Origin of the sequence: Microbacterium sp. IO18 (assembly GCF_049099505.1) — a bacterium.
Lineage (GTDB): Bacteria > Actinomycetota > Actinomycetes > Actinomycetales > Microbacteriaceae > Microbacterium > Microbacterium aurugineum.
In genome coordinates this window covers 2211523-2267970 of the sequence record NZ_JBMJAF010000001.1, presented here as the reverse complement: position 1 = coordinate 2267970, position 56448 = coordinate 2211523, and the positions used below count along the sequence as shown (strand labels likewise).

Below are 56448 nucleotides of genomic sequence, written 5' to 3'. Positions count from 1 at the left end.
CCCCGCAGCCCACGGAACGTCAGCAGGTTGCAGCGGTCGACGAGCTGGACATCACGCTCAGGCGAGCGGGCCCTCGAGCACGGTCAGCACATCCGCCTCCTCGAAGCCGAAGGAGCGATTGAGCGTGAGCATCGGTGTGTTCGTCGGCTCGGTGTAGGTCTGCAGGATCCGTGCCCCGGTGCTCTCCGGAAGGCTCATTAGCAGACGGGCATTGGCGACTTTCAGCGCGCGTCCGACGCCGCGACCGCGCACCCGCTCTTCGACGAAGGTGTCGTCCTGATGCGCGACCTCGGGATCAGAGCGGGAGAGCAGGATCTCCGTGTACCCGACGGATTCCTCGCCCGCACGCGCCAGACTCCGCACCAGGATGTATCCCTGTTCGGACATACGTCGCTCATTGCGGCGGACGGCTTGGACATCAGGGCGCATCGTCGAGCGGGTGAGAGTGCCCATCGGCACCTCGTCCGACATGCGTGATCGGAGTCGCGCCCACCCTTCGAGTAACTCATCGGGACAGGGCCCGGACCACGAGCGGATGTCGATGTCGTCAGGACGTTCGTCCTGGTCGGCAAGCGTTCCCTCGGATATCGGAAGGCCGACGATCTGCCGGCTCTCGCGGCTGCCGACCCTCAGTCCAGCGGACCAGGCGAACGAGACTCCGTCATCGGAATACGTCTCGGCGCGGATCACCGTGGCCGAGGGTCGCAGTGCTTCCCTCACGGCGCGGAGCAGTGCCCCGCCGATCCCGCGCCGCCGGTGATCATCGCGGACAGCGATCTCGACCTCGGCGGGATCGCCGGGGTGCACGTGCGCTTCGGCCGCGCCGACCGCGACCCCGTCGATGTCTGCGGATCGACCACTTCGATCTTCACTTCACCCACAGTCACCTCCTGTCGCCGACGCAGGATCGATCAAGCGACATCACCCGCGCGGGGCGTCGTTCCAGGACCAGATGTCGTCTCCACGCAGGACGGCATCAGCCCCGCCGTCGCAGTAGATCGTCTGTCCGGCCATGTGCGTGTTGACCGGGCTCGTCAGCCACACCAGGAGCTCGGCGATCGACGAAGCCGGCTGGTGGTAGTTGAGCGGCATCGGCACCGCGGCGTCGACCTGGGCGAGGCCCTCGGGGCTCGCGAGCAGGCCTGAGGTCATGGGCGTCGTGACGGTGCCGGGTGCGACGGCGTTGAGGGGGATGCCGGCTCCGGCCCAGGCCGCCGAGACGGATTCACGGCGAACCCAGCGTGAGAGGGCGCGCTTGCTCGAGGAGTAGTTGAGGTAGCCGGTCTCGGGGGTGGCTGCGAGTCGGTCGCCGATCGTCAGCGCCAGGGACTCGTCGCCGGCCAGAGCCGCATCGACGAGTTCGGCCGACACCGGGTGCAGCGACGCCATCGATGACACCACCGCGGCGCGCGGCTGATCCGCGAGGCTCAGCTTCGGCAGGAGTGCGGTGAGGAACTCGGTGACGCCGAAGAAGTTGATCGCCACCGTCTTCGCGATCGGTGCGGAGATGCCGGCGCAGGCGATGACCGCGTCGATGCTGCCGCCTGCAAGAGAGATCACATCCTCGGCCGCGGTGGCGCGACCCTCGGCGGTCGACAGGTCTCCGGACACCTCGACGCCTGCGAGATCGACGCCGATCACGGTGTGTCCCTGTGCGCGGAGCAGCTCTGCGGTCGCGGCGCCGATGCCGGATGCCGCGCCGGTGACGACGTATGTGCGGGTCATGGGTCCTCCTGGAGTGCGGAACGTCACGTGTGAGGCAACTATCCCAGAGGTCGTGGTCGTCCTCACCCCACGCGGGTGAGAGAGCGTCCACAACCCCTGGTAGAGAACCATCTCGGCTCCTAAACTCCAGACGACACGCACTCCTTCGTTGCCCTGTGGCTTCCCCACGAAACGAGCACCATGTCCACGACGTCTCGACCCGCTGAACACCGGCTGCGCCGCCTCCTGCTCGCTCTCGTCGCGATCTTCGGACTCGTCGGGGCCGGGTTCGCCGTTCCCCTCGCCGCGCAGGCCGCGGAGTCGTCGCTGCGCATCGACAAGCGCGTCGACGACCTGGAAACGCAGGACACTCTCCAACCCGGCGACGAGTTCACGTACACGGTCGACCTGGTCTGTGATGACGTGGACTGCCTCAACGTCGTCCTCACGGACACGTTGCCCGCCGAGTTCGAGGGTTTCCAATACGTCGGTTCCTCGTTCACACCCTCCACGCTCCCGTTGACCGCGACGACCACCGGGTGCGTCGAAGAAGGCGGCGTGCCGGTCGAGGTCAGCGACGACTGCACGGTCCAGGTCGTCTTCCAGCAGCCGGTGGACGGAGGGATCGGACTCGAAGCGGGCGGGACGTTGAAGCTGAGTGTCGTGCTGCGAGCGCCCCTGGATCTTCCGGCCGACTGGGCATACAACGGCGACACCGTCACCAACACGGCGACGGCGGACTGGGACAACGGTCCCGGAGACGTTCCCGCGACGATCCAGGACAGTGCGGACGCCGTCGTCACGGTCGAGACGGTCATCGGCGTCGAAGCCAGCAAGAGCTGGTTGCCCGAATCACAGCAGTTCGACCCGGGCGTGGCCTCGACCATCACGATGGGTGCGCAGAACCAGTCGAACGTCGGGGCCGATTCGCTCGTGATCCAGGAGCCCACGAGCGCGGTGGACGGGGCGACGACGCTCGGCGCGGACAACCCCTTCCGCATCGTCGACTTCCAGGGATTCGGCGCGACGAGCCTGCCTCCTGCGGCCACCACGGTGCAGGTCGACGTCTACACGTACGACGAGGTCGCGGGGACCTGGAGCTGGCAGCCGGGCACGCCCGCCGCCACCCCGGCTCTTCCGGCAGGGACGGATCCGGCGGATGTCGGTGGTATCCGGCTGACGTACGCCGGGGGAACGGTCGAGTCCGACGCCGCCGCCTCGACGGCCTTCGTCGTGGAACAGCGCGAGACGGATCGCAACGACGACAGTTCGCTGGCGGGCGGCGACACGGTCACCAACAGCATCACCTCTGCCGTGAACGCTCCCGGCGGCGCGACGGAGAGCGATGTCGCAACGGCGCCCTACGAGATCGGATCGCTGACCGTCGATGTGCTCGCGGGCAAGACGATCACCCCCGCCGAACTCGCAGCGGGCGGAGAGGCCTCGGCCGAGCTGACGGCGACGAACACGTCGAACGGCCCCGTGCAGAGCCTGACGATCTCCGACGTGGGCTTCTTCGACGCCGACATGGTCTTCGGTGGCTTCCCGTCCGGGATCGATTACCCGGCAGGCGCCACCGGGGGCACGATCACCTGGTACATCGACGGAGTTCCGCAGGCCCCGGTCGCCTTCGCGGACGGCTCCTCCCCGGTACCACCCGCGGGCACGGTCACCGGCTTCGTGATCGAGTTCACGGGGCAGATCCCGGCGACCACCGTCGCGACCGTCGATGTCGCCATCGAGCCCGGGCTGTCACTCGTCAGTGAGGCGGCACCGACGCATCAGCGCACGAACACGATCGACGTCACGGCGACGAACGACGTCGGGACCGCCGACAGCGAGGCGTCCGATGACATCGGGGTCTACTACCCCCAGATCGGCGTCGCGCTCGACAAGCAGATCACACCAGGAGGCGCGGTCGAGCCGGGCAACAGCGTCGTCGCCAGCCTGACCGCGACCACCCAGACCGGCGTCGCACAGGTCGATTCGACCGAGATCGTCGTCGAGGACTCCTGGCGCGACGACCAGACCGACGACTTCTGGAACGCCTTCGACATCGTGGCGATCGCGCCGACCCAGGTGCCGCCGAACACCACGGCCACCGTCGAGTACCAGCGCCCGGACGGTTCCTGGGTCACGCTCGCCACGGTCAGCACGGGCGCGACCGCCGAGACGTTCCAGATGAGCCGCGCCGAGTTCGCCGCCGCGCTCACCCCACCCGACGTGCCCTCGGATGTCACGGGCATCCGCTTCACGTTCGACAACCCCGACGGGTTCGCGCAGGGGTTCAGCGTCGTGCCGAACCTCGTATTCGATGCGCGGACCGATCTGCGCGACGGATCCGGCCCCACCGACCCCCGGGACGACCCGGAGGACGAACAGTCGGCACAGGTGCCCACCGTCTACGAGAACGAGGCCAGCGCGCAGAGCCACGGTGAGGTCGACGGTCTTCCGGATGGGATCGACAGCGATGTCGTCACCGATCAGGACACGATCGGCGTCCAGACCCCCGCCACGGACGAGGGCGTGGGCATCGACGCGAACAAGCGGTGGGTCCAGACGAGCGACAAGACCACGGATGTCGACTTCCTCGATGCGCAGTCCGGCGCGATCGTCTCGACGCGCAACGAGTGGCGGACCGGGACCAGGGGCATCGACACCCTCGTGCTCACCGATCCCGCCACGACCCCGGACTCGGATCCGCCCGGGCCAGCGAGCACCGTCTTCCAGGCCTTCGATCTGCTGAGCGTCGATCCGGTCACCCTCGAGGACGATCCGCTGCTCGCGTGGGATGACATCACCGAGGTCTGGCTGTTCGTGGACGGTGCATGGACCCCGATCGCCGCCCCCGGGGGCTCCTGGATGGGGGCGGACGGTTTCGTCGGCTACACCCTCACGCCGGAGCAGACCGCCGGCACCACGGGTGTCCTGATGATCTATGAGCCGGACGATGCCGCACGGACCGCGAGCACGGATCCGACGAGACCCGAACCCGGCTCCGGACTGGCGACGTCGGCAGTCGGGCAGTACCGGCCGACCTTCCTCACCTGGGAGCTGCGCAACGTCGTCCGCGACGAGACCGCGACGGCGGACCGGTGGGTCAGCGCCGATGAGACGTTCAACGACTCCGACCCCGGCATCGTCTGGAACAGCCTGCGCGGCGACTGGACGTCGGCGGCGGGGAACGGGAGCGACATCGAGCAGGACAACATCACCCTCATCGACCAGCCTCCCCTCGTCTCGGTGGACAAGACGGTCACCCCCGCGACGGTGACGATTCCCGAGTCCGCCGACGTGGATCCCGTGAACTATCCGAACGTGACCTTCGACATCGAGGCGAGGAACGACAGCACGGCGCGCGCCTCATACCTGCGGGTGACCGACCCGATCCCTTGTGTCGCCGGCGCGGCGGACCAGTGTGTGAGCGCACCGGATGCCTGGGCGGACGATCCGTTCGACGGCGCGGACTACGACCCCGACACCAACCCGTACGAGCGGGTCGACGTGCAGTCGCTCTCCTTCACCTACCCGGCGGACCAGGTCGACCCGGACGCCTCGACCGTCACCCTGTGGGACCGCGCGGCGGACGGGACGCTCAGCACCCGCACGCTCTCCCTCACCGACGCGGGAGGGCTCGCCACGGATGCGCTCGCGACGGTGGTCGGGGTCAGCGTCGTCTTCCACGGCATCGATCCGGCGACCGAGGGCGGCAGCATCCGTGCCGGCGAGGATCTGGGTATCGAGATCGTCACCAAGGTGCGACAGTTCGAGCGCTCAGATGCGGACCAGCTCGTCGAGCCCGGCACCGTCGCCAACGACGTCATCGCCCAGTCCTACGACCCCGTGCTGACGCCTTCCGGCAACGCCTCGACTCCGAGCGACACAGCGAACGACACGGTGGTCCTCGTCAGCGCTCTGCTCGACGCGACCCTCGCGAAGACCATCGATCCGGATGCGATCCTCGAGACCGAGCTCGACGACCCCGTCACCGTGACGCTGGAGGCGACGGATGGCGCGTCGACCGCGGCCACCCAGCAGGTGACCATCACGGACGCCGACGCGGACTTCTGGAACGGCGTGCAGCTCGCGCCCGACCCGGCGCTGAGCACCGTGCTGCCCGCCGGCGCCGATCAGGTGCGGGTCGATGCGCTCGTGGGCACCACCTGGGTGGAAGGGGCCTTCGCGGCGACCGGGGCACTCCCCGCGGGCACGGACCCGGCGCAGATCATCGGTCTCCGGGCGGTGTTCCGCAACGCCGCCGGCGAGGTCTTCTCACGAACGGCCCCTCCGGAGGACTGGACCGCGCAGCTCGCCTTCGACGTCGTCGTGCTGGCGACCCAGCGCGACGGATCCGCGCTCGTTCTTCCGTCCGCATTGCCGAACGCGGCGACGGTCGTGAGCGAGAGGCTCGATGGGCTGTTCGCCGACGCAGATGCCGACGCCGACGCCGAACTGGCGATCGACCCCGGGACGCACGAGATCGACGTCGTCAAGTCGCAGCCCGGATCGAGTCACGTCGTCTCCATCGGCGCGAGCCTCCCGTGGACGCTGCAGTTCACGAACACCGGGACGGGGTTCCTCACGATCGACCAGCTCGAGGACACGCTCCCCGAGTACCTCGATTGGGACTTCTCCCCTCCGATCTACCAGACCTCGGCAGGTGGAACGCTGTCGACCGACGTGTCCGCGTTGATCGACGACACCGGGAAGAACGTGACGTTCACCTGGCCGGACGGCGGGAACCGGATGTCGCCCGGCGAGGTCTTCACGATCACCGTGAACCTCGTGCTCGCTCCGGGACTCGCTCTCGACGGCTTCACGACGAACACGTTCGTCGTGACCACCGAGGAAGAGCTCACCGCGTGCACCAACACGTCCGGGAACGGCGAGGGCACGGTGCCCGATCTGGACCCCGATCAGTGCGGCACGACCAACTACGTGCAGCCGTCGCCGGGCGGATCCCTCGCCGCGTACAAGTACGTCAAGGGTGAGGTCTACGGTGATCTGGTCGACGGTCAGGTCAACCTGAACAACCCCGACGCGGCATGCCCGCTGGACCCCGACGGATACACTCGCACGCCGTGCGCTGCCTACACGGCGGTCGGCGCGACCGACGACTGGCGGCTGTCCGTCGTGAACAGCGGGACCGTCGGCTTCGAGACCGTGTCGATCGTGGATCCCCTGCCGCGCATCGGCGACCGGATGCTCGCGACCGGTGGCGCACGCAACAGCACGTTCGACCCGGTGCTCCTTCCGGAGTCGCTCGCCGCGAACGTCCTCCCCAGCGGAGCGACCCTGACGCTCGATGTCACGACGTCCGCGTCGCCGTGCGTGGGGACCGGCTCGAGCTCTGCGTGGTTCGGTGATCTGCTCTGTGAGACCACCGCCACCTGGGTGCCGGTGCTCTCGTACACGGGAGCGTGGGAGGAGGTCACCGGTATCCGGGTCACGATCGACTTCACGGGCACGGCCCAGGGGGCGTTCGCGCCGGGTCAGGTGCTCGCGCTGCACTACGAGACGCAGAACGTCCCGGAGTCGACCGCGTACCCGGACCTCGCTCCGATCACCGTTCCCGACGCCGGCGGCTTCGCGTGGAACCAGATGGGCGCCGTGGGAACGGCTGCGGGCGGGCGCGAGTACTCCGTGGCCCCTGTGCAGGCCGGGGTGACGCTGTTGGACGGCGACCTCGCGGTGCAGAAGGTCGTGGCCGGTGACGCCGACCGTGCGCCGGATGTCTTCGAGTTCCTGGTCGAGTGTACGGTCGCCGGGGTCCCGCTGGTGCTGCCGGACGACGGCATCCTCAGCGTCTCGAGCGCGAGCGACCTGCGCACGCGTCTGGACGGACTTCCTCTCGGGTCGGTGTGTCAGGTCTCCGAGACCGGAGCGGTCGGCGCGTTCGGAGAGGATTCCCGGATCAACGACGGACAGACCGTGACGATCACCACGCCCGCCACGGAGGGAGCGGAACCGCCGTTCTCGCAGATCGCCGCGATCACGAACGTGTATCCGGTCCTGCCTCCGGATCCGGATCAGGGAGGTGGCGGCGGCTTGCCGTCGACGGGTCTCGATGGGCCTTCCGCGTCTCTGTTCGCCGGGATCGGGCTGTTGCTCCTCCTCGCGGGCGGACTTCTGATCGGTCGGCGGCGCTTCGGTACCGCTCAGCCCGCGGACGCGATGAGCGGTCGTCGCGGGATCCAACAGGAGACCCGGTCGCGGTAGGTGCGGAACGCCGATCCGAAACGTTCCTCGAGGTCGGCCTCCTCGAGCGGGCGGACCAGCGCGTTCCACACGAGGGAGCCGCTGAGCGCATAGACGATCACGAGCCAGGAGCCGACCATCAGACCGATGGCCACGCCCTGCGCGATCCCGCCGATCGCCATCGGATTGCGGACGAAGCGGTACGGGCCCGTGATCACGAGCCGGCGCGGCGTCGACGACGGCAACGGCGTGCCGGCCCCTTGCAGGGCCATCGCAGTGGAGGACCAGGTCGAGAGCGCGAACGCCGCGACGAACAGGACGGCTCCGCCGACGCGGACGGCAGGGGGGAAGGCGAAATGCAGTCCCCAGCGCCACTCCAAACCGGCGATGATCGCGGGCAGAGTCACGAGGAACGTCCCCGAGAAGACGAGGGTCTGGAGCGTGGTCTTCGACACGAGCGTCCTGGCACTGGCCTCCGCCGCCGGACGGAACCGGAACGGCCCGATGAGCAGCCATTCCGAGGGCACGCGCCCCAGCAGGAGGACGACCGCGGCAGCGGTCGATCCTGCCGCTGCCGCCACCATCAGAAGGGCACCCCAGCTCGCGGTCGCCGTCACCGTGGCGTACCCGACCATTCCGATCGCGACCAGCACGGTCCACGGTGCCGCGATCCAGACGGCCTTCCGCACACCGCACGCGACCAGGGCCGACGCGATCACGAAGAACGGGATGTCCAGTGCGGCGACGATCCGGAAGTCGAGCGCGCCCAGCGTCGCGGTGCGGACGGTCGGAAGGCTGAACACCGCGACCCACCAGGCGGCGCCGGCGGCGGCTTGGACGGCGAAGTAGAGGCGTCCCCACGTCACGGCGTCGATCGTGGCAGACGCCGATGGTCGTTGGGTCGCCCTCACAGCGGCCAGTCTAGGTGGACGTTCCGTTCGATCGGTGGTCGACGCCTCAGCTGAACAGCACGACGAGGTAGACGGCGAACGTCACCAGGTGTGCGGCACCGTGCATCGCGGTCACGCGCCGGGCAGCGAAGGTCGTCACCGAGAGCAGCAGCGTGACGGCGAGCATCAGCAGGTTCGCCGGCGACTCAGCGAGGACCACGGTCTGGCCGGTGAACATGCCGATGATCAGCACCGCGGGGATGGTGAGTCCCACCGTGGACACCAGGGCGCCGTGGCAGAGGTTGTTCACCCGCTGGGCTTCGCCGCCGAGGGCCGCTCGCACGGCCGTGATGGACTCGGGGAGGAAGACGATGCCCGCGATGAGCACACCGGCGAGGGCGACCGGGGCGCCCAGGCGACCCAGACCGTCATCGAGGAGTGCCGCCATGTCGTGCGACAGCAGCACGATCGGGATGACGGTGACCACCAGCAGAGCGAGGCGGACGAGGACCTCGGTGCGGTGCTCGGCCACGACCTGACGGATCCCCCCGCCGGCTTCGGACTCTTCCTTGTGCAGCGGGCTCTGCGGCAGGCGCGGGTCGACCTCGGTGAAGTCGCTCGCCTGCGCACCCATCTGCCGGTACAGGAAGAACGCGTACAGCAGGACGGTGAGGATGATGACCGGGATCTCCTGCGCGGTCGTGAACGACCCGTCCGTGCCGATGAGGGCCGGGAGGCCGAAGGCCAGCGCGAGGAGGACGATGAGCATCGACAGGTACGCCGACGTACCGGTGCGGTTGTGCGCCATGCCGCGGTGGCGGATTCCGCCGAGCAGGAGGGCGAGTCCGATCACGAGGTTCAGGATGATCATCGCGACGGCCAGGACGGAGTCGCGCGCGATGGTGGCGTGCTCTCCCGGGCCGAGCATGACCGCCGAGATCAGGATGACTTCGATGAGGACGATCGACAGCGTCAGGACGAGCGAGCCGTAGGGGTCGCCGAGTCGATGGGCGAGGGCCTCGGCCTGCTTCACCACACCGAACGCGCACACGAGGATCACGGCGATGATCGCGCCGAGGGCGATCACGAGGACCGGGGCGGCCACGGGGGCGGCCAACACCGGGTGCAGCAGGAGGAGAGCCGCGAAGGCACCCCATCCGAGGACGATGCGGACGATGTCCGTGCCGCTGATCACCTGTCTGAGCTCTGTGCGTGACATCGCTGGACTCCTTCGAGATGGGGTCGTCCCCGACTGGTGACCGCGGCCCGGGGTCGTCCCCGTCGCAGCGCTGTGTCCACGTCGTGCTCAGCGGTGTCCAGTGTAGCAAAAACAACCCGGTCAGAAAGTAATTTGACTTCCACAGGCAACGGGCTATGGTCAGAGGTTACGCCAGCCACAGAAGGGGAAGCGAGCAACCATGTCAGGCAAGTCCATCCAGGGTCGGGGAAGCAAGAAGGCGCCGCAGCTCACGCTCAAGGAGAAGCGTGCGGCCAAGCGCGAGAAGAGTGCACCAGACGAGTTCCTGAAGCCCCGCAAAGGTGCGAAGGGCTGAGTGAACTCCCGTCCGGCGGGGGTGACGGGGCCGAGTCGCGTCACTTCCGCCGGGCACTCACGGCGTGGACGAGTTCTCGAGGGCGAGATCGACCGCGGCGTCGACGTGCAGCGCCGTCGTCGGGAACACCGGAACAGGAGCGTCCGCGGCCGAGATGAGGAGTTCGATCTCGGTGCAGCCCAGGATGATGCCCTCGGCTCCCCGCGACACCAGACGCTCGATCACCTCGACGTAGCGTCGGCGTGATTCTTCGCGGATCACGCCGTGCACGAGCTCGTCATAGATGACGGAGTGCACGGCCGCCCGGTCGTCCTCCTCCGGCACGATGGTGCGGATGCCGTGGGTCGCGAGGCGCTCGGCGTAGAACGGACGCTCCATCGTGAACGCCGTACCGAGCAGCCCGACCGTCTGCATCCCGGAGGCGGCGATCGCCTCGGCGGTGACATCGGCGATGTGGAGGAAGGGGATGGTCACCGCGTTCTGGATCCGATCCGCGACGAGGTGCATCGTGTTCGTGCACAGCACCAGCACTTCGGCGCCGGCGCCCTCGAGCGCGCGTGCGCGATCGGCGAGCAGAGCACTTGCCGCGTCCCAGTCGTCCCGCGCCTGCATCTCCTCGATCACGGCGAAGTCGAGCGAGTCCAGCAGGATGCGCGCCGAGTGGTGACCGCCGAGCCGCCCGTGCACGCGCTCGTTCGCGAGCCGATACCACTCGAGAGAAGATTCCCAGCTCATTCCGCCGAGTACTCCGATGGTCTTCATCTCACCCTCACTCCCCCGAGCTCTGCCGGAACTGCCGTTCCCAGTCGCGCAACTCCGAGCGGCCGATGAGGGAATCCAACGACACTTGGAAGCGCAGACCCGTGCGGGCGTTGACCTGCTTGATGTTGTCGACGATCTGCGTGGTCACGCCTGTCAGTGCCTCGCGCACTTCGCCGATGCGCTCGTCCGGGGCGTCCCAGAGGTCGGGCCGCGTCAGCAGATCGAGCAGGTAGTCGGGCTCGAGCGCCGCAACGAGGCGTGCGAGCTTGTCGGAGTACTCGGCTTCCGCGAGCACGATCTGGTCGGCCTCCGCCTTGGCGTCGAGGCGGACGAAGAGTTGCTCGACGTGCGAGGCGAGGGTATCGATGCCGTGTGCCGTCTCCGCAGCGGTCGGGGAGTTCGGCAGATTCGCGTAGTCGCTGCGGAGTTCGCGCAGACGATTCACCCGAAGTCGGATGCCGGGAGGCACGGGATCCGCCGTCGCAGGGGATTCGGGCTTGCGACGTCGCCGGGCGAGCACCCCGATCGCCGTCCCCGCGGCGGCCACCAGCACGGTGCCGCCGATGATCACGGGGAGCAGCCAGTCCGCTCCTCCCCCACCGGCACCCGCTCCTGGCGCGGACGGCGTCTCGTCGACGATCTGCTGCACGGTCTCGACCAGCGCGGTCTGCGTGTCGCCGTCTGCGGCCGTCTCGTTCGTGTTCGCGATGAACAGGGCCTGCTCGCTCTCGATCGCCGTCGAGGCGGCCTGGAGGTCGTCTCCGATGGCGAGCACCACGGTCGGCTGATCGGTCGCACCGACGAGCTTCTCGAGGACGTAGGTGCTGTACGGGCTGTCGATGCCGGCGTCTTTCGGCAGCACCACGACCGCGACCGATCCGTCGGAGGGCACGACTCCCGTCAGCGCTTCGGTCAGCCCGGAGCTGTCGGAGACGTCGGGCGACACGTACACGTCACCCGCGCCGAGACCAGCGATCGCGTCATCGATCCAGCCGGAACCGGATGTCGTGGTGCTGATCATGCCCACCTCAGAAGTTGTTGATCACGGAAGCGAAGACGAGGTCGATGCGTTCGGCGTCCGAGGCGTCGAACATCTGCCCTCCGGTGGCGTCGGCGATGCGCTGCAGGGCCGAGGTGTCGGCACCGGAGCCGTAGGCGATCGGGAAGATGCGCACCGGTGCGTCGGTGCCCCCCTCCTTCGTGCTCTTGCCGATCTTCGCGATCAGCGAGTCGAGTGACGTGGAGGAGTCGGTGTCTTCGCCGTCGGACAGGACGACGATCGCATTGATGCGTCCGGGCTCTGCCCGCTCGCTCATGGCCTCGTAGGCCGTGAGGACCGCGTCGTACAGGGGCGTGCCGTTGCGCTGCGCGTACCGGAGATCATCGAGCGAGGAGTCGAGCTTCTCGCCGTCGGCGCCCAGCGGCGTGACACGGCGCAGCACCTGGATGCCCTCGCCCTCTGGGGAGTCGACATCCGTCGTGAAGGCCCAGACCCCGACCTCATCGGTCGAGCGGAAGTGGTCGAGGGTCGTCTGCGCGCCCTGGATCGCACCGTCGAGGCGCGAGCGTCCGTCGCCGATCGGCTCGTCCATCGAGCCCGAGATGTCGATGAGCTCCAACACCGACGAAGGCTTTCGCACCTGTGTCCACTGGTCGATCGCGGTCGAGATCACGTCGACCTCGGGCTTGGGCAGCGTCACGCGGGGCTGTGCCGGGTCGACCCCGAAGTTGGCGGTGAACAGGTCGCCCAGCGGGACCGACTCGTCGAGCGGGCGGAAGCCGTACTCGGGGAGGATCTCCTGAGCCGCCGTGGTCTGCAGGAAGGCGGCGAAGGCCTCGCCCGCGGTGCGCTGCTCCGCTGTCACCCAGTCGGCACCGAGCACGGTGACGGGATTGTCGGACCACATCGAGCCCCCGGACGGGTAGACGGCGACGAGCTTCGTCTTCGGCGGGGTCAGCGTCTCGCCCGGCTGGACGGTGTGGGAGTCGGGGTTGCCCTTGTTGTAGTTGAGCAGGGACGTCTCCTCCAGCGCCACGGCCGACACGTACGCGGAGCCGTTGGCGCCGTTCTGCGTCTCGTCGTACAGGGTCGAGAGCACGTTTCCCGTGGTGTCGCCGTAGTGGATCACGCACTCCTCGAAGACGCGCGAGAAGTCGGCGGCGGCGTCGACGTCTGCGGACGTGAGCCCTTCCGCCTTGCCCGATGCCTCATAGGACTGCATCAGGATGGTCGAGAGCCCGGTGGTCGAGGTGTTCGGGTTCGTCTTCGAGATCTTGAACGCGCCCCAGATGTCCTTTCCGACGCTCCCCCACCCGTCGGGGTCCTGGCACAGGCCTTCGAGGTCGGTGATGCTGATCGGCTCGTCCGGCCAGCCGAGAGCCTTGGCCATCGGCTCGGGCATCCCGAACACGACCGGCGTGCGCGTGAACGATGCCGGCGAGCCGACGAGGTTCGCCGAGGCGGCTGCGCTCACGCGATCGGTCCAGACGGTCGACGCCGGCGACCACAGCGTCGGCCACAGGGCGCGGTCGTCGCTCGGCCAGTCCTCGCCCGAGGTGAGGTAGCGCGCGGCGTTTCCGGACGACACGTTCGTCGGGCGCACCGTGGCGCATGTGTCGAGCGACTCGTGCTCCGGTGAGTCCTTGAAGGCGGTCGCGAGCTCGTCGAGCATGTTGACCTTCTCCGACGACGTCGCGATGGCGATGTGCGTGCACCCGTCATCGGGGAATCCTTGGCTCCCGTCGGGCGTCGGCGTCGCTTCCCCGCCCGTGCAGGCTGCCAGCGTCAGGGCGATGACCGTTGCTGTCGCCAGGGCGGCGGTCGTCCGTCGGGGGGTGTCTCTTCGTACGGTGCGAGGCGCGCTCATGCGCCTAGGCTACCCAGGTATCGTCGCGGCGATCACGCCGTCCCCGCGCGCATGAACTCCTCCGCGGCCTGCACCTGCGCCGCGGTCGGGCGGATGCCGGTGTACAGGACGAACTGCTCGAGCGCCTGCAGGGTAGCCACTTCCGCACCCGTGATCACCGTCGCTCCCGCTGCTCGTCCCGCCCTGATCAGGGGCGTCTCCGCCGGGAGCGCGACGACGTCGAACACGACGGAAGCCGTCGAGACGGTCGTGTCGGAGAACGCCAGCGCGTGCTCGTCCGGTCCGCCGGTCATCCCGATCGGCGTGACGTTGACCAGGATGTCGGCGGTCGCGTCCGCGACGTCCGCACGCCAGCCGAAGCCGTACGACGCCGCGAGTCCGCGTCCGTTCGTCTCGTTCCTGGCGACGATCGTGACCTCGCCGAACCCGGCATCGCGGAAAGCTGCCGCGGTCGCCTTGGCCATGCCTCCCGAACCGCGGAGCAGGACCGACGCAGCCGGATCGAGCTCGTTGCGCGCGATCAATTGCGCGATCGCCGTGTAGTCGGTGTTGTGCGCCGTGAGCACGCCCTCGTCGTTGACGATGGTGTTGACGGAGTCGATCGCCGTGGCGGAGGGGTCCATCCGGTCGACCAGCGCGATGACGTCCTCTTTATAGGGCATCGAGATCGCACAGCCGCGGATACCGAGTCCCCGCACCCCGGCGATGGCCTGCGCGAGGTCGGTCGGCGCGAAGGCCTTGTAGATCCAGTTCAGCCCGAGCGCTTCGTAGAGGTGGTTGTGGAACCGTGTCCCGTTGTTGCTCGGCCGCGCCGACAGCGAGATGCACAGTGTCATGTCCTTGTTGAGCAGCGTCACCGCTTCAGGCTACTCGCGTGCTGTTCGCGCCATCTCCGCCCGGAACCCATGATCCGTGCGGGATCCGCACTCCGGCCGTGTTCGAGCTCACCGGGGTGGCGTCCATGGCGGGATCGCACCTCCTCCCCTATGGTGAAGGTGCATGCACACGGGGATTGATCGTCCCCGTCTCTCCCCAGGAGACGGAAGAGCCACCCCAGGGCCAAGACGATCCGTGCATGCGATTGGGCCCTCTCGAGTAGTTCAGTCCCCAATGGGCTACTCGAGGGGGCCGCTATCGTCGTCCTCACCGATTTTCGGATTTGTCCCCCAAAAGGGGGACAAGGCCTCCGAAAAGGAGCTAGGCTGTTTCTGACGCACCCTCCGGTCGTCTTCGGCCCTCATCGCTCCCCCCGCGGTGAGGGCCACACCATTTTCCGGGCGGCGTCCATGCCCCCTCCCACGCGCCCGCCTGCCGGATCACGGCCGTGTGCCGCTCATGCAACATTTGGATTACCTTCTTGCCGCGGCTATTCCTCTCCGGGCCTCCTCCACTAGCGTTAGCGGTGTCGGGGCATCCCTGCGTCGGCTTTTTACCCAGCAGAACAGGCAGTACATGAGCACCCAGGGCACGGTCAAGTGGTTCAACTCGGAGAAGGGCTTCGGCTTCATCTCCCCCGACGACGGAGGCGCTGACGTCTTCGCGCACTACTCCGCCATCCAGTCATCCGGCTACCGGTCTCTCGAAGAGAACCAGCGAGTCGAGTTCGATGTGGCGCAGGGCCCCAAGGGCCTGCAGGCAGAGAACATTCGCCCCGTCTGAGACGGGCGAGACACAGAACTCCCCGAACGGAGCGCGTCACGAGCGCACTCCGTCGGGGAGTTCTGTGCTTCTGCCGGGCGATGAGGTCGCACGGGCACGATGAGCGACGTGCCCGCTGACCGCCGGCTCGCGGTCAGCTGCCGATCAGCAGCGTGCGCAGTTCGGGGACGGAGCCGACGCGGAATGCGGCGTCGTCTCCTTCATGGGGGTCGCTGAAGCCCCACTCGACGAAGATCACCGGCACGCCGTTGGCCGCGCCTCCCTCGACGTCGTGGTGCCGGTCGCCGACGAGCACCGGATTCGAGGTGTCGGCGCCCAGGTCGCGCAGGCGACGGAGGGCCTCGGCGACGATGTCGGTCTTCGATGCGAGGGTCGCCTCATCCGGCGTCGCGCCGACGGTGGTCAGGAATGCCGGGCGGAGGCCGAAATGGTCGACGAGTGCGTCCACCTGGTTCTCGGGTTTGGAGCTCGCCGTCGCCTGGGGGACGCCCGCGGCATGGAGCTCGTTGATGAGCTCGGTCACTCCCGGGTAGGTCGCGACGTCGGTCGTGTACCCGTCTGCCTTACCGAGTGTGCGGTAGAAGGCGACTGCTTCGGCGGACTGCTCCGGGGTCATCCCGGCCTGGTCCTGGAACGACTGGAACATCGGAGGCCCGATCCAGTGCACCAGCTCCTCGCGTGTCGGCGCGGGGTGGCCGAAGTGCGTGAGCGCGGTGTTGAGCCGACGGAGGATGCCGACGGAGGCATCGACGATGGTGCCGTCGACGTCCCACAGTACGCAGGAGTAGGGGGAGTGGGACATGCTCCCAGCCTAGGGTGCCGCGAGAGGATGACCGTGCTTCCTGCACAGGTGTGCACCTAAGGACCTTATGCACACCTTATGTGAACGCGAAATGTCTCCATATAAGGTCGTGACAACGGCGGTTTCACGGGTGAGAATGGGGGGCATGTACGTGTCGATGGAAATCATCACGATCTTGGCGACCGCGGCGACGACTCTGGTGGCCACCGTCGGCGGATTCGGCTGGATGATCAGTCGCATGGACGCGCGGTTCGCGGCAGTGGACGCGAGGTTCGACGCGCAAGAGGCGAAGTACGACGTGAGGTTCACACGCATCGAGCAGGAGGTCTTCGAGGTGAAGATCGCCATCGCGCGGCTGGAAGGACCGACGCCGCGGCTCATCGCCGCGCGCTGAAAGGGGACGACTCAGAACAGGCGGGGGATGCCCGACTCGATGCCCTTCATGTCGTCGTAGTCGAGCACCAGGCAGCGGATGCCCCGGTCTTCGGCGAGAACACGGGCTTGGGGTTTGATCTCCTGCGCGGCGAAGACACCCTGGACGGGGGAGAGGTGGGGGTCGCGGCCCAGCAGCTCGAGGTAGCGGGTCAGCTGCTCCACGCCGTCGATGTCGCCGCGTCGCTTGATCTCGACGGCGATCGCGGCCCCGTCGGCATCCCGCACCAGAAGGTCGACCGGTCCGATCGCCGTGGGGTACTCGCGGCGCACCAGCGTCGCGCCCTCCGAGATGCGTTCGACCTGTTCGGCGAGGAGCCGCTGCAGGTCGGCCTCGACGCCGTCCTTCTGCAGTCCGGGGTCGACGCCCAGCTCGTGGGACGTGTCGTGGATGATCTCGTAGATCTGCACGCGCAGTGCGTCACCGGTCTTCTTGTGCGTCACGCGCCACACCTCGACGACGCCGGCGCTCGCTTCTTCCTCGCCGGGAACCTCGCTCGACAGCGAGCACGGCGGGCTCATCCAGTTCAGCGGCTTGTAGCTTCCACCGTCGGAGTGCACGAGCAGACTCCCGTCTCCCTTGTGCACGAGCAGACGCGTGGCGAGCGGGAGATGGGCATTGAGCCGACCGGTGTAGTCGACCGAGCAGCGGGCGATGACGAGACGCACCCGTCGAGCCTACTTCGTCGGGAAGGCCGCGCGGTGGGTCCCGCGGCCGCGTGGCGGGGTTTCGACGCGAGACCCCGCCCTCCCGCCGAAACCCCCGTCTCCAGACGTCAGCAGTTTGGGGGTTTCGGCGGTAAGCGGGGGTCTGGTGCGTGGGCGCGAGGGCTGAGCCTCAGCCCTGCTCCGTGCGCGCCACCGGTGTCTTCTCGTCTTCGCGGAGTGGACGGGCGGCTCCGGAGAACAGCCCCGACAGCACGACCAGCCCGACCAGGATGAACAGCGTGTTGAGCAGACCGATGTGCTCGCTGATGACCCCGAGGACGGGCGGGCCGCCGAGGAAGGCGACGTAGCCGATCGTGGCGGCGGCGCTCACCCGCGCCGCGGCCTTGGCCGGATCGTCTGCCGCCGCGGACATGCCCAGGGGGAAGCCGAGCGAGGCACCGACCCCCCACAGCGCCGCACCGACGAGCACGAGAGGGAAGGTCGGCGCGAGGATGAACAGCAGGATGCCGGACGCCGCGGCGACGGCGAGGATGCGCAGCACCAGGACGCGACCGAAGCGGTCGACCAGCGGCCCGCCGAACAGTCGCACCGTCGTCATCCCGATCGAGAACACCGCGAGGGATACCGCCCCCGTGCCCTCCGCGAAGCCGTGCCCCTGTTCGGTGCCCAGCGCGATCCAGTCGTTCGCGCCTCCCTCGGCGAACGACATCCCGAGCATCACCATGCCGAGCAGGTACGTCCGAGGCTCGCGCCATGCCTCCAACGCGGTGTGCATGCGTGCGCGGAACGGCGGCTTCTCGTGATCCGTCGGGTCGAGAGCTGCCTCTCGCGACGGCACCTGGAAGAAGCAGACCACCGCGATCACGGCGATCAGGACGCCGATGACGGTGGCGTGCGTGGCGACGTCGATCCTGAGCTGGGCCGCCAGCGCGCCGATCGCCGCGCCGATGACCGTGCCGAAACTGAAGAAGGCGTGGAACACAGGAAGGATCGTGCGCCTCATCTGCTGCTCGATCGCCGTCGCCTCGACGTTCATCATCACGTCGACCGAGCCGTTGCCGAAGCCGAACAGCGCCATGCCGATCAGGACCACCGTGACGGAGCCGAAGACGTTCGCGCCCAACCCGACGAGCACGATGCCGGTGGCGAACGTCAGCATCGTCAGGAGCATCCCCCGTCGCGCTCCGGTGCGTGCCATCACAGCAGGGCCGGTCGAGATGCCGACGATCGACGCGATGCCCATGCCGAGCAGGATCAGGCCGACCTGCGCGTTGTCGAGATCAAGTGCCTGCTTGATCCCGGGCACGCGCGACGCCCAGGTCGCGATCGAGAGGCCGCTCGCCAGGAAGATGGCGAAGATCGCCGCACGCCAGCGGACGAACTGCGATCGGGTGAGGGCTGAATCCATGCCGCACAGCCTATCGAATCGATTCGACAATTCGGAAACGAAGGGAGCTATCCTCGAAGTATGAGCAGTCAGGAGACGCCACGTCGGCCCACGATCGCTGACGTCGCGCGCGAGGCGGGTGTGGCGACCTCCACCGCCTCCGTCGTCTTCAGCGGCAAGGCGAAGGTGGCCCCCGCGACTCGGGAGCGGGTCCTCGCCGCCGCGGCCGACCTCGGGTACGCCGGCCCCGACCCGCGAGCGGCATCCCTGCGGCGAGGACGCAGCGGCATCGTCGCGGTCGTGCTCGAAGGTCACCTCCGCGCGGCCTTCCTCGACCCGGTGACGACCGCTTTGATGGACGGACTCACCGACGGGCTGGCCGAACTCAGTGCGGGGATCCTGCTGATGCGCGACGAGCCGGGGGAAGAGGGTGCGGGTATCGCCGATGCTCCGGTGGATGCGGTCGTGCTGATCGGCTGCTCGGCACGAACCAGGTCGTCACTCGAGATCGTCGTCGGGCGAGGCCTCCCCGTCGTCGTGATCGAGGGAGACGCGGGGGAGTCGATCCCGCGCATCACTCTGGACAACGCGGCAGCCTCCGCCGACATCGCGCGCCATGTGCGGGACCTCGGCCACCGCGACGTCGCCCTGGTCACGCTTCCCCTCGACACCGAGCGCGAACGGACGGCGATCACTCCCGAGCGGCTCGCGAACGCCACCGTCGATGTCACGATCCATCGGCTCGCCGGGACACGAGAGATCTTCCCCGACGCCCTCGCGATATCCGCCGCCGGAAGCCTCATCGACGAAGGGGTGCTGGTGGGAAGGATGCTCCTCGCCGATCCCGCCACCCGGCCGACAGCCGTGCTCGCGCAGAGCGATCTGCTCGCGGTGGGAGTGATCCGCGCCGCCGAGGAGGCGGGACTCCGCGTGCCGGAGGACCTCTCCGTCGCCGGATTCGATGGGATCGCGCTCGACGGTCTCGGAGACCTCAGCCTTACGACCAGCGTGCAGCCGGCTGTCGAGAAGGGGCGGGCGGCGGGGGAGCAGATCGCACGCATGCTCCGGGGCGAACCCGGCGTCACGCAGCATCTCACCTGCCGTTTCCACGCCGGCACCACGACGGGCCCCGCCCCGCACTGACCGGGCACGGTGCGGATCAGCTGCGCTGCGGTCCGAGCGGGAGAGCGGTCTCGCCGAAATCGAGGATGCGATAGCGGCCGCAGTCGACCACTTCATCGGGCACGGCCGGGAGCGGCAGGCTCCACGCGACGGTCTGCGCGTCCTCCAGTAGGAACGTCACCTCGCCGACGTCGAAGTCGTGCCGGTTCACAAGCCAGGCGTAGCCCCGCAGTTCGTGATCCACCTGGACGAGTCGGGCGGGATCCTGCAGATGCAGCTTAGGCAGGCGGACGGTCCAGAACTGCCCGGCGCCGGTGCGGCCGGACGCGTCGATCCACTCGGTCACGCAGGCCAGGTCGGGGTCGGTGACCTGAGCGGCGGCGGAGAGCCGAGGGACGCGTGCTGCGCCGCCCGCGACCAGCAGCGCGACGGACGCGGCCGCGAGGATCGGGCGGACCCGTACCGGCATCCGCACGATGCGAGGCGATGCGACGAGCGCGAGCACGGGGGCGAAGGCGAGGGGTTGCAGGTAGCGGGCCGCGTGAGTGCCGACCGCGATCGCCCCGACCGCGACGAGGACCGGCATGAGCCAGGCGATCGTGGCGACGAAGCGGGTGCCGTCGTCTGAGGCCCGTGCCGTGCGGAAGCCGGCGAGCACGAGGAGTGCGAGGACGAGCAGCCCGGCGATGATCCCGCCGGGGGTCGACAGCCGGCCGATCAGCAGCGCGCCGTAATACTGCAGCGACTCGGACCACCGCTCGGGCTGCACGTAGCCGGCACCGGTGTTGGCGATCCATGCCGCCAATGGAATGCGTCCGAGGAATCCGAGTATCGTCCCGGCGAGGAGCACGGCCATTACCACGCCGATCCGGGCCCGCTGCGTCGTTCGGATCATGAAGAAGGCGAGCAGCAGGGTGAGCGGTCCCGTCGCCCACACCGCGTAGAGAGGATTCGACAGGGTCGACACGAGGGCCGTGGCGCCGAGCGCGATCAGCGAGACGGCGCCGCGCGACCCCCCGTCCAGCACCCGCCGGACCAGTCCGACCGAGAGCACGACGGCGATGACGGTCGCGGCGTAGTAGGTCGTCGTCAGCGTCAAGGACGCGAGCTCGAGCGCATCCCGAGACGCCGATACTGCGGTCATGGCGAGAACGGAGAAGGCGGCGACGCTCAGCAACGACCAAGTGACGGGCGCCGATCGCTCGGACCGACGGCCGGCGACGACGCGAACGGCTCCGTACAGGGCGAGCAGGTTCACCACGGCGCTCACGGCCAACAGACCGTCCACCTCGAACGGCAGGACCGTGTCGAGGCCGGCGAACACCGCGGTCTCGGGGAGGAACAGCACGCTCGACATCGCCCAGTCCATCGGCTGCCCGGAGAGGACGGACCGTGCGAACATCGCCACGACCAGGGAATCCGCGTCACGGAACAGCAACTCGGAACGCGCGGACGCAGCGACCTGCGCGGCGGTGATCAGTGCCAGCCCGAGGGCTCCGACCCCACCGGCCAGCTCCCGCACCCACGCCCGCATGCGACCACTCTTGCACGTTCGTGCAGAGCGAGAACCGCGCGGTGCGCCTCCCGCCGGTAAACTGGACGCGAGACCCCCGCGAGAGCTGTGGGGCCGACGACCCCCGAGGGAGCCGCGTATATGCTGACGCTCCTCGCCGTGTTCCTCCTCGGGTCGCTGTTGATGCCCGTTCTGGTGCGCTGGCTCGGAGCTCAGGCGTTCGCGATCGCGGCCCTCGTCCCGGTTGCCGCCTTCGTGCATGCGCTGGTGATGACGCCACAGGTCCTCGACGGTCCGGTTCCGTTCGAGTCGATCGCCTGGATCCCGCAACTCGGCCTCAACCTGTCCATGAACATGGACGTGCTCGGCTGGGTGCTCACGCTCATCGTCACGGGGGTCGGCGCCCTCGTGCTGCTCTACTGCCGGTGGTACTTCCACGATGACGCGGCGGGCATCGGTCAGTTCGCCGGGGTGCTGCTCGGTTTCGCCGGCGCGATGTACGGTCTCGTCCTGACCGACGACCTCGTGATGCTGGTCATGTTCTGGGAACTGACGAGCATCCTCTCCTACCTCCTCATCGGTCACTACCGGCGCCGTGCCGCCAGCCGACGCGCAGCGCTCCAGGCACTCCTCGTGACCACGCTCGGCGGACTCGTGATGTTCGTCGGAGTCGTGCTGCTGGTCGTCGACACCGGCACTTCGAGCATCCGCGAGATCCTCGAGATCGCGCCGTCCGGACCGATCGTGGATGCCGCGATCGTCATGCTGCTGGTCGGAGCGATCAGCAAGTCGGCGCTGTTCCCGTTCCACTTCTGGCTTCCCGGCGCGATGGCCGCGCCCACTCCCGTCAGCGCCTATCTGCACGCGGCGGCGATGGTGAAGGCAGGTATCTATCTGATCGCCCGGTTCGCCCCGATCTTCGCGTTCAGCGCGCCGTGGCGCCCCATCGTCATCACCCTCGGCATCCTGACGATGCTGATCGGCGGTATCCAGGCGCTGCGTGAGACCGACCTCAAGCGCATCCTCGCGTTCGGCACGGTCAGCCAGCTCGGCTTCTTCGCCGTGGTCGTCGGCTACGGCACGCAGGCTGCGGCACTCGCGGGACTCGCCCTGGTCATCGGGCACGCGCTGTTCAAGTCGGCCCTGTTCCTGATCGTCGGCGTCATCGACCGTCAGCTGTCCACACGAGACATCACCGAGCTCTCCGGTGTCGGACGCCAGGCTCCCGTCATGGCGACGGCGGCATTCATCTCCATCGCCTCGATGGTCGGCATCGCTCCGACCATCGGTTTCGTCGCGAAGGAATCGACCCTCACCGCTCTTCTCGACGATGCGCTGGGAGGATCCCCGTGGGGTCTGGTCGCGCTCATCGGGGTGGTCCTCGGTTCCATGCTGACTGCGGCATATGGGGCCCGCTTCCTCTGGGGGGCCTTCTGGAAGAAGCGTGATGAGCAGGGACAGCAGCTCCCGGACACCGCCTGGCCCGACCCCCCGGTGGGATTCCTGTCGGCGCCGATCATCCTCGCCGGTGTCACCCTCGCCGCGGGAATCGGCGCTCCTGCGCTCGACGTCGCCCTGCAGGGGTACGCGCTCACCGCGAGCCCCGGGCTCGACCACGCCGGAGAAGCCGTCGAGGGTCCGGGGCATCTCGCCCTCTGGCACGGCTTGGAACCTGCACTGGGCATCTCGATCCTCTCGATCCTGCTCGGCATCGGGCTCTTCCTGCTCAGCCGCAAGACCGCGTGGGATCGCAAGGCCCGCCTGCTGCGCTTCACGGCGGCGGACGTGTACTACCTCGTCATGCGCGGCGTCGACCGCCTGTCGGTCCTGAGCACCACGCTCACCCAGCGAGGCTCCCTGCCGGTGTACGTCGGCACCATCTTCGTGGTGTTCGTCTCCGCAGAAGTGACAGCGCTCATCGCGAGTGACATCGATCGCTACAACCTGTCGGCATGGCACACCCCCGCCCAGATCGTCGTGGCACCGATCATGGCGATCGCCGGAGTCTTCGCCGTCCGTGCGCAGAAGCGCTACACGGGAGTGGTCCTGGTGTCGGTCACCGGCCTGGGGATGGTGGTCCTCTTCGCCACGAGCGGTGCCCCGGATCTCGCTCTCACGCAGATCCTCATCGAGACCGTCACGATGGTCACGTTCGCGCTCGTGCTCCGTCGCCTCCCCGCGCGGATGGGCGAGCACAACGCCTCCGTCGGCCGGGTTCCGCGTGCGCTCCTCGCGATCGGCGTCGGCGTCACGATGGCCTTCATCGCCGTCGTGGCGACCCAGTCCCGGATCGCCGACCCGATCTCGGAGATCTTCCCCGAGATCGCCTACGAGATCGGCCACGGCAAGAACGTGGTCAATGTGGCGCTGGTCGACCTGCGCGGCTGGGACACGATGGGCGAGCTCTCGGTGCTCGTCCTGGCCGCGACGGGTGTGGCTTCCCTGGTGTTCGTCACGCACCGGGCCGACCTTCTGGCGGGCACGAAGAATCTGCCGCGGGCCACCCGCAAGGCCGCCCGCAGCCGCCCGCTCGTCGAGACCACCGAGGGCATCCGCTTCCAGACATCCGAGAACGAGAGCAGCCCGCGTGCCTGGCTCGTCGGCGGACAGAGGATGAAGCCCGAGAACCGCTCGATCCTGCTCGAAGTGATCGTCCGAATCCTGTTCCACACGATCATCGTGGTCTCGATCTTCCTGCTGTTCTCCGGGCACAACCTTCCGGGCGGAGGCTTCGCCGGAGGGCTCGTCGCCGGTATGGCTTTGGTCATGCGATATATCGCCGGTGGCCGGTGGGAGCTCGGCGCCGCGGCGCCCACCGATGCCGGGCGACTCCTGGGCACCGGGTTGATCCTCGCCGTCGGCACCGCGGTCGTGCCGCTCTTCTTCGGCCTCGCACCGCTGACCAGCACCTTCTGGGAATGGGAGATCCCCGGCATCGGGCACATGGAGTTCGTCACCTCGACCATCTTCGACGTGGGCGTGTACCTGGTCGTGATCGGTCTGGTCCTCGACGTCCTGCGCAGCCTCGGCGCCGAGGTCGATCGGCAGGCTGCCCTCCGGTCCACACCGGGCCCCGAAGGCTTCCTCTCCCGTGAGGGGAGGAGCCGCTGATGGATGTCTCCCTCACCCTGATCATCATCATGGCCGTGCTCTTCGCCTGCGGCGTGTACGCGATGCTGGAGCGCAGCCTGACCCGCGTGCTGATCGGCTTCCTGCTGCTCGGCAACGCGACCAACCTGCTGCTCCTGATTGTGATGGGAGTGCCGGGCAACGCTCCGTTCTTCGGTACCGAAGGCGAGATGAGCGACCCGCTCCCGCAGGCGCTCACCCTCACCGCCATCGTGATCACGTTCGCGGTCTCCGCCTTCCTCCTCGCCCTCATCTACCGCTCCTGGCAGCTCGGCCAAGCCGACACCGTCGAGGACGACGAGGCCGACATCGCGCTCCGCGAGCGCACCGACGCCGACGAAGACCTCATGGACGACGAGTCCGAGACCGACGACGACGAGGCCACCACGGACTTCGTCGGGGTGCAGACGTCGCCGATCACGGTGCTGCACATGCGTGATCACTCCGCCATCCATGACGACGCACCCTTCGATGCGCCCACCGATTGGGGTGGCGACGCAGACCATGACGAACGTCACGACCACGGACAGAACGAGGAGGGCAAGCCATGACCGCCCTCGTCCCGCTCCTCGTCGCCCTGCCGCTCCTGGGAGCCGCGGTCACGCTCGTCTTCGGCCGGAACCCACGGCTCCAGGTCGTCGTCACCGTCGCGACGCTCGCCGCGGTCTCGGTGATCGCCGCTATCCTCCTCGTGGTGGTCGACGGAGGTGAGCCGCTCGCGGTGTCTGTCGGCGGCTGGCCCGTCCCGTTCGGCATCGTGCTCTACGTCGACCGGCTCGCCGCGCTTCTGGTGCTGATCTCGAGCATCGTGCTGGTCGCGGTCCTGCTCTTCTCGGTCGGCCAAGGTGCGGCCGACGGCACCGACGAGACGCCGATCTCGATCTTCAACCCGTCCTACCTCATCCTGGCCGCCGGTATCTTCAACGCCTTCATCGCGGGCGACCTCTTCAACCTCTACGTCGGCTTCGAGATCCTGCTCGTCGCCTCGTACGTCCTGATCACCCTCGGCAGCACCGAGTCCCGGATCCGCACCGGCGCGGTCTACATCGTCGTCTCGCTGGTGTCGTCGATCCTGTTCCTGGCGTCGATCGCGATGATCTACGGTGCGCTCGGCACGGTCAACATGGCGCAGATCGCCGAGCGGATGTCGGAGCTCCCGCAGGAAACGCAGCTGGTGCTGCACCTGATGCTGGTCGTGGCATTCGGCATCAAGGCGGCCATCTTCCCGGTGTCCTTCTGGCTGCCGGACTCCTACCCGACCGCGCCCGCCCCGGTCACCGCGGTGTTCGCAGGCCTGTTGACCAAGGTCGGCGTGTACGCGCTGATCCGCACCGAGACGCAGCTCTTCGCCTCGAACAGCATCGACACCCTGCTGCTCATCATCGCGCTCGCCACCATGATCGTCGGGGTGCTCGGTGCGGTCGCGCAGGCGGAGCTCAAACGAATCCTGTCGTTCACCCTGGTCAGCCATGTCGGCTACATGATCTTCGGTCTCGCGATCGCGACGCCGGCCGCGATCGGTGCGACGGTGTACTACATCGTCCACCACATCGTCGTGCAGACGACCCTGTTCCTCGCAGTCGGCCTCGTGGAACGTCGAGCGGGCAGCACATCGATCCTGCGGGTCAAGGGACTCCTCAAGGTCGCCCCCGTGATCGCCGTGCTGTACTTCGTGCCCGCGATCAACCTCGGTGGCCTGCCACCGTTCTCGGGGTTCATCGGCAAGTTCGCACTGTTCGAGGCGGCGGCCTCCGTCGGCACCCCGCTCATGCTCGTGCTGATCTTCGGTGGCATCATCACCTCGCTGCTCACGCTGTACGCCCTCATGCGCGCCTGGAACCTCGCGTTCTGGCGTGAGGAGGAGGACTCCACCGAGACCGAGGGGCGCATCTCCTACCTCGGCAACGCCCCGGCCGCCGACGAGCAGCAGGAGCGGCGTCGCATCCCGAAGATCATGACCGTCGCGACCGGGGGGATGGTTGCGGTCACCCTCGCCCTCACCGTCTTCGCCGGTCCCCTCTACGCCCTGTGCGACCGTATCGGTGCCGCCCTGCTGCAGCCGGTGAGCCTGGTGCAGCTGGAAGAGGAGGTGGGCTGATGGTGCGCGAGACCCGACGTCATCTCTGGCGCGACATCCGGGTGCAGCTGCCCTTCCTGGCGTGGCTCGTCGTGCTCTGGATGCTGTTGTGGGCGCAGTTCACCGTGCTGTCCTTCCTCACCGGACTCATCGTCGCGATCTTCGTCACCCGCGTCTTCCGGCTGCCCACCGTCGCCCTCTCCGGTCGAGTCAACCTCTGGTACGCGGCGCTCTTCGTCATGCAGTTCCTCTTCGCCGTGCTCAACGGAGCGCTCTCGGTCACGGTGCAGGTGTTCGACTTCCGCCGCCAGCCGGGCACAGCCATCGTCGCGGTGCCCCTGCGTTACGCCGACGACCTGGTGATGACGCACGTCGCCGTGGTGTCCTCACTGATCCCCGGTTCGCTGGTCGTCGAGACCGATCGCGACCGACGCATCCTGTACCTGCACGTCATCGGCGTCCGGACGACCGACGACGTGGAGAAGCAGCGCGCCGGGGTGCTCCGGTGGGAGCGCAGGATCGTACGTGCGCTCGGCGACCCCGCGCAGTACCGTGCACTCAAGGCCGACGAACGGGCCGGACTCGGAGCGAAGGGCGGTGTCCGATGAACATCCTGCTCCTGCTGATCATGGTCGTCTTCGGCATCGCCGCGATCCTCGCTCTGATCCGCATCGTGCGCGGACCGTCGATCCTCGACCGCGCCGTCGCCTCCGACGTGCTCCTCACCGAGGTGATGTGCGTGATCGGTGCGGAGATGGCGATCAACGGTCACACCCGGAACATCCCCGTCCTCCTCATCATCGCGGCCATCGGAGTGTTCGGGTCGATCGCGGTGGCCCGGTTCGTCGCGAGAAGGGACAACACGACACCATGAACGTGCTCGGTCTCATGATCCCGGATGCCGTCATCGACGTGGCGGTCCTGGTGCTCATCCTGCTCGGTGCCGTGCTGTGCCTGTCGGCGGCGGTCGGACTGCTGCACTTCCGGGATGTGCCCTCCCGTCTGCACGCGGCCACCAAGCCACAGGTCCTCGGACTCCTGCTCATCTGCATCGCCATCGCCCTGTCTCAGCGGTCGATCGGCGGCATCCTGGTCGGTCTCGTGCTCATCGCGCCGATCGTGCTGATGCAGTTCGCGACCGCTCCGCTCTCGGCGCACATGGTCGGGCGGCAGGCCTATCGCAACGGAACCATCGAGCAGCGGGGCCTCGTCGTGGACGAGCTCGCCGAGTCGAAGCAGACACCGCCCGCCGCCGGCTGACCTCCCCCCCCCCCGGGGTCGCGCCGGCCGGGCCGGTGTCGCGTCGGCCGGGCCGGTGTCGCGCCGGCCGGGCCGGTGTCGCGCCGGCCGGGCAAGGTGTTCTGGGCCCTTTAGCCCGTGACGCGGTTCGCAATTCAGGAGAAGTCGGCGGGGGCAGGCGGAACCAGACCACGTTGATGCCTTATGCCCCCGAGTTTCCTGAATTGTGAACGACATCCGCCAGGAAGGGTGGATCGGCGACGACACCACCCAGTCTGCACATCTCGACGATCAGCAGAAGTCATTCACATTGCCTGGTGGAGCAGCCCTCGGAGTCGTCAGCCCCGCCAGTCTCGATCCGTGCAGAACCTCACTCCAGGACAGCGTGCGACCGCGCTCTTCACGCCGATGCTCCACACCCGCGAAGATCTCCTACATGGCGGTATGACGTCGCGCGAAGTGACAGCCGCAGTGCGCGCGGGGCATCTCCTTCGTCCGCGCAGGAACAGATACGCGCGCCCGGGCATTGATCGGACGGTCATCGAAGCGGTCCGTGCAGGAGGCCGACTCACATGTCTGTCGTTGTTGCAGGTCATCGGAGTCTTCGTCCTGACCAACACGAGGCTGCACGTGCAGGTGCCGAGGAACAGTTCGCGTCTCCCCGCCCGAAAGGCCGATGCGCCGCATCTCCATTGGGTCGATGAGCCGGACGCGCAGCTGCTGCATGTGTCGACTCTTCATGCAGCGGTACGCCATGCCGTTCGTTGTCAGACACCCCGTGCCACGGTTGCCACGCTCGACAGCCTGACTCACCACGGCCTCATGACGATGGCGGAGCTGCAGGCGCTCTTCGAGGATCTGCCGGCGCGGTTCCGACCGCTCCTGCGTCTTGTAGATTCGTCAGCGGCGTCCGGGCCTGAGACGCTCGTTCGTCTCATGCTGCGGGCGCTCGGGCTCGCGTATGAGACCCAGGTCCTCATCTCGGGTGTCGGCTACGTCGACTTCATCGTGGACGGCTGGCTGATCATCGAATGTGACAGCAGGGAGTTTCACGAGGGATGGGGAAAGCAACAGCAGGATCGCCATCGCGACATCGCAGCCGCACGCGCGGGCTACGTGACGATTCGTCCCCTCGCGGCCGACATCCTTCGTAGTCCGCTCTCGGTTCAGGCCGCTCTTCGAGAAATCATCGACGTGTTCGGGGGGAGGTTCGCGGGGCGCGGTGTTCGTAGATCAGGAAAGACGACCTGGATCTGAGCAAGGAGGCGCTGCCCAAAGCCGAGGGCGCGTTGCGTCCTGAGTTGTGAACGCGGACGGTCGGTGAGGGGTCAGATGCGGGCGGCGAACTCGTGGATCAGCCGGGCTGCGGGCTCGGAGTCGCTGATCAGGGTGCCGTGACCGTGGTCGGGGATGACTTCGAGGGCGGCCCCGGGGATGGCGTCGAGGATTTCGCGGCACCAGCTCAGCGGCGCCAGCGGGTCGCTCTCACCGCGGAGCACGAGCACGGGGCACTTGATGCGGACGAACGCGTCTTCGGGCTCGTGCACGATGGTCGCGCGCATCTTCCGGATCAGGTGCGGGCCTCCGCGCAGGTACTCCCTCGCCCCGCGCCAGAGCACCAACGGGCGTTCGCCGATCAGGTCGAGCAGCAGGTACCGCGCCTGGGCACCGACGTTGCGCGCCGCCTTGTTCACGGTGGGGCCGGCCAGCACCACGCCTTCGACGAGGGAGGGATGCCGCGCGGCGAGCTCGGCCGCGATCTGACTTCCCATCGAGTGGCCGATCACGATGACCGGACTCGCCCCCACGTGCGTCAGATAGGCCGCGACCAGGTCGGCGTGCCGCTCCATGGTGAGGGTGCGCGTCGGTTCGGGCGCCTCACCGAATCCGGGGAGGTCGAGTGCGATCACGCGCCCCTCGAGCCGTTGCACGATGTCGAGGTAGACGCTGCGCCCCATGCCGATGCCGTGCAGGAGCAGATAGGTGTGGGGGCCTTCTCCGAACGTCTCTGCGATGAGCGTCGCGCCCCCGTGCTCGAACTCCAGGAGCGTGGCGGGAGTGCCCTTCGGGGCGAGGTAACTGGATGGCACCCACCCACGCTAGCCGAGCACCCTGTGGCACCGCTTCCGACGCCGCCGCTCGCGACGGTTCAACCGGCCGGGGTCAGCACCAGGGTGTCGACGGTCGCCGCTGTGACGGCCTTCTCGGTGAAGGCCCACGGCGTCTGCACGCCGGCGGCCCAGTCCTCGGTCTGGTCGGTGTAGTTCGCGTGGAAGGCGTGGCCGGACGCCCCGGTGAGGTGGTTCCAGGTCGACGCATCGAAGTCCGAGAGGTCGACGACCATGCGCATCGAGGGCACCGTCGTCGTCGCGTACGAGACGCCGAGCGCCCATCCGGTCGCGTTCACCACGGACGCTCCGCCGCCCACGGGGAACGGGCCCCGGTTGAACAGCGCTTCGATCGGTGCGATGCCGGAGGAGCCGAGAGTGTCGCTCGTGAGGGTGATCGCGTGGAGGTCGCCCCAGTTCCACCGCAGGACGTCTTCACCCTGCAGCGCGGCGAGTTCCTCGTAGGCCTGTTCCGCCGAGAGCTTCAGCATGGACTCCATCCCGTCGACACCGAGCGCTGCGTTGGTCCACAGCGGGTCGGACGGATCCTCGAACAAGTCGGCCACCACCGTGAAGAGCCTGCCCTGTCCGTCGATGGGGAGCGGCTGTTCACGTTCGGCGAAGATGTTCTGCACGAGGTTCGACCAGAGCACGTTGGCATAGGCGGCCGCGGCGGAGGATGCCGAGTTCTGGGCGTCCCACGTGGTCAGCAGTTCCACGGCTTCCTTCGGTCCGGCTCCGCTCACCTCGACGTCGCCCATCACGGTCACGAGGTGCTTGCCGATCCACATCTCGTTGTCCATCTGGATGTCGCGCATGTCCTGGGCGGTCAGCGGAGCGGCCGCCGCGCGTCGTTCGATCAGGTGCGCGATGCGCGCCGCCCGGTACCCGTAGTCCCAGTCGCGGGAGAGGAAGTAGGAGTAGTCATCCGCCACGATCGCGTTGTTCGCGGTCACGATGTACCCCGAGCTGGGGTTGTACGACACCGGCAGTTCCTCGAACGGGATGTACCCGGTCCAGTCGTAGCTGCTGTCCCATCCCGGCTGCGGCATCCACCCGTCGCCGGCGCCCCGGATCGGGAGTCGGCCGGGCGTCTGGTAGCCGATGTTGCCCTCGGTGTCGGCGTAGATCAGGTTCTGGGCCGGCACGTCGAAGAGGGATGCGGCGTAGCGGAAGTCCTCGAAGTCCTGCGCGGTGCCCAGGGCGAAGATCGCGGTCGCTGTCGTGCCCGGGTCGAGGGCGGTCCAGCGCAGGCTGACCGCGTACTCGGCGTCGTCCTCTGCGCCGGGCGCGGGAGTGGTGGCACCACCGGCGTCGAGGGCGGGTGCGGGGTCGTCGGCGATCGCTGTGAAGTCGTCGGTGAGCCCCGAGATGATCGGCCCGTGCACGGTTGAGCGGATCGTCAACTCGATGTCGTCGGAGCCGGCGACCTTGATCGTCTCGGTGCGCTGCTCGAGCGGGACCAGCTTCCCGTCGCGCCAGTACTCGTCGCCGACGACGCGCTCGACGTAGAGGTCGGTCACATCGGTCGTGAGGTTGGTGAAGCCCCAGGCGACCTGGCTGTTGTGCCCGATCACGATGCCGGGCAATCCCGAGAACGAGAAGCCGCTGACGTCGAACGGGCAGTCGTCGTCGACGGTCGAGCAGGTGAGCTGCACCTGGTACCAGACCGAAGGGAGGGAGGCGCCGAGGTGCGGGTCATTCGCCAGCAGCGGTGCACCGCTCTCGGTGAGGTCGCCGGAGACCACCCAGGAGTTCGAGCCGATGCCCTCGCCCACATCGCCGACGAGTTCGCTCGCCGCCTCGATGACGCTCGACGTCTCGGTCCACTCGATCGTCGTGGTCGCCTGCTGGATCTGGCCCTCGGTCTCGGGGAGCGTGTAGGCGGCGGGCTCCGCGCCGGTGTCGAGAGTCGGCACCGTGGAGATCTTCGGGACGATCACCGGATTCTCGTCGAACGGATAGTCGGGGTAGAGCTGCGCGAGCAGGTCGCCGGTCTCGGTGGTCGTCTCGTCGGCCTCGCTCGACTCGGCGGCGAGGAGCGAGCGCTCGGTCTCGTTCTCGATGTTGCCCCGGAGGTCCCAGGCCATCGCCTTGAGCCAGGCGACCGAGTCGGCGGGTTCCCACGGCTCGGGTGCGTAGTCCGGGTTCTGTATGCCGAGAACTGCATATTCAAGCGACAGCTCCGCTCCGGAGCGGGAAGCGAGGTAGGCGTTGACCCCGTCGGCGTAGGCCTCGTAGTAGCCGCGCGTGATGTCGTCCATCGCCTCGACCTCGGCCTCGGCGACGTCGCGCCAGCCGAGGGTGCGCAGGAACGCATCGGTCGCGGCCTGCGACTCCCCGAACATCTCCGCGACTCGACCCGCGGTCACGTGGCGACGGAAGTCCATCTCGAAGAACCGGTCCTGGGCGTGCACGAAGCCCTGGGCATAGAAGAGGTCGTCGGTGGAGTCCGCTGTGATCGTCGGGATGCCGCGGGCGTCTCGCTGCACCGTGACCTCGGCCTGGAGTCCATCGAGCTCGAGCGTGCCGGCTGTCTGCGGGAAGGAGCGTTGGATCGTCCAGGTCACGAAGAACGCCGCGGCCACGGCGACCACGACGACAGCGGCCACCACCAGGAACGCGATCCGTCCGATCCGGACTCCCAGGGAGGGGCGTGCGGGTGCAGCGGATGCCTGTGAATCGGTCGTCATCGTCGAGAACTCTTTCGGGTAGACAGGTGGAACTCAGTCCCATCGAGCCCCAGTGCGCGTATCAGGGTCGCGCCTTCGCATCATATCCGGCCGGGCGCTCGTCACGGCGTGTCCCGCGACGAACGCCCGGGATCATCAGCCGATCAAGCTCGGTTGCAGGTCGCGCAGGGTTCGCCGATGGGTCATGCGCGTCACCCCGATCATCGCCAGCAGCAGCGCACCGGCGAGCCAGGCTCCGAGGACCACCAGATCCCACCCGGCGCGTGCGTAGTCTCCGCCGTACATGAGCTGCCTCATCGCGTCGACCACGTAGCCCAGGGGGAGGACGTGATGGAGGGCAGCGAGGGGGCCGGGCAGCGTCTGCCAGGGGAACGTCCCTCCCGCGGTGACCAGCTGCAGCACCATCAGCACCAGGCCGAGGAACTGCCCGACCGACCCGAGCCAGACATTGAGGGCGAGAATGATCGCCGCGAAGGTGGCCGAGGCGAACATCATCACGCCGAGGGTGCCGAGCGGGTGGTCGAAGGTGAAGCCGAGGGTGATCGCCAGGATGCCCATGAGCCCGACCATCTGCACGGCGCCCAGCATCGCGGGGGTCAGCCACCCGGCCAGCGTGATGCGGATGGGCGAGTGCAGGGCGGTGATCGCGCGCCGAGAGATCGGCTTCACGATCAGGAACAGTGCGTAGATGCCGATCCACGCGGAGAGCGCGGCGAAGAACGGTGCGAGGCCGGCGCCGTAGTCCTCCGCGGAGGCGACCTTGTCGCTCGACACCTTCACGGGGTCCGCGATCGTGTCGGCCTGCAGTGTGCGCAGCTCCGGTGTCGAGGACGGGATCGCGTCGACGCCGGCGGACAGCCCGTCGCGCAGCTCCGTCGTTCCGGATGCGAGCGTCGCGAGCCCGTCCCGCAGTTGGACCGCGCCGGTGTTCGCGGCCGAAGCTCCGGTCGCGACCGTACCGGCCCCCGATGCGAGATCGGCGGCACCGGACGCCAGGGATGCGGCGCCGTCGGCGAGCTGGTCGACTTTGCCGACCGCGCTCTGCACCTGCGCGTTGCCCTCCTCCAGGCGGGAGCCCAGCGGGTCGAGCGTGGCCAGGACCTGGTCGATCTCCTCCGGGGTGAGACCCCGCTCCGTCAGGGCGTTCGCGATGTCGGTGCGCACCTGCGGGAGGGCGTTGGTAGCCTGCTGGACCGCCGCGCCGGCGCGGTCGGCGACGTCCGCCAACTGGCGGTTCCCCGCGCTGACCTGCTGTGCGCCGCTCGCGAGTGTCTGCGCTCCTGCCGCGAGTTGAGCGGTGCCGTCCGCGAGTTTGGCGGTGCCGTCTGCGAGCGTGGAGCTCCCCGTCGCGGCCGTCCCCGCGCCGTCCGCGAGCTGCGTCGCCCCCTCCGTCGCGGTGACGAGGTTGTCGCGCACGTCACTGAGGCCGGTGAGCAGTCGCTCGGCCGCCTGGCTCCCGACCATCTCGGCCACCGAGCTGCGGATCTTCTCGACGGCCTGGGTGCCCATCGATGAGGCGAGATAGTTGTTCGCGTCGTTGGTCTCGAGGACGATCCGTGCTTGGTGGGGGTCCGTGCCGGCGGCGGAGGTCAGCGCGGTGGAGAAGTCCGCCGGAATGGTCACGGTGAAGTCGACGGCACCCGTCCGCAGTGCCTCGGAGGCGTCGTCCGCCGTCATCCGCTGCCAGTCGAAGGCGTTGCCCTCGAGGAGGTTCTCGGCCACATCCTCGCCGTAGTTCACATCTTCGCCGGTCGCCGGCTCGGTGCCGCTGGTGGGGGCGGGCGCACCGTCGTCATCGACAACCAGAGCGACGGGAACCTCGGGGAACTTGGCATACGGGTCCTGGTTCGCCCAGAGGTAGAGGCCGCCGTAGAGGATCGGCACGCAGATCAGCGCGACCAGGGCGAGGATCCCCATCCTGCTCGCAGTCAGTCGCCGCAGCTCGGCGGCGATCATGGCGGGAACCTTCATCGCCCACCTCCGTTCTCTGTGGGGTCCTCGTGCAGGGGAAGCAGGGTGTCCGCGTCATGGTCCGTGGCGTCCGCCGCAAGGTTCGTGGCGTCCGCCGACACGCCAAATGCAGGACCTTCTGCCCCGTCCGGTCCGACCTCTGGCGTGTCGGCCACCGGTTCGGGGTCGGGGTCGGGTTCGGGGTCGGGTGTGGGTGTGGGTGTGGGTGCGGGTGTGGGAAGCGGCTCGACGGGGCCGGAGGCGTTGATCGCCTCGAACTCGTGCATCCGCTCCAGAGCGACCGCTGCCGAGCCGCCGACGATCACGAGCATCGCGTAGCCACGGTCGGCGAACTCCCCGGCGATGCGCCACCAGCCGTCCGGACGTCCGCCGTGCCGGTCGGGGGAGACGAGGACCAGTCCTTCGACGCCTTCGCGGAGCACGGCGAGTTCGCACAGGATGCGTACGCGGGCGGCAGGATCGATGTTCCCGATCGGGACCGAGGCGAGCTCACTGAATCCCAACCGGGCGAGCCAGCGCCGTGCGTGCGGTGGTGTGGCGCCGACGCCGGCGAACATGAGCTCTTCGCCCACGACGCCGGCGAGCGTGATGTCGGGATGCGGATCGCTGACATCCGGGGCATCGACCAGCGCGAGGTGTCGGCGCAGCGCCTTCGGGTCGGTTGTACCGTCGATGCTCACCCGTCCGGTGTCGGGGCGCATGCGGCCGCTCGCGATCAGTCCGAGCACGGTCGGACGCTGTTCGGTCTCGGCGAGGGCGAAGCGCACGGCACCGGTGTGGAATTCCAACGACGTCGCCGGAAGGGCCTGACCGCCGCGTCCTTTGCTCACGTCCTGCAGGGCGATCTTCATGCGCGGGCCGTCCGATCTGCGGGTGCGGTGGCGTCGATGTCGGGGTGAGCGGTGAGGAGGTCATCGATCTCACGCCAGGAGAGCCCGGCGATGCTCAGCACGGTGCGCACGGCGACGTCGGCCGCGTCGGAGCTGGTGGCATCCGTGCGCGAGACGACAGTGCGGGCCATCTCCTCGATCAAGCGTGCGAGCGTGGGCGCAGCGAGGTCCGTGCGGAAGCTCCCGTCCTCCTGGCCGCGGTGCACGAGGTCGGCGACGGTGCGACGCAGGGGTGCGAGTGCCGCCGCGGTGTGTTCCACATGCGTCTCATCGAGCGCGAGTGCCGCAGCGAGATGCACGTGCGCCGCCTCGTGCCAGAGCCGCGCGGCGAGGCGGGCGAGGGTGATCCGGGCATCCTCGTCATCGATCGAGGCGGCGATCGCATTGAATCGTTGTGCTCCGGTCGAGATGAGCTCGCGGATCAGGGTGTCGCGATCGTCGAAGTGCCCGTAGAGCGTGCGACGGGAGAGGCCCGCGGTGCGTGCGATGACATCGATCGAGGCATACGGGTCGACCGCCAGGGTCGACCGTGCGGCGGCGAGGATGACGGCGCGATTCTCGACGGCGTCGCGACGGGGTGCACGGGTTGTCATCGGTCCAGGATACGATCATGCACAGTAGTGTGCAAGATAGGGGCTGGATTCGAAGTCGGCTCTCAGGATCCCCGCCCCGCGGGCATGGCTCGGCCCGGCGGGCATGGCTCGGCCCGGCAGGCATGGCCCGGCCCGGCAGGTATGGCTCGGTCCACAGGTATGGCTCGGCCCGCATGCATGGCTCGGCCCGCAGGTATGGCTCGGCCCGCAGGTATGGCTCGGCCCACATGCATGACTGTTCCCCGGATGCATGAGCGATCCGGATGGACCGGTCATGCACTCGTCGCCGGATCATGCAGGTGCGAGGCAACCCGCGTGAGGCGCAGACCCGCGTGCGGCGCAGACCCGCATGCGTCTGGGCCCCGCGTCAGGTGGCGCCCGGGATCAGTCGGTGCCGGAGTCGAAGGCCGCACCCTCGGAGGCGGAGTCGACGGCATCCGCCAGGGTCTCATCGGCCTCGGAGATCGATCCGTGGACCGACTCGGTGATCTCGCTCGACTCGCCGGCCGTCACGCGACCCACGAGCTCGCCGGTCGCGCCACCCACGAGGCCGAGTCCCGCGTACTGCTCCAGGCGTGCGCGCGAATCGGCGATGTCGAGGTTGCGCATGGTGAGCTGGCCGATGCGGTCGATCGGTCCGAATGCGGCATCGCCGACCCGCTCCATCGACAGCTTCTCCGGACCGTAGGAGAGGTTCGGGGAGACGGTGTCGAGGATGGTCCAGTCGTCTCCGCGGCGCAGACGGATCGTCACGGTGCCCGAGATGGTGAGGCCGACCCAGCGCTGGATCGACTCGCGCAGCATGAGCGACTGCGGCTCCAACCAGCGGCCCTCGTACATGAGGCGACCGAGGCGGCGGCCCTGCTCGTGGTAGGTGGCGAGCGTGTCCTCGTTCAGGATGCCGTTGACCAGGCGCTCGTAGGCGATGAACAGCAGCGACATGCCCGGGGCCTCGTAGATGCCGCGGGACTTGGCCTCGATGATGCGGTTCTCGATCTGGTCGCTCATGCCGAGGCCGTGGCGTCCGCCGATGGTGTTCGCCTCCATGACGAGGGCGACCGGGTCGCTGTACTCGACGCCGTTGATCGCGACCGGACGGCCAGACTCGAAGGTGACGGTGACGTCTTCGGCCTCGATCGCGACGGAGGGGTCCCAGAACTTCACGCCCATGATCGGGTCGACGGTCTCGAGCGAGACGTCCAGGTGCTCGAGCGTCTTCGCCTCGTGCGTCGCGCCCCAGATGTTGGCGTCGGTCGAGTAGGCCTTCTCCGCGGAGTCGCGGTACGGGAAGTCGCGCGCGACCAGCCAGTCGCTCATCTCCTTGCGGCCGCCCAGCTCGGTGACGAAGTCGGCGTCGAGCCACGGCTTGTAGATGCGCAGACGAGGGTTGGCGAGCAGGCCGTAGCGGTAGAACCGCTCGATGTCGTTGCCCTTGTAGGTGGAGCCATCGCCCCAGATGTCGACGCCGTCCTCCTTCATGGCGCGCACCAGCATGGTGCCGGTGACGGCGCGACCGAGGGGCGTCGTGTTGAAGTAGGTCTTGCCGCCGGAGCGGATGTGGAACGCGCCGCAGGAGAGGGCGACGAAGCCCTCTTCGACCAGGGCGGTCTTGCAGTCGATCAGGCGCGAGGCCTCCGCGCCGTACTCCAGCGCGCGGCCGGGGATCGATTCGATGTCGTCTTCGTCGTACTGGCCGAGGTCGCCCGTGTACGTGAAGGGCACGGCGCCCTTCTCGCGCATCCACGCGACGGCGACGGAGGTGTCGAGTCCTCCGGAGAAGGCGATGCCGACGCGCTCGCCGACGGGCAGGGACTGGAGGACCTTGGACATGGCTCCCAGTCTATCCGCGGGCGGCGTGTCGCCCTGTCCCGCATGACGGTGGGGATGCCGCCCTCAGGCGAGGAGGACCTCCACCCGGAGCGCGGCATACGTGCCCAGGGCGCGACGGTCGCACGTGAGTAGTGGGACGGCGGAATCCCGTGCGGCCAGGCCCACGAGTCCGTCGTACACCGAGCCCCCTGCGATGCCCGCCTCGGCGAAGGTGGTGATCGCAGCCGCCGCCGTCGTCGGCGAAAGCGGTGCGGAGGCGGGGAACGACCGGTCGATGATCTCCTGCGCGCGACCGGGGCTGACGCGCGCGGCGCCCGGCAGGCGCGTCAGCACCGAGTACGTCTCGACGGCCGCGTGCCCGGCGAGCCCGATGACGCGACCGTGGGTGAGTTCGAGCATCCGTCCGTGTGCCGGGTGCCGGTCATGGACCAGCGCGATCGCGGCACTGGTGTCGAGGAGGAGATCAGCGCTGATCGGCAAGTCGGAGCTCCCGGATCTCGTCCACGGTGAGTGTCGGGCCGCCTGTGATGACGAGACGACCATCCTTCTCGATGAGGTTGTCCGGAGCGTCGATCTCGATCCGGATGGCGTTGCCGTCGAGGATGAGATCGACCGGGCCGGGGATCAATCCCACGCGCTCACGGAGCGCGGCCGGGATCACGATCCGCCCTGCCTTGTCCATGGTTGCTCTCATGCCATGACCGTACCATTCGAATGGTGATAAACGAGTGCTTCATATCGGCGGCGGACGCGCAGGCAGCGTCGATACAGTGCTCGCATGCAGAGAGCGCGGTTCCGTGGACTGTGGTGGTTCGTCGCAGGAGGCGTGATCCTCGCAGTGCTTCTCGTCGTGGCGTTTCAGAGCTTCCGCGGATCGACGCTCGCGCGGCAGGACATGGGCGCGCATCTGACTTTCCCCGCGACGTATCACGGCTTCGAAGAGGCCCCGGAACACACCGGGTTCACTCTCCATGAAGACGGCGTCGCTGACGTGTCGGCGCTGATGCTGGGGTCGGACGAGCGGATGCTCGACGACGGGCGCGTGTGTCTCGACGGAGACGTGATCCCGGTCGCGGGGAAGGCGAGGTGGCGGACGGACGATGCAGGCGGGGTCATCATCGAGGCGGGCGAACGGCACACGCGCTTCCAGCAGGACGATCCGTTGCTCATGGGCGGGGGCTGGGGAAAGGTGTACGTCCTGACTCCGTGCACCGAGGAGTACACCGCGACGTTCGTCACCTCGAACGCGAACTACTCCGACTGAGCGACGTCCTCGGCCTCTGGAGGCGAAAACGGAGAAGTGGCGGGCGCGGGGCGGCGTGTCGAGGCGCGACTCGCCGACGGACGCACGACACGTCTCCGTTTTGGCCGAAGTCGGAGCGGCGGGGAGGCCCCCAGAGGTGGAAGAGTGGGCCGACGGAGGTCGGACATGGCGGACATGGGTGGAGCAATCCTGTGGGGTGCGGTCGCGGCGGCACCGCTGTTCATCGGTGCGGTGCTCGCGCTGCTCCGGAAGTGGCCGCCGCGGTGGCTCGGTATCGTCCTGGGCTTCGGCGCGGGCGCGCTGATGGCGTCGATCGCGTTCGAGCTCTGGGAGGAGGGGCTGGATCTCGCCGGCCCCATCCCCCTGGTGATCGGCGTCGCGGCCGGAGCGATCAGCTACTACATCGCCGATCGCATCCTCGACGCTCGTGCCGCGAAGACCAAGGCCGAGGCGGGCGGCGGCCAGCTCGCGGTCGGAGCGCTGCTCGACGGCATCCCGGAGCAGCTCGTGCTCGGGATCGGCCTCGCCTCGGGGGAGCCGGTCAGCATCGCGCTCGTGGTCGCCATCCTGGTGTCGAACCTTCCCGAATCGATCGGCTCGGCCGCTGACCTGCTCGAGGGCGGGATGGCGAAGTCTCGGGTGCTCCTGCTGTGGGCGGGCGTCGCCGTGATCTGCGCGCTCGCGACGGTTGCCGGATTCGGGCTGGCGAGCCTGACCGGCGATGACTTCCGCTCGGCGGCGAGCGGCTTCGCGGCCGGTGCGCTGTTGGTGATGCTCGTGGATTCGATGATCCCCGAGGCGCAGTCGAAGGCGAAGGAGTCCACGGGCCTCGCGACCGTGCTGGGGTTCGCGCTCGCCGCAGGGCTGGCTCTGGCGAGCTGACGACGCGCGGCGAACACCCCGCCGCCGACGATCAGGTCTCTCCGTGCTCCTGGTCTCGACGGACGATGCGCCCTGTGATGTGCTCGATGTGGAACGCCAGGGGGAGGTCCCGTTCGCTCCCGGCCCACGGGGTCACGCGAGGCCCGGCGCCGGCCGCCTTCTCCTCGGGCACCCGGGACAGCGGTCCGTGCATCAGGACGCTCCAGGCGGTGCTGCCGAGGGGGTCGTGATAGTCCACCTCGAACGAGACGTCCGCCGGCTCGTGCGTCAGCTCGGCCAGCAGTCCCTCGGGCGCGGTGCGGAGGAGCAGGTCGTGGCCGGAGACGACGTAGTTCACGGGCAGGATCTGCACGCGGCCGTCGTGCACGAAGCCGATGCGGCCGATCGTGGTGGTGCGCAGCAACTCGGCGGACTGCTGTTCATCGAGTACTCGGATCATCCGCGCCTTCCTTTCCCTGTGGCGCCAGGCTATCCACGGCGGGAAGCGTGTTCAAGGGACACCTCCACCGGGGAGGGGAGGCACCCGCCACCCGGCGGACGGAATGCGTCGGATCGGCCTCGGGTGGCGGGTTATCCTCGGGTGTCGCGTGCGCGAGTCTGGCGAGACGCCGCCGCGACGGCGGCCGAGGACAAAGGAGTTCTGATGACGGACACGACCCTGGCACGACCGCCCTTCGATCCCGAGCTCGAAGCCGCGCTCGCCCTCGTCGGCGACCAGCTGCCGCCCACGCTGACGCCCGAGATGATCCCGCTGCTCCGGCAGTCGCCCGTGAGCGGGGATGAGGAGATCTTCGCGGCGCTCGCGGAGCGGGGCTTCACGCGGCGGGACGTCACGATCGCCGGACACGAGGGCGATGACATCGTCGTCTCCGTGATCGAGAAGGAGGGCCGCACGGGCACCGGCCCCGGGTTCTTCCACACGCACGGCGGCGGCATGATCATCGGCAACCGTTGGCTCGGCGTGGTCGGATTCCTCGACTGGGCGGAGCGATTCAACGGAGTCATCGTCACGGTCGAATACCGACTCGCTCCGGAGTTCCCCGACCCCTATCCCGTCGAGGACTGCTACGCGGGGCTGCGGTGGACCGCGGAGCACGCCGACGAGCTCGGCATCGACACGTCGCGGCTGCTGATCGGTGGCGGCAGCGCCGGGGGCGGGCTGGCGGCGGGCACCGCCCTCCTCGCCCGTGACCGGAAGGGTCCTGAGCTGATCGGTCAGCTGCTCATCTACCCGATGCTCGACGATCGTGATGCGTCGGTGTCGACGCATCAGATCGATGGGATCGGCGTCTGGGACCGCGGCTCGAACGTCACCGGATGGTCGGCGCTCCTCGGCGACCGCAAGGGCACGGACGACGTGTCGATCTACGCGGCACCCGCCCGCGCCACCGACCTCTCCGGCCTCCCGCCCGCGTTCATCGACTGCGGCAGCGCCGAGGTGTTCCGCGACGAGGACGTCGCGTACGCCACGAAGCTGTGGGAAGCCGGCGTCCAGGCCGAACTGCACGTCTGGGCCGGAGGGTTCCACGGCTTCGACATGTTCGCCCCGCACGCCGCCGTCGCGCAGGCCATGCTCGCGGCCCGCGACAACTGGGTGAACCGCCTGCTCTCCTGAGTCCGGATTCCGTGCCCGGACCCCTCCCGTCGCACTCCCTGCCCGTTTCCGGCCCTCGGGGCGGCAGAGAGTGCGACGGGAGCACGGCACGTCGACCCCGTAGGGTGGAATCCCCGCGCGATGGAGCCCGACATGCAAGACCTGCTGGGGCGGCTCACCGCCCTCGACCCGGATGCCAGCGAGACGCTCAAGGTCGTCACGTACTTCGACGCCCTCGTGGCCCGTTCCGTCGGCGTCGAGAGCATGCTGCGGGGTGCCGCGGTGCTCAGCGGCGCGACCGCGGGACACCGCGACGGCCGGCAGATCGTGCGCGTGCGCGCGGACGGGGTGCGCATCGACCCCATCGAGCCGTCGCCCGCCTGGCTCATCCGGGAGAGCGGCCCGGACGCCGTCGCCTGGATCGAGCGCGACGGCGATCCCCACACCAACGACGCGATGATCCTGGAACGGCTCAGCCTCGCGCTCGGCATCATCCGGGCACGTCGCGCGGTGGGACCGGAGAGCGCCGTCGAACTGGCGATCAGCTCCTACGCCGGCGCCGATGAGAGGGCCGCCGCACTGCCGCGCCTTCGTCTCACCGACGAGGCGCTGCGGATGGTCGCCTCTCCTCCTGACCCGGCACCCCTGCCGCAGTATCCGTCCGCCGTGGTCGCCACCCGGCACGGACTCACGCGGGCGACGATCCTGGATGCCTCCACCGAGGCGCGGGACGCCTGGCCCGACGGTGCGCAGCTGCGGCTGGGTCTCGGGGTCGCCGGCACGGGAGAGCAGCTTCCGCGATCGTGGTCTTCCGCTCTGGTGGCGGTCCGGCTCACCGATCCCGCGGAACCGGTCGTCGATGCCGCCGACCTCGGAGTGCTCCTGCTCGTCGCGGAGGCCGCGGACGCCGGCCCCCTCCACCCGGATGCGGCCGCGCTCGCCGCGCTCGACGACCGAAGCCGCGAACTGCTCGACGCCGTCATCGAGGAGCAGAGCGTGCGGGCGGCGGCGGTGCGCCTGGGAAGACACCACTCCAGCGTGCAGGAGCGGATGGCGGCGCTCGTGGTGATTCTTGGCTACGACCCGCGGACCTCCCGCGGACACGCCCGCTACGTGCTCGCCCGGATGCTGCTGACCCTCAGCGCCTGAGGACCCTGCGCCTCGGCTACTCGTAGCCCGGGTAGTCCTGCAGCCGCGTCTCGAACTCCTCGCGATCGGCGTCGCTGAGTACCCCACTCGCGAGCACGAACAACTGAAGGCCCTCGAGTGGCTCCCCGGTGCGGGCCTGCTGCGCCTCGCGTGCCGCGAGGAATCCGCCGTCCTGATCGTTCGAGAGGTCGTGGATGTCGGCGTAGAAGCGCAGCGGATCCGGGTAGTTCTCGGTGTAGTACTCCCACGTGTGCTGCGAGCGGGGGTCGTCGCTGCCGTACAGCTTCGTGATCATCCCGGGGTCGATGCCGGAGATGGCGGGGTCGTTGAACGAGTACAGCTCCCACAGCCCGTGTTCGATGACCACCTCGTTGATGACGGCCATCACCGCGTACTTGCGATCGTCGTCCTGGATGGGCTGCTCGGTGGCCCAGCCCTGCGAGGTGTACTCGACCAGCATCGACTCCCCGCCGTACCCGTTGCGCTCCGGCCGCAGGTCTTCGTCGCCCACCGCGACCCAGGTGTACCCGAACTCGTCGGTGAGCCGCGCACGGATGTCGGCGAAGAGCGACTCCGACTGTGCCCGCACGTCTTCCAGGGACTGCTGTGCAAGCGTCTGCTGCGGATCCGTGCCCTTGATCCCGGGGTATGCCTCCGCATGCTTCTGCTCGGCGGACTTCATGCCCTCGTAGTTGCCGGAGGCCGACGTCTGCAGGGCGCTCATGCCGCCGACGGTGGCGACGTTGAACAGGATCGTGACGACCAGGGCGATCGCCCCCAGCAGGCGTCCCCGCGGTGAGAGCAGAGCGGCGATGACCGTTGCGACCACGACGAGCTGAGCGGTCACCATCGTGACGCTGTAGAGGATGTCGGTGCTGCCGGCCAGCAGTGTGCCCAGCAGCGTCAGGGCGAACAGGACCGCCACAGTGAGGGCCGTCCACCCCAGAGCGTTGGCGGGCTTCTTCGGCTCCTCCTCGACGGAGACGGAGACCGCGGCAGGGGGGGAGGGCAGGAAGGCCTCGCGGCGTGCGCCGCGGTACCCACCGGGAGGGGGAACCGGGGGCGCGCCTTCGGTCCCCGCGAGGTAGCGGGCCCTCTGCTTCTCGTGATCCATCACCACGGCTTTTCCGTTCCCGACCCGCCGGGATCCTCGCCCAGCTGCTGGTCGCGCTCCTGGGTGCCCTGCTCGAGCTTGTCCTGAAGGTCCTGGAGCTTGTCCTCGGACGGCTGCTCGTCCTCGTTCGGCTGCGGAGGCGGGGGCTGCTGCTGATCCTGCTCCTGCTGCTTCTGCTTCAGGCGGTCCTCGGTGCTGTCGAGCGTGTCGGACATGTCGCGCTGAGGATCGGACGACTGCTCCTGCGCCTCCTCGCTGTGACACTCCTCCGGCGTCTCGGCGGTGATCGCCAGGGCTTCACCGTAGAGCTGGGCCGCGGTCGCGCCATCGCCGCCGGCGCGTGCGGCGTCGCCCATGCGCTCGACGACGAGAGCCAGGTTGATCCGCACCCCGCACACTTCGAGCCCGGTGGCCAGGCGGAGCGCCTCTTCGAGCTCCGCCCTCGCCTGCGGCAGCTGTTCGGCCGCTCCGAGCGCCGTGCCGATGTTGAAGGGGGCCTTGTACGGCTCGAACCAGTTGAGGAAGCTCTGTCCGCGCGCCGCCGCCTCCGAGCCCGCGAAGTCGTCGACCACGTAGGCGGTGATCGCCTGGTGCGCGAACGCGTACATGCTCAGCAGCTTGCCCACGAACAACAGCGCGGCGAGAGTGAGCGGAAGGGTGCCGATGGCGACCCATCGACGGACGCGGCGGCGTCGCCGATTCGACCGCAGGAGTGCGGCGGCGGCATCGTTCGTCATCGTCACGAGGTGCCTCCCGGTTGCCGGAGGGATTCCCGGGGCGCGCGCAGTCGCCGCAGCTGCGCGATCAGCATCGTGGCGCGGGCGAGCTCGACGCCGAGGATGAGGAGGATGACGAGCGCCGCGACCCAGTACAACTCGATGGCGTTGCCGACCTCTCCGGACTCGGCGTAGTCGGTCGTCGTCGACGGCGCCTCGGGCAGTACGGCTTCGGCGTCCGCGGTCCGGCGCTGGTAGTCCACCCCGAGCTGGTCGGCGATCCTCTCCAGGTTTCCTTCGTCGATCACGGAGAGGGCGTCGGACCCCTGGTATTGGATATAGCCGGTCCCGCTGTCCGAGAGATCGCCCGTGGTGATGCGCATCGGTCCGCCCTCGGTCGTGCCGTAGCCGAAGACGCCGCCCGCATCGGTGTACTTCTCGCTCGCGCTGAACGACTCCGGCGGGGTGTCGACGGTCTGCTCGCCGTCACCGAAGTAGAAGACCATCCGCGACCGGTCGGGTGAGGATTGGGCCGCCGAGGTGAGTGTCTCCGCGAGCAGCGGCGCGGCGATGCCGATCGAACTCCCGCGCGACTGGCTGGTGACCTCGGGGCGCAGCACGTCCAGCGAGCCCAGGAGGGCCGTCGTGTCGGTGGTGAGGGGCATCCGCAACTCGGCGGCGGCGTCCGAGGTGATCAGGGCGAAGCGCGCGCCCGGGTACTCCTCGACCAGCGCGCGCACGTCGTCGCGGATGCCGTCGAGTCGAGGTTCCCCGTCGCCCCAGTCCTCGGCGACGATGCTCGCCGTGGTGTCGACGACGAGCACGATGTCGGTGTCGGTCGCGAGCGTCTGGGTGGCGCCGCCCGGGATGCCGGGGCGCAGCAGCATCACGACGCAGGCGAGCACCAGCACCAGGCGCATGGCCCACAGGGCGCGGTGTCCGGCGAGGGAGCCTGGCGCGGACGAGGCAGCCGCCGTCGCCTTCGCCGGTCGCACCAGGATCCACACGACCAGGGCGATGATCGGGAGGCAGATCAGGGCGATCAGCAACGGAGCGAGTACGGGATGGAAGATCACAGTCGCACCCTCCACAGCACCACGACGAAGGCCAGGAGGCAGATCGAGAGCAGAGCGATCCAGAGGTCGGGGGTGTCGGTCCAGACCACCTGCGCCTCTCCCCGCAGCTCGGTGGCCTCCTGCTCCTGCACCTGGGTGACGATGTCGGAGACGGTCGTCGTGTCGCGCAGGCCGAACGCGGCGCCACCGGTGGCTTCCGCGGCGGCCGTGAGCTCCGCGCTCACCGCCGCGTCCTTGCCCTGCACCGGGTTCAGGGCGAACACGCGTACGCCCTTCGACGCCGCGTAGGCAGCCGCTTCGTCGAGCGTGACGATCGAGGCGCCGTTGATCTCGTTGTCGGTGGCGAAGATCACCGAGCGCGAGCGGTCGTCGTCCGGGTGGTCGAAGCCCATCGTGCAGGCGGCGAGGCCGTCGCCGATCAGCGAGGCGCCGTCGCCGTTGAGTGTGCCGAGCCAGTGCTCCGGGACCTGGTCGCCGTAGTCGAAGCTCCGGGTCATGCTCTCGAGGTGCTCGCGGATGAAGTCGTAGTCGTCGGTGAGCGGGAAGATCTGCACCGGTGAGCTGTTGAAGATCGTCAGCCCGATCCGCTCACCTTCGAAGCCGTCCAGCAGCTCGTCGAACACGGTCAGCACTTCGACGTCGACCTCGGTCATGGATCCGGAGACATCGAGGCACAGCATGATGTCGCGGCTCGTGTTGACCGGTTGGACGGTCTGCGCCGACATCGGTCGGGCGGACACCACCCCCGCCACGAGCGCCGTGACCGCGCCCAGGGCGAGGATGCCCGAGAGCGCCACCGCCCGCCGCGCCAGCGCCTGACGGAAGGTGGGCAGCGTGCGGAGCCGTTCGGCGCGGGCGATCCGGGCCGTGTCCGCCGCGCGACCACGGCTGCTCCGGCGCAGACCCAGGACAAGGCCGATCGCCACCGCGATCAGCACGACCGCCGCGGCGGCGAAAAGCACCCAGGGATTCGCTAGTGCCATGAGCGCACCACCGTCCGGGCGGCTTCGGCACCGGCGACCGGATCGATCGCGGGTCCCTGCCGGAAGATGCTCGGGTAGTAGTGCCTGCCCATCGCATCGATGAGCGCGGGATGGACGCCCCGTGCCACGAGGTCATCGAGCGCGAGGACGGGAGCCTCCAAGCCGCTGTACTCGTTGACGAACGTCCGCACGACGCGGCTGAGCTCGAGGTTCGCCTGCCGCGGGGAGAGGCGGCGCTCGCGGTAGTCGGTCTCGATCTGCTGGATGCGCGTCAGGTACTCGGTGCGCAGCTGCGAGAGCACGTCGACGATCAGCGGTGTCTGTCCGGCATTCTGCTCGCCGACGGACAGGGTGCGCCGGGGGCGAGTGAGGAGGATCAGGAGCCAGGCCCCCGCGATCAGCAGGAGCAGGATGCCGATCGCGAGCAGCATCCATCCCCAGCCGTATTGTGCGGGCGGGTAGAGCTCGTCAGAGCCGGGCATTCGACCTCCGATTCAGCAGCTGCAGGAGCTGCGTGACGGCGTCGTCCTGTCCGTCCAGAGAGGCGTGGCTGATCTCCATCCGCGTGAGGAGCTCGGCGAGGTGCGCGGCGTCGGCGTCGCGCTGTGCGGTCAGCTCTCGCACGATGCCACGGTCGCCCTGCACGAAGTCCGGCACCTGCCAGCGGCTGTCCACGTCGCTGCGGATGCGCCCGGTCGCGTGGTCGAGCACGGGGTCGGCGTCACGCACGGTGAGCCACAGGACGTCGTGCTGCACGCGCAGGCGCCGCAGCATCCGCTCGGTCTCGCTCGTCACGGCGGCCTCATCGGTGACGACGACCACGATCATCCGGCGCGAGATCGTGCGCGTGATGAACGACAGCAGTGCATCCCGGTCGCTCGGTGCGGAGCTCTCGTCGATCGCGCGGTCGATCGTGCGCAGGGCATGTTCGAGTGCCCCCTCGCTGCGGCCTGGCGCGAGTCGACGCACCTTCGCGGAGTCGCCGTAGACCGTCGTGAAATCGTCGCCGTGGCGCAGCGTCAGCACGCCGAGCATCCCCGTGGCGAGGATCGCCAGCTCCTTCTTCGAGCGTTCGTCGGCGGCGAGGGCCGACATCGAGCGGCCGGTGTCGACGGCGAACAACACGGTGTGCATCCGTGTGGCGCGCGAGCGCTTGACCAGGGGAGTGCCCAGCCGCGCGGTCGCCCGCCAGTCGATGTCGCGCACCTGATCGCCGTACTCGTATTTGCGCAGGTCTTCGAAGTCGAGGCTCCGCCCGTGCAGCAGCGACGCGTAGGCGCCGTCCAGCGCGTGCAGCGACTTGCGCGTCGAGTGGATGAAGAGCTTGCTCTTCACCTGCGTGATCAGGCTGGCCATGAACGGGTCAGGGAGTGGGGACCGACGCGAAGATCTGGTCGATGATCTCCTCGCTGCGGATGCCCTCGGCGTCGGCCTCGAACGTCAGGAGCACGCGGTGGCGGAGCACGAGGTGCCGCAGCTCCCGGATGTCTTCGGGCAGCACGTGTGCGCGCCCCTTGAGCAGCGCCAGTGCCCGCGAAGCCTGCAGGAACGCGATGCTCGCCCGGGGGCTCGCGCCGTACTTGATGAAGCGCGCGCGCTCCTCGCCGATGTACGGCGCCGGGTTCCTGGTGACGTAGGCGATGGACACGATGTAGTTCCGGATCGCGGGGTCGACGTAGATGCGGCTCGCGACGTCCTGCAGCAGGTGCACGTCGTCGAGGCTGACCGTGCTGCTCACATGGCGGTCGGGGTCGAGCACACCGGAATCGATACGGCTGAGGACCTCGAGCTCTTCGGCGGGGCTCGGGTACTCGACGATCTCCTTGAGCAGGAAGCGGTCCATCTGCGCCTCGGGCAGCTCGTAGGTGCCCTCCTGCTCGATCGGGTTCTGCGTCGCGATCACGAGGAACGGCTTCGGCAGGTGATGGACCTCGCCGCCGATGGTCGTCTGGTGCTCCTGCATCGCTTCGAGCATGGCGCTCTGGGTCTTGGCGCTGGAGCGGTTGATCTCGTCGAGCAGCACGAAGTTCGCGTGCACCGGACCGAGCACGGTGCGGAAGGAGCCCGTCGCCGCGTCGTAGATCTGGTTGCCGGTGATGTCGCTGGGGAGCAGGTCGGGCGTGCACTGGATGCGCTTGAACTGCGCTTTCACGGTGTCGGCGAGAGTGCTGGCGGCCGTGGTCTTCGCCAGGCCGGGAACGCTCTCCAGCAGGATGTGACCGCCGGCGATGAGGGAGACGAGGAGGCTCGTGCGCAGCCGATCCTGGCCGACCATCTTGGCGGAGTAGGAGGCGGAGATGATCCGCAGCACCTCGGCGGCTCTCCTGAGCTCGGCGTCGGTCGGCGCGGCCTTCGTCGCTGCGGGTGCGGCAGGGGCGGCGGACGGGGCAGGTGCGGCGGGCGCGGCGGGCGCGGGGGCCGGTGCCGGCGGTGCAGGGGCGGGCGGAGGCGGCGGTGCGGCGATCGTCCGCGGGTCGGGCGTGGAGGACTCGGTCATCTGTAGGCTCCCTCGTTCAGGGACGCGCGTCGCGGCCATCCCCCGCGCACCAGCGTAATCGCTGTGTCCACCTGCATGACCGGATGACGGATGCAGGACGACCCGCCGAGCCCAGGTCATGCATCCGTCCGAGAATCCTGCAGGTGGCGGGCAGGCGCGACCCCCGGTGCCGGTGGCGGACACTGCTAACGTCGAAGAGCAGCCGCTTTCCGGGCAGGTCGAGCTTCTCCGCTCCCACCGGGACAGAACTGTTCCTCGCTCGGAAGCGGCCGTGCCGATACATGACTGAAGAGTATGAGGACAATACGTGACGAGTAGAGAACGAGTAGCGATCATCGGAGCCGGACCCTCGGGGATGGCGCAGCTGAGGGCCTTCGAGTCCGCAGCCCGTGCGGGAGCCGACATCCCCGAGCTGGTCTGCTTCGAGAAGCAGGCCGACTGGGGCGGGCAGTGGAACTTCACCTGGCGCACCGGACTGGACGAGTTCGGCGAGCCGGTGCATTCGAGCATGTACCGCAACCTGTGGTCGAACGGCCCGAAGGAGGCGCTGGAGTTCGCGGACTACAGCTTCGACGAGCACTTCGGTCGCCCGATCTCCTCCTACCCGCCGCGCCCGGTGCTGTGGGACTACATCGCCGGTCGCCTGGAGAAGACCGACGTGCGCGACCTGATCCGCTTCCAGACCGTGGTCCGCTGGGTGGAGTTCGACGACGAGCGCGAGGTCTTCACCCTCACCAGCGAGCACCTGCCCTCCGGCGAATCGTCCGTGGAGGAGTTCGACCGCGTGATCGTCGCGAGCGGACACTTCTCCTTCCCGAACGTGCCGGAGTTCCCCGGTATCGAGACGTTCCCGGGGTACATCAGCCATGCCCATGACTTCCGAGGCGCCGAGGCCTTCGAAGACAAGGATGTGCTGGTGATCGGCGCGAGCTACTCCGCGGAGGACATCGGCAGCCAGGCGTTCAAGATGGGGGCCCGTTCGGTGACGGCGAGCTTCCGCTCCGCGCCGATGGGGTACGACTGGCCCGAGGGCATCGAGGAGCGGCCGGTCCTCGAACGCTTCGAGGGCAGCACCGCGTTCTTCGCCGACGGCACCTCGAAGCAGGTCGACGCGGTCATCCTCTGCACCGGGTACCTGCACAAGTACCCGTTCCTGCCGGACGACCTCGCCCTCTCCTCGCCGAACAACGTGTACCCCGACGGGCTGTACCGCGGAGTGCTCTGGCAGGGCAATCCCCGTCTGGCCTACCTCGGCGCGCAGGACCAGTGGTTCACGTTCAACATGTTCGATGCGCAGGCCTGGTACGTGCGTGACCTGATCCTCGGTCGTCTGTCCCTGCCCGACGAGCAGGAGCGGGCGGCATCGATCGCCGAGTGGCGCACGCGCTTCGGGCAGATCGATTCGGCCGCGGCGGAGATCCGCTTCCAGGCGGACTACATCCGCGATCTGCTGCAGCTCACGGACTACCCGGAGTTCGACATCGACCGGGTGGTCGAGATCTTCCTCGCGTGGAAGCGCGACAAGAAGGACGACATCATGGGCTACCGCGACCGTACGTACGAGTCGGTCATGACCGGCACCCTCGCGGTCGTGCATCACACGCCGTGGCTGGAAGAACTCGACGACTCGCTCGAGCGCTACCTCGACGTGGACCCGGATGCCACCGAGACGGCGCGGATCATCGAGGGGCAGCCTCGCGACGACGATCGTGAGGCGCTCGCCACCACCTGAGTCTCTGTTGACGCCTCCGCCCCTCCGCCCACTCCGGGTGCGAGGGGCGGAGACGTCAGAGGCAGGTCAGAAGTCGATCGGGGTGGTGCCGCGGCGCCTGCCGATCCAGACGACGCCGGCGGCCACGGCGATGATCGCGATCGCGATGCCGACGATGTAGGCGGAGACCCCGAGGTAGCCGCCCGGGACGGTGTGCGGGTTCAGGAAGGGATACGGGTACCAGTAGGGCTGCCCGGTCGCCGGCGAGATCACCAGGTTCGCGCGGATCATCGTGTACGCGACCCACACGAGGGGGAAGACGGCGGTGGCCCCCACGGCGCTCCAGCCCAGCGCGCGGCGTCGTGGCGCGAAGAGCAGATCGAGGAGCATGATCAGCGGCACGATCACGTGCAGCACCTCGTTGGACCAGGGGACCGTCGCCCCCTGTGGCAGCTCGATCCCGCGGAGCAGCGTGTTGTAGACGATCCCCGTGACGATGGCGTAGGTGCTCGCGCAGACCAGGATCAGAGCGAGCCAGCGCGGTTCGGGGCTCGTGGTCTTCCGGTTGAGGATGCCCCAGAGGCCCCCGATGACGAGCGCGACGGCTGCGAGGACGTTGGAGAGGATCGTGAAGAAGCTGAAGAAGTTCACGATCACCGTGGGGAGGTGAGAGCCCCACTCGGTCTCCGAGAGCATGGCGATCTCGAGCGTCCGCACCAGTTGGGCGACGATGGCAGCCACCGCGAGAACAGATGCCGCGAGTCGCGCGTAGGGCCACCAGGTCGTCATTTCGCCTCCGGTCGTAACTGTAGTCACTCGCCCCGGCGGTTCTCGGCATCAGGTGCGGCGACGCCACCGCAGTCGTGTGATGAGGACGCCGAGCAGGCAGAGGGCTCCGCCGAGGAACATCAGCGGCGTCGGCACCTCGCCGAGGATCGCCCACGACATCAGGATCGCGATCGCGGGCACGACGTAGGTGGTGGCGGAGGTCTGTCCCGCGGTGCTGCGCTGCAGGACGTAGGCCCAGGTGGTGAAGGCGATCGCCGTGGGGAAGATCCCGAGGTAGACGACCCACAGCGTCGCGTCCAGTGGTGCGGTCTGCAGGGAGTCGATGAGGCTGCCGACCCAGGGCAGTAGCGCGACGGTGCCGACGCCCGCACCGAGCCAGGTCAGGGTGGTCGGATCGACGCCGGAGGTGAGCAGGCGCTTCTGCACGAGCGTGCACCCGGCATACATGACGGCTGCGAGCAGGGCGAGCAACAATCCGGTGATGTCAGGGCCGGCGCTGGTGGAGGAGTTCATGCCGATCAGCACGACCCCGAGGAACGCGATCGGGGCGCCGATGATGAGGGGCTTCGGGAAGCCTTCGCGGAGGAAGAGTCCGCTGAAGACGACGACCATGAGCGGCGCGAGGTTCACCACCATCGCGGCCGTCCCCGCATCGAGTGTCAACTCAGCGCTGTTGAGGGCCAGGTTGTAGACGCAGAACCAGCCGATGCCCCACACCGCCACGAGGAGCCAGTGGCGACGGGCGGGGATGCGGATCCCGTGCCGCACGGCGATGATCGTCAGCACCACGGTGCCGACCGCCATCCGCAGCAGCGCCAGAGCGCCCGGGTCGTAGTGAGGGCCCGCACCACGGATGCCGATGAACGCCGAGGCCCACAGCACCACCGTGACCAGCGCGGCGACGAGCACGAGCGCGCCCTGACTCTTCGGCGCCTCGGCGTTCATGCGGATACCGGGCTCGCCGGATGCTGCTCGTGACATCCTTCGATCCTGGCAGGGGCTTCCGACACCGGACGAGCCGCCGGAGCGACATCCACCCTCGTATTTCGGACGATCCGAGGGCTATCGCCCGTCCTGCGTCTCGCGTCGCGTTGCGCGCACGGACGCGCGCTGCAGTCATATGTCGCATAAAGCACGCACGCCACACGAAGTGCCCAGCGTCAAGTCGGACATTCGGGGGACAGACAGGACTCACAGCTGACAGATAGAGTCCCGAACGAGTACCGCCGCAAGCCCACGGTCGAAGCGTGACGGTCCTGTTTCGAAGTCGTGGTTTGCGTGCATTCCGACGTGCTCGTGCGCGCACGCGCCGCAATTCGTTCCAGGGATCCGTCGCCGAACGACTGCGATCTCCACGCGGTTCGATACCTCGTGACCCCCTGGAGAAGAGTCCTGCGATGAAGACCAGATCTCACCGTCGACGCCTGCGTTTCGCACCGGTGCGGCGACTCCCGTTCGCCTGCGCCGCCATGCTGATGACGGTCGTCGTCTCCGTCGGGCTCTTCCAGCCGCTCGAAGCGTCTGCAGCGACTGCGGCCGCGGCCGTGCGCACGCAGGTGTCCGCGCCAGCAGGGCTCTTCACCCCGTCGACGGACGCGGCCGGAGTGGTCACGCAGTTCACCGATGGGGGGCCCGCGGTCCAGGCGGCCGCGCGGGAGGCGCTGCTCAAGGGCGGCCAGAGCATCGAGGACTTCATCACCACGGGGCAGCATGAGGCCATCGCCCAGGACTACCGCCTCATCGCGCTGCGCCTGAGCCTTGCGGGTGGACGTGCTGTCCGCCAGCAGGCGGAGTCCGTGCTCACGGCGAACGACCCCGACCAGCTTCGAGCGTTCGTCACGGAGGGATGGAAGGACGCCTGGGAGGTCGACGACCGCTCGGCGGCGTTCGTGCTCGCGGACACGGGAACGCCGACGGTGCAGCGCGAGGCGAACAAGGCGTTGGACTCGGAGGACTCCAGCGCGGTGTCGCAGTTCTTGCTGATCGGCCAGTACGACGCCAAGATCATCGACAACCGGGCAGCGGCATATGTGCTCGCCACCACGGGTTCGCCGAGCGTCGTCGCGGCGGCGGAGGCCGCACTGGACGCGACGCTGCCGGATGGCTCCGACGATACGCAGGCCGTCGCCGACTTCTTGCGCTATGGGCAGTTCGTCGCCGGTGCGCGTGACGCCGAAGCCGCGACCATCGCTCAGCTGACGAGCCAGGTGATCGCCGCGAACCTGGTCGCCCAGGAAGAGCGTCGCAACGCCGACAACGCCTCCGCGCAGGCTGTCCTCGCGGCCAAGCTTGCGAAGGCGGCCACCCAACGGGCCGCTCAGCAGGCCGCAGCCGCGCAGGGCAACGCCGAGAAGGCCAGTGCTGCGGCGACGCGGGCGGCCGCGTTGGCTCGACAGGCGGCCGATGCGGCCGATCTCGCTGTGCAGGCCGCAGCCGCAGCCCATCAGGCCATGAACGCCTCGATGAGCGCGGCAGGGACGGCAGCCTCCGCGGCTGCCCGCGCGAACCGTGCGGCCGCGAGTGCCGATGGTGCGGCGGCGAACGCTGCGGGCCAAGCCGGCATGGCCGCAGCGGCGCGAGCCGAGGCGGAGAAGGCGCGCGACGCCGCGGACAAGGCGACCAAGGCCAAGCGTGCGGCGGCAGAAGCGGAGACGGCGACGAACGCGGCGAACCGTGCGGCAAAGGCGGCGGGAGCTGCGGCCGGCTACTCCGGCGAAGCGGCCGGGTATGCGACCGAGGCATCCCAGGCGTCAGGAGTGTCGTCGGCGGCTGCCGCGCAAGCGCGGGCGGCTGCAGCGGAGGCGAATGCAGCAAAGAACCGCGCCGCATCCGCCACGGCGCGGACGGACCGCCTTGCCGCCGAGACATCGGCGGTCGCGCAGCAGGCCCGTGATGCGGCCGGTCGCGCAGCGGACAACGCGAAGGCAGCGGCGATCGAGGCCGATACCGCGGCTGCTCAGGCCGGTGTCGCGCAAGGCGCGGCGGCTCGAGCCACGGCCTCCTCGGAAAAGGCGGCTGACGCTGCCGACGCCGCGACGAACGATGTCGAGTTGGCGAAGACCATCTTCGAGTTGGCGCGGAAGGCTGACGCGGAGCGTCTCGCCGCGGAAGAGGAGTTCGGGCTTGCGCAGGCGGAGATCGCCGCCGCCGAAGAAGCTGAAGCGAAAGAGCTCGAGGACGAGGCCAAGAAAGAGGGCGTCGCCGCTGTCGCGGAGAGCAGCGCCTTCCTGAAGAAGATCACCTCCCCGGACGCGAACCTGCAGGAGCTGCTGCCGGAAGCGCGCTCGGCCATGCTCGCCCTCATCACGTCGGGAACCCCGTGGGTCGCGGCAGCGGCGGAGCAGGCGGTCGTCGGAAACGACGAGGCCGTGGTCGAGTTCTTCAAGAACGGGTACAGCGTCGCCCTCGAGCAGGACCAGTGGGATGAGGCGAAGGCTCTCCTGTACGACGGCGACAACACGATGCTGCAGAGCGAGGCCTATGACGTCCTCGAGAACGGTGAAGAGTACGTCGCTGAGTTCCTCAACGAGCGGCTTCCTGAGATCCGCGATCTCGAGAACCGTCAGATCGCATTCGTGCTCGCCACCGACGGAGGGCCGGCGATGCAGCGCGAGGCGAACCGCGCGCTGGATGCCGATGATCCCACTGTGCTCGCGAAGTTCATCGCTGAGGGGCAGTACAACGCGCTCGAGATCGATCAGCGAGCGGCCGCTTTCGCGCTCAGCTCGACGGGCGGTCCCGAGGTGAAGGCAGCCGCGAACATCGCCCTCGAGGGCTCTCGGGCTTCGCTGAAGAAGTTCCTGGAGCAAGGTCAGTACGAGGCTGCCAAGCGGGACAACGACACCGCCGCTCACGTCGCTCAGATGCAGAGCATGCTGCACCTGGCCGACCAGCAGGCTGCGGCTGCTCGCGAGGCAGCCGCTCTCGCGGAGAAGGCCGCCGCGACGGCGCGACAGGCCGCACAGGAGGCGCAGGACAGTGCCGAGTTGGCTCGACAGTACGCGCAACAGGCGCAGGGCTGGGCGGCGAAGGCGGCGACTTCGGCCAACCAGGCGACTGCCTCGGAGAACGAAGCGCGTCAGTCGTCGCACCGCGCGCATCAGGCGCTGACGGCCGCAACCGCAGACGCGCAGAAGGCCAACGGGTTCGCCGCCCAAGCCACGTCGTCGGCACAGTCGGCCAGCGCTGCTGCAGCACGGGCCAACGACGCGGCGAGTCGCGCGGCGGCCTCGGCGACGGACGCCGGGCTCGACGCTGAAGCGGCCGCGAAGGCCGCGACAGATGCTCGCGAGATTGCCGCGTCGAAGCAGCGCGCGGAAGACGGGGCAGACAACTTCCCGCCGCCTGCGGGCAAAGAGGGCGAGCTCACTCAGGCGCAGATCGATGCGGCATACGCACTCGGTGGCGATGCCGAGGTGCAGCGGCTGAAGGAGGCGCACGCGCTGAGTCAGCCGGATGCTCTGCTGAACTTCATCATTCAAGAAGGCGGCAAGGTCCTTCTCGACCTCATCGGTGTGACAGACATCATGGACTGCGTCACCAAGGGTGACATCGGTGCATGCTTCATGGCGCTCATCGGGTTCGC

At 68.6% G+C, this 56448-nt stretch carries 48 protein-coding genes and 1 pseudogene (1 of these 49 only partly in view); 18 read left to right on the top strand and 31 right to left on the bottom strand.

Annotated elements, in window-relative coordinates:
• Positions 1-57: 57 nt before the first annotated feature.
• The 3 genes and pseudogenes from ACLF6J_RS10780 to ACLF6J_RS10770 form a co-directional block, all read right to left on the bottom strand.
• Positions 58-387, bottom strand: coding sequence for a GNAT family N-acetyltransferase (locus ACLF6J_RS10780; protein WP_244093686.1), 330 nt, complete (start codon positions 385-387; stop codon positions 58-60).
• 321 nt (positions 388-708) lie between these two features.
• Positions 709-843: pseudogene (locus ACLF6J_RS10775) on the bottom strand (GNAT family N-acetyltransferase); the annotation flags it as partial.
• 78 nt (positions 844-921) lie between these two features.
• Complete coding sequence (locus tag ACLF6J_RS10770) at positions 922-1725, bottom strand: SDR family oxidoreductase (RefSeq protein WP_134352603.1); 804 nt, start codon at positions 1723-1725, stop codon at positions 922-924.
• 180 nt (positions 1726-1905) lie between these two features.
• Between ACLF6J_RS10770 and ACLF6J_RS10765 the strand changes: the two genes are divergently transcribed.
• Positions 1906-7923 carry a DUF5979 domain-containing protein gene (locus tag ACLF6J_RS10765; RefSeq protein WP_421076878.1) on the top strand — a complete coding sequence of 2006 codons (6018 nt, stop codon included), beginning with the start codon at positions 1906-1908 and terminating at the stop codon, positions 7921-7923.
• Here ACLF6J_RS10765 and ACLF6J_RS10760 read toward each other — a convergent pair.
• Entirely contained in the window at positions 7863-8813 is a 951-nt protein-coding gene (locus ACLF6J_RS10760) for a methyltransferase family protein (RefSeq protein ID WP_244093547.1), read from the bottom strand. The genes ACLF6J_RS10765 and ACLF6J_RS10760 overlap by 61 nt on opposite strands.
• Before the next feature lie 46 nt (positions 8814-8859).
• The gene (locus ACLF6J_RS10755) at positions 8860-10011 is read right to left on the bottom strand and encodes a calcium:proton antiporter (protein WP_134352605.1); all 1152 of its coding nucleotides are present in this window, start codon (positions 10009-10011) and stop codon (positions 8860-8862) included.
• Between the two features lie 199 nt (positions 10012-10210).
• Here ACLF6J_RS10755 and ACLF6J_RS10750 point away from each other — a divergent pair, with 199 nt between their 5' ends.
• Entirely contained in the window at positions 10211-10345 is a 135-nt protein-coding gene (locus tag ACLF6J_RS10750) for a hypothetical protein (protein WP_269406747.1), read from the top strand.
• A 57-nt stretch (positions 10346-10402) separates the two neighbouring features.
• Here the strand turns inward: ACLF6J_RS10750 and ACLF6J_RS10745 are convergent, their stop codons facing one another.
• Genes ACLF6J_RS10745 through ACLF6J_RS10730 form a run of 4 tightly spaced genes read right to left on the bottom strand, consistent with a single transcriptional unit; the run spans position 10403 to position 14831 of the window.
• A complete protein-coding gene (locus ACLF6J_RS10745) occupies positions 10403-11107 on the bottom strand; it encodes an aspartate/glutamate racemase family protein (protein ID WP_134352606.1) in 705 nt (234 codons plus the stop codon).
• A gap of 7 nt (positions 11108-11114) precedes the next feature.
• Positions 11115-12128 carry a hypothetical protein gene (locus ACLF6J_RS10740; RefSeq protein WP_134352607.1) on the bottom strand — a complete coding sequence of 338 codons (1014 nt, stop codon included), beginning with the start codon at positions 12126-12128 and terminating at the stop codon, positions 11115-11117.
• Between the two features lie 7 nt (positions 12129-12135).
• Positions 12136-13974 carry a substrate-binding and vWA domain-containing protein gene (locus ACLF6J_RS10735; RefSeq protein WP_134352608.1) on the bottom strand — a complete coding sequence of 613 codons (1839 nt, stop codon included), beginning with the start codon at positions 13972-13974 and terminating at the stop codon, positions 12136-12138.
• Positions 13975-14006: 32 nt separating this feature from the next.
• Complete coding sequence (locus ACLF6J_RS10730; RefSeq protein WP_256535467.1) at positions 14007-14831, bottom strand: shikimate 5-dehydrogenase; 825 nt, start codon at positions 14829-14831, stop codon at positions 14007-14009.
• A gap of 595 nt (positions 14832-15426) precedes the next feature.
• Here ACLF6J_RS10730 and ACLF6J_RS10725 point away from each other — a divergent pair.
• On the top strand, positions 15427-15633 hold the full coding sequence (locus tag ACLF6J_RS10725; protein ID WP_017203899.1) for a cold-shock protein: 207 nt from the start codon (positions 15427-15429) through the stop codon (positions 15631-15633).
• 133 nt (positions 15634-15766) lie between these two features.
• Here ACLF6J_RS10725 and ACLF6J_RS10720 read toward each other — a convergent pair whose 3' ends face one another.
• Positions 15767-16435, bottom strand: a complete 669-nt coding sequence (locus ACLF6J_RS10720) for an HAD hydrolase-like protein (RefSeq protein ID WP_134352609.1) — start codon at positions 16433-16435, stop codon at positions 15767-15769.
• A gap of 145 nt (positions 16436-16580) precedes the next feature.
• Between ACLF6J_RS10720 and ACLF6J_RS10715 the strand changes: the two genes are divergently transcribed.
• Positions 16581-16829 (top strand): response regulator, encoded by a 249-nt coding sequence (locus tag ACLF6J_RS10715; protein WP_134352610.1) that lies wholly within the window; start codon positions 16581-16583, stop codon positions 16827-16829.
• 11 nt (positions 16830-16840) lie between these two features.
• On the opposite strand, the gene nucS is transcribed toward ACLF6J_RS10715, so the two are convergent.
• Positions 16841-17536 (bottom strand): endonuclease NucS, encoded by a 696-nt coding sequence (gene nucS / locus ACLF6J_RS10710; RefSeq protein WP_047522024.1) that lies wholly within the window; start codon positions 17534-17536, stop codon positions 16841-16843.
• Positions 17537-17705: 169 nt separating this feature from the next.
• Positions 17706-18944: an MFS transporter gene (locus tag ACLF6J_RS10705; protein ID WP_047523467.1), complete on the bottom strand. Its 1239-nt coding sequence runs from the start codon at positions 18942-18944 to the stop codon at positions 17706-17708.
• A gap of 60 nt (positions 18945-19004) precedes the next feature.
• On the opposite strand from ACLF6J_RS10705, the gene ACLF6J_RS10700 reads away from it, so the two are divergent.
• Positions 19005-20066 carry a LacI family DNA-binding transcriptional regulator gene (locus tag ACLF6J_RS10700; RefSeq protein WP_134352611.1) on the top strand — a complete coding sequence of 354 codons (1062 nt, stop codon included), beginning with the start codon at positions 19005-19007 and terminating at the stop codon, positions 20064-20066.
• Between the two features lie 16 nt (positions 20067-20082).
• On the opposite strand, the gene ACLF6J_RS10695 is transcribed toward ACLF6J_RS10700, so the two are convergent.
• Positions 20083-21579, bottom strand: coding sequence for a hypothetical protein (locus tag ACLF6J_RS10695; protein ID WP_134352612.1), 1497 nt, complete (start codon positions 21577-21579; stop codon positions 20083-20085).
• Positions 21580-21699: 120 nt separating this feature from the next.
• Between ACLF6J_RS10695 and ACLF6J_RS10690 the strand changes: the two genes are divergently transcribed.
• The 7 genes from ACLF6J_RS10690 (at position 21700) to ACLF6J_RS10660 (ending at position 29260) form a co-directional block, all read left to right on the top strand.
• Positions 21700-24669, top strand: coding sequence for a Na+/H+ antiporter subunit A (locus tag ACLF6J_RS10690; RefSeq protein WP_134352613.1), 2970 nt, complete (start codon positions 21700-21702; stop codon positions 24667-24669).
• Positions 24669-25238: a Na(+)/H(+) antiporter subunit C gene (locus tag ACLF6J_RS10685; protein WP_052193689.1), complete on the top strand. Its 570-nt coding sequence runs from the start codon at positions 24669-24671 to the stop codon at positions 25236-25238. Before ACLF6J_RS10690 ends, ACLF6J_RS10685 begins: the two co-directional genes overlap by 1 nt.
• A complete protein-coding gene (locus ACLF6J_RS10680) occupies positions 25235-26785 on the top strand; it encodes a Na+/H+ antiporter subunit D (RefSeq protein WP_047523454.1) in 1551 nt (516 codons plus the stop codon). Before ACLF6J_RS10685 ends, ACLF6J_RS10680 begins: the two co-directional genes overlap by 4 nt.
• Positions 26785-27372 (top strand): Na+/H+ antiporter subunit E, encoded by a 588-nt coding sequence (locus ACLF6J_RS10675; RefSeq protein ID WP_134352614.1) that lies wholly within the window; start codon positions 26785-26787, stop codon positions 27370-27372. Before ACLF6J_RS10680 ends, ACLF6J_RS10675 begins: the two co-directional genes overlap by 1 nt.
• Positions 27369-27638 (top strand): monovalent cation/H+ antiporter complex subunit F, encoded by a 270-nt coding sequence (locus ACLF6J_RS10670; protein WP_047523448.1) that lies wholly within the window; start codon positions 27369-27371, stop codon positions 27636-27638. Before ACLF6J_RS10675 ends, ACLF6J_RS10670 begins: the two co-directional genes overlap by 4 nt.
• Entirely contained in the window at positions 27635-28024 is a 390-nt protein-coding gene (gene mnhG / locus ACLF6J_RS10665; RefSeq protein ID WP_134352615.1) for a monovalent cation/H(+) antiporter subunit G, read from the top strand. The genes ACLF6J_RS10670 and mnhG overlap by 4 nt, the downstream gene beginning before the upstream one ends.
• Positions 28025-28363: 339 nt before the next feature.
• Entirely contained in the window at positions 28364-29260 is an 897-nt protein-coding gene (locus ACLF6J_RS10660) for an endonuclease domain-containing protein (RefSeq protein ID WP_134352616.1), read from the top strand.
• 71 nt (positions 29261-29331) lie between these two features.
• Here the strand turns inward: ACLF6J_RS10660 and ACLF6J_RS10655 are convergent, their stop codons facing one another.
• The 8 genes from ACLF6J_RS10655 to ACLF6J_RS10620 form a co-directional block, all read right to left on the bottom strand.
• Positions 29332-30093 (bottom strand): alpha/beta fold hydrolase, encoded by a 762-nt coding sequence (locus ACLF6J_RS10655; RefSeq protein ID WP_134352617.1) that lies wholly within the window; start codon positions 30091-30093, stop codon positions 29332-29334.
• A 59-nt stretch (positions 30094-30152) separates the two neighbouring features.
• Positions 30153-32804 carry a penicillin acylase family protein gene (locus ACLF6J_RS10650; protein ID WP_134352618.1) on the bottom strand — a complete coding sequence of 884 codons (2652 nt, stop codon included), beginning with the start codon at positions 32802-32804 and terminating at the stop codon, positions 30153-30155.
• Between the two features lie 135 nt (positions 32805-32939).
• Positions 32940-34775, bottom strand: a complete 1836-nt coding sequence (locus ACLF6J_RS10645; RefSeq protein ID WP_134352619.1) for a YhgE/Pip family protein — start codon at positions 34773-34775, stop codon at positions 32940-32942.
• On the bottom strand, positions 34772-35626 hold the full coding sequence (locus ACLF6J_RS10640) for a hypothetical protein (protein WP_208526494.1): 855 nt from the start codon (positions 35624-35626) through the stop codon (positions 34772-34774). The genes ACLF6J_RS10645 and ACLF6J_RS10640 overlap by 4 nt, the downstream gene beginning before the upstream one ends.
• Positions 35623-36258: a TetR/AcrR family transcriptional regulator gene (locus ACLF6J_RS10635; RefSeq protein ID WP_134352620.1), complete on the bottom strand. Its 636-nt coding sequence runs from the start codon at positions 36256-36258 to the stop codon at positions 35623-35625. Before ACLF6J_RS10635 ends, ACLF6J_RS10640 begins: the two co-directional genes overlap by 4 nt.
• A gap of 384 nt (positions 36259-36642) precedes the next feature.
• Positions 36643-38088 (bottom strand): argininosuccinate synthase, encoded by a 1446-nt coding sequence (gene argG, locus ACLF6J_RS10630; RefSeq protein ID WP_134352621.1) that lies wholly within the window; start codon positions 38086-38088, stop codon positions 36643-36645.
• A 63-nt stretch (positions 38089-38151) separates the two neighbouring features.
• Positions 38152-38568, bottom strand: coding sequence for a PIN domain-containing protein (locus tag ACLF6J_RS10625; RefSeq protein ID WP_134352622.1), 417 nt, complete (start codon positions 38566-38568; stop codon positions 38152-38154).
• Positions 38552-38782 carry an AbrB/MazE/SpoVT family DNA-binding domain-containing protein gene (locus ACLF6J_RS10620; protein ID WP_244093549.1) on the bottom strand — a complete coding sequence of 77 codons (231 nt, stop codon included), beginning with the start codon at positions 38780-38782 and terminating at the stop codon, positions 38552-38554. The genes ACLF6J_RS10625 and ACLF6J_RS10620 overlap by 17 nt, the downstream gene beginning before the upstream one ends.
• Positions 38783-38866: 84 nt before the next feature.
• On the opposite strand from ACLF6J_RS10620, the gene ACLF6J_RS10615 reads away from it, so the two are divergent.
• Both ACLF6J_RS10615 and ACLF6J_RS10610 read left to right on the top strand, forming a co-directional pair.
• Positions 38867-39352: a hypothetical protein gene (locus ACLF6J_RS10615; protein ID WP_134352623.1), complete on the top strand. Its 486-nt coding sequence runs from the start codon at positions 38867-38869 to the stop codon at positions 39350-39352.
• 165 nt (positions 39353-39517) lie between these two features.
• Positions 39518-40234 (top strand): ZIP family metal transporter, encoded by a 717-nt coding sequence (locus tag ACLF6J_RS10610; protein WP_231555057.1) that lies wholly within the window; start codon positions 39518-39520, stop codon positions 40232-40234.
• A 31-nt stretch (positions 40235-40265) separates the two neighbouring features.
• Here ACLF6J_RS10610 and ACLF6J_RS10605 read toward each other — a convergent pair whose 3' ends face one another.
• Complete coding sequence (locus ACLF6J_RS10605; RefSeq protein ID WP_134352624.1) at positions 40266-40673, bottom strand: pyridoxamine 5'-phosphate oxidase family protein; 408 nt, start codon at positions 40671-40673, stop codon at positions 40266-40268.
• A gap of 204 nt (positions 40674-40877) precedes the next feature.
• On the opposite strand from ACLF6J_RS10605, the gene ACLF6J_RS10600 reads away from it, so the two are divergent.
• Together ACLF6J_RS10600 and ACLF6J_RS10595 are read left to right on the top strand one after the other, a co-directional pair.
• Complete coding sequence (locus ACLF6J_RS10600) at positions 40878-41849, top strand: alpha/beta hydrolase (RefSeq protein WP_047523436.1); 972 nt, start codon at positions 40878-40880, stop codon at positions 41847-41849.
• Between the two features lie 132 nt (positions 41850-41981).
• Entirely contained in the window at positions 41982-42977 is a 996-nt protein-coding gene (locus ACLF6J_RS10595) for a hypothetical protein (protein WP_244093550.1), read from the top strand.
• 16 nt (positions 42978-42993) lie between these two features.
• Here the strand turns inward: ACLF6J_RS10595 and ACLF6J_RS10590 are convergent, their stop codons facing one another.
• The 7 genes from ACLF6J_RS10590 to ACLF6J_RS10560 are packed head-to-tail and all read right to left on the bottom strand — an operon-like array spanning position 42994 to position 49363.
• Positions 42994-44091 (bottom strand): hypothetical protein, encoded by a 1098-nt coding sequence (locus tag ACLF6J_RS10590; RefSeq protein ID WP_134352626.1) that lies wholly within the window; start codon positions 44089-44091, stop codon positions 42994-42996.
• The gene (locus ACLF6J_RS10585) at positions 44091-44828 is read right to left on the bottom strand and encodes a hypothetical protein (RefSeq protein ID WP_244093670.1); all 738 of its coding nucleotides are present in this window, start codon (positions 44826-44828) and stop codon (positions 44091-44093) included. Before ACLF6J_RS10585 ends, ACLF6J_RS10590 begins: the two co-directional genes overlap by 1 nt.
• A gap of 2 nt (positions 44829-44830) precedes the next feature.
• On the bottom strand, positions 44831-45883 hold the full coding sequence (locus tag ACLF6J_RS10580) for a VWA domain-containing protein (RefSeq protein ID WP_134352628.1): 1053 nt from the start codon (positions 45881-45883) through the stop codon (positions 44831-44833).
• Positions 45880-46866 (bottom strand): VWA domain-containing protein, encoded by a 987-nt coding sequence (locus ACLF6J_RS10575; RefSeq protein WP_244093553.1) that lies wholly within the window; start codon positions 46864-46866, stop codon positions 45880-45882. The genes ACLF6J_RS10580 and ACLF6J_RS10575 overlap by 4 nt, the downstream gene beginning before the upstream one ends.
• Positions 46857-47348, bottom strand: a complete 492-nt coding sequence (locus ACLF6J_RS10570) for a hypothetical protein (protein ID WP_134352629.1) — start codon at positions 47346-47348, stop codon at positions 46857-46859. The genes ACLF6J_RS10575 and ACLF6J_RS10570 overlap by 10 nt, the downstream gene beginning before the upstream one ends.
• Positions 47335-48222, bottom strand: a complete 888-nt coding sequence (locus tag ACLF6J_RS10565; protein ID WP_134352630.1) for a DUF58 domain-containing protein — start codon at positions 48220-48222, stop codon at positions 47335-47337. Before ACLF6J_RS10565 ends, ACLF6J_RS10570 begins: the two co-directional genes overlap by 14 nt.
• Positions 48223-48229: 7 nt before the next feature.
• The gene (locus ACLF6J_RS10560; protein ID WP_244093555.1) at positions 48230-49363 is read right to left on the bottom strand and encodes an AAA family ATPase; all 1134 of its coding nucleotides are present in this window, start codon (positions 49361-49363) and stop codon (positions 48230-48232) included.
• 307 nt (positions 49364-49670) lie between these two features.
• Between ACLF6J_RS10560 and ACLF6J_RS10555 the strand changes: the two genes are divergently transcribed.
• Positions 49671-51095, top strand: a complete 1425-nt coding sequence (locus ACLF6J_RS10555) for an NAD(P)-binding domain-containing protein (RefSeq protein WP_261811755.1) — start codon at positions 49671-49673, stop codon at positions 51093-51095.
• 66 nt (positions 51096-51161) lie between these two features.
• Here ACLF6J_RS10555 and ACLF6J_RS10550 read toward each other — a convergent pair whose 3' ends face one another.
• The gene (locus ACLF6J_RS10550; RefSeq protein WP_134352632.1) at positions 51162-51863 is read right to left on the bottom strand and encodes a Pr6Pr family membrane protein; all 702 of its coding nucleotides are present in this window, start codon (positions 51861-51863) and stop codon (positions 51162-51164) included.
• Positions 51864-51911: 48 nt separating this feature from the next.
• The gene (locus ACLF6J_RS10545; protein WP_047522118.1) at positions 51912-52844 is read right to left on the bottom strand and encodes a DMT family transporter; all 933 of its coding nucleotides are present in this window, start codon (positions 52842-52844) and stop codon (positions 51912-51914) included.
• Positions 52845-53260: 416 nt separating this feature from the next.
• On the opposite strand from ACLF6J_RS10545, the gene ACLF6J_RS10540 reads away from it, so the two are divergent.
• Positions 53261-56448, top strand: the 5' portion of a protein-coding gene (locus ACLF6J_RS10540) for a putative toxin (RefSeq protein ID WP_134352633.1). Its footprint extends 667 nt past the window's final position; the window shows 3188 of its 3855 coding nt (coding positions 1-3188); its start codon is at positions 53261-53263; the stop codon falls past the right edge of the window.

Excerpts from the sequence above, each read along its gene's own strand:
- ACLF6J_RS10680 (WP_047523454.1), top strand. The coding sequence starts at position 25,235 with ATGACCGCCCTCGTCCCGCTCCTCGTCGCCCTGCCGCTCCTGGGAGCC.
- ACLF6J_RS10720 (WP_134352609.1), bottom strand. The coding sequence starts at position 16,435 with ATGTCCCACTCCCCCTACTCCTGCGTACTGTGGGACGTCGACGGCACC.
- ACLF6J_RS10700 (WP_134352611.1), top strand. The coding sequence starts at position 19,005 with ATGAGCAGTCAGGAGACGCCACGTCGGCCCACGATCGCTGACGTCGCG.
- argG (WP_134352621.1), bottom strand. The coding sequence starts at position 38,088 with ATGTCCAAGGTCCTCCAGTCCCTGCCCGTCGGCGAGCGCGTCGGCATC.
- ACLF6J_RS10770 (WP_134352603.1), bottom strand. The coding sequence starts at position 1,725 with ATGACCCGCACATACGTCGTCACCGGCGCGGCATCCGGCATCGGCGCC.
- ACLF6J_RS10685 (WP_052193689.1), top strand. The coding sequence starts at position 24,669 with ATGGATGTCTCCCTCACCCTGATCATCATCATGGCCGTGCTCTTCGCC.
- ACLF6J_RS10600 (WP_047523436.1), top strand. The coding sequence starts at position 40,878 with ATGACGGACACGACCCTGGCACGACCGCCCTTCGATCCCGAGCTCGAA.
- ACLF6J_RS10670 (WP_047523448.1), top strand. The coding sequence starts at position 27,369 with ATGAACATCCTGCTCCTGCTGATCATGGTCGTCTTCGGCATCGCCGCG.
- ACLF6J_RS10595 (WP_244093550.1), top strand. The coding sequence starts at position 41,982 with ATGCAAGACCTGCTGGGGCGGCTCACCGCCCTCGACCCGGATGCCAGC.
- ACLF6J_RS10620 (WP_244093549.1), bottom strand. The coding sequence starts at position 38,782 with ATGAGAGCAACCATGGACAAGGCAGGGCGGATCGTGATCCCGGCCGCG.
- ACLF6J_RS10695 (WP_134352612.1), bottom strand. The coding sequence starts at position 21,579 with ATGCGGGCGTGGGTGCGGGAGCTGGCCGGTGGGGTCGGAGCCCTCGGG.
- ACLF6J_RS10640 (WP_208526494.1), bottom strand. The coding sequence starts at position 35,626 with ATGAAGATCGCCCTGCAGGACGTGAGCAAAGGACGCGGCGGTCAGGCC.
- ACLF6J_RS10635 (WP_134352620.1), bottom strand. The coding sequence starts at position 36,258 with ATGACAACCCGTGCACCCCGTCGCGACGCCGTCGAGAATCGCGCCGTC.
- ACLF6J_RS10780 (WP_244093686.1), bottom strand. The coding sequence starts at position 387 with ATGTCCGAACAGGGATACATCCTGGTGCGGAGTCTGGCGCGTGCGGGC.
- ACLF6J_RS10705 (WP_047523467.1), bottom strand. The coding sequence starts at position 18,944 with ATGGATTCAGCCCTCACCCGATCGCAGTTCGTCCGCTGGCGTGCGGCG.
- ACLF6J_RS10550 (WP_134352632.1), bottom strand. The coding sequence starts at position 51,863 with ATGACGACCTGGTGGCCCTACGCGCGACTCGCGGCATCTGTTCTCGCG.
- ACLF6J_RS10610 (WP_231555057.1), top strand. The coding sequence starts at position 39,518 with ATGGCGGACATGGGTGGAGCAATCCTGTGGGGTGCGGTCGCGGCGGCA.
- ACLF6J_RS10575 (WP_244093553.1), bottom strand. The coding sequence starts at position 46,866 with ATGGCACTAGCGAATCCCTGGGTGCTTTTCGCCGCCGCGGCGGTCGTG.
- ACLF6J_RS10755 (WP_134352605.1), bottom strand. The coding sequence starts at position 10,011 with ATGTCACGCACAGAGCTCAGACAGGTGATCAGCGGCACGGACATCGTC.
- ACLF6J_RS10585 (WP_244093670.1), bottom strand. The coding sequence starts at position 44,828 with ATGACGAACGATGCCGCCGCCGCACTCCTGCGGTCGAATCGGCGACGC.
- ACLF6J_RS10650 (WP_134352618.1), bottom strand. The coding sequence starts at position 32,804 with ATGACGACCGATTCACAGGCATCCGCTGCACCCGCACGCCCCTCCCTG.
- ACLF6J_RS10765 (WP_421076878.1), top strand. The coding sequence starts at position 1,906 with ATGTCCACGACGTCTCGACCCGCTGAACACCGGCTGCGCCGCCTCCTG.
- ACLF6J_RS10645 (WP_134352619.1), bottom strand. The coding sequence starts at position 34,775 with ATGAAGGTTCCCGCCATGATCGCCGCCGAGCTGCGGCGACTGACTGCG.
- ACLF6J_RS10715 (WP_134352610.1), top strand. The coding sequence starts at position 16,581 with ATGTACGTGTCGATGGAAATCATCACGATCTTGGCGACCGCGGCGACG.
- mnhG (WP_134352615.1), top strand. The coding sequence starts at position 27,635 with ATGAACGTGCTCGGTCTCATGATCCCGGATGCCGTCATCGACGTGGCG.
- ACLF6J_RS10740 (WP_134352607.1), bottom strand. The coding sequence starts at position 12,128 with ATGATCAGCACCACGACATCCGGTTCCGGCTGGATCGATGACGCGATC.
- ACLF6J_RS10615 (WP_134352623.1), top strand. The coding sequence starts at position 38,867 with ATGCAGAGAGCGCGGTTCCGTGGACTGTGGTGGTTCGTCGCAGGAGGC.
- ACLF6J_RS10565 (WP_134352630.1), bottom strand. The coding sequence starts at position 48,222 with ATGGCCAGCCTGATCACGCAGGTGAAGAGCAAGCTCTTCATCCACTCG.
- ACLF6J_RS10725 (WP_017203899.1), top strand. The coding sequence starts at position 15,427 with ATGAGCACCCAGGGCACGGTCAAGTGGTTCAACTCGGAGAAGGGCTTC.
- ACLF6J_RS10675 (WP_134352614.1), top strand. The coding sequence starts at position 26,785 with ATGGTGCGCGAGACCCGACGTCATCTCTGGCGCGACATCCGGGTGCAG.
- ACLF6J_RS10735 (WP_134352608.1), bottom strand. The coding sequence starts at position 13,974 with ATGAGCGCGCCTCGCACCGTACGAAGAGACACCCCCCGACGGACGACC.
- ACLF6J_RS10750 (WP_269406747.1), top strand. The coding sequence starts at position 10,211 with ATGTCAGGCAAGTCCATCCAGGGTCGGGGAAGCAAGAAGGCGCCGCAG.
- ACLF6J_RS10605 (WP_134352624.1), bottom strand. The coding sequence starts at position 40,673 with ATGATCCGAGTACTCGATGAACAGCAGTCCGCCGAGTTGCTGCGCACC.
- ACLF6J_RS10570 (WP_134352629.1), bottom strand. The coding sequence starts at position 47,348 with ATGCCCGGCTCTGACGAGCTCTACCCGCCCGCACAATACGGCTGGGGA.
- ACLF6J_RS10545 (WP_047522118.1), bottom strand. The coding sequence starts at position 52,844 with ATGTCACGAGCAGCATCCGGCGAGCCCGGTATCCGCATGAACGCCGAG.
- ACLF6J_RS10690 (WP_134352613.1), top strand. The coding sequence starts at position 21,700 with ATGCTGACGCTCCTCGCCGTGTTCCTCCTCGGGTCGCTGTTGATGCCC.
- ACLF6J_RS10560 (WP_244093555.1), bottom strand. The coding sequence starts at position 49,363 with ATGACCGAGTCCTCCACGCCCGACCCGCGGACGATCGCCGCACCGCCG.
- ACLF6J_RS10590 (WP_134352626.1), bottom strand. The coding sequence starts at position 44,091 with ATGGATCACGAGAAGCAGAGGGCCCGCTACCTCGCGGGGACCGAAGGC.
- ACLF6J_RS10745 (WP_134352606.1), bottom strand. The coding sequence starts at position 11,107 with ATGAAGACCATCGGAGTACTCGGCGGAATGAGCTGGGAATCTTCTCTC.